The organism is Streptomyces sp. NPDC048392, assembly GCF_043200575.1.
GTDB lineage: Bacteria > Actinomycetota > Actinomycetes > Streptomycetales > Streptomycetaceae > Streptomyces.
Genome location: NZ_JBICYB010000006.1, coordinates 151,391 through 204,812 on the forward strand (window position 1 = coordinate 151,391; position 53,422 = coordinate 204,812).

The window sequence follows — 53,422 nt, forward strand, 5'->3', positions numbered from 1 at the left end:
TGCCGCGCGCGACGTCCCGCTCGGCGGTCCGCGTGCGATGACGGTGCGCCGCACCCTGCCCCAACGGGCCCGGACGCTGATCGGAGCCTGGTGCTTCGCCGACCACTACGGCCCCGACGAGGTCTCGGTGTCGGGCGGCATGGACGTCGCCCCTCACCCGCGCATCGGCCTGCAGACCGTCAGCTGGCTGTTCAGCGGGGTGATCGAGCACCGGGACAGTCTGGGCAGTCACGCCTTCGTCAGGCCCGGCGAAGTGAACCTCATGACGGGCGGCCACGGCATCAGCCACTCGGAGGTGTCGACGCCCGACACGACGATCCTGCACGGCGTCCAGCTGTGGGTGGCGCTGCCCGGAGAGCACCGGGACACCGCCCCGGACTTCCAGCACCACGTACCCGCCCCGGTGCCGCTGGACGGCGGTGAGGCGCGCGTCTTGCTCGGTTCGCTCGCCGGGGACACCTCACCGGTCGGCACCTTCACGCCCCTGCTGGGCGCCGAGGTGACCCTGGTCCCGGGCGCCACCGCCGCCCTCGACGTCGACCCCGGCTTCGAGCACGGCGTGCTCGTCGACAGCGGTGACGTACGCGTCGACGGCACGGTCGTACGTCCCGCCGAACTGGCATACGCCGCGCCGGGACGAAGGACCCTCACGCTGACGAACGAGGCGCCCGGAACCGCCCGGATGCTGCTGGGCGGTCCCCCCCTTCCCGGAGAGATCGTCATGTGGTGGAACTTCGTCGGCCGCACCCACGACGACATCGTGCGGGCCCTCGAGGACTGGGCGGACCGGTCCGAGCGCTTCGGCCTGGTCGAGGGCTACCCCGGTGACCGCCTCCCGGCACCCGTACTTCCCAACGCCACCCTGGCCCCGCGCAAGAACGCCGGAGCCCGGGGAGGGGTCACTCGGGCCAGGCGGAGTTCTCGATGACCTCGACGAAGTCCGTGCGCCGGAAGCCGGGCACGAAGTGTTCCAGAACGTCCGCGTTCACCGTGCCGAAGGTGGTGTCCGGGCGGTGCCTGAACCCGTCGGTGAACGCCTGGAGGATCTGCTTCTTGAAGTCCGGCCGTGGGTGGGCGGCGGTGACCGCGTCGATCTCCGCCCGGGTGAGGGCCGAGAGGTTGACGCCGAGCACGTCCGTCTCGACGCCGGCGGTCGTCGCCGCGATCTCCGGCGCCAGTCGGTACGGCACCTCCGGCGTGGTGTGCAGCGCGACGGCCGTCCACACCGTGCCCGCGTCGGCCTCGGACCCCCCGTGGCCCAGCAGGAACGCCCGCGCCTGATCGGCACCGTCCAGCTCGAAGCGCTGGTCGTCGCCGCGGTAGGGCGGCACCAGGCCGGTGTCGTGGAAGAGCGCGGCGACGTACAGCAGCTCCGGGTCGGGCCGCAGGCCCCGGGCGACGGCCTGGAGGCTGCCGAAGAGGTAGACGCGGCGCGAGTGGTGGAAGATCAGCGGCGGTGTGGTGTCGCGGATGAGGGCGGTCGCTTCCCGCGCGAGCTTGCTGTCGGGGATGCCGATTCCGGCGATGGTCTCTGGCATGGCGCTTCTCCCGGGGACGGTGCCTGTCGTGTCTGTGTCCACCCTGCGGCGGACAGCCGCGCCGCGTCCGCCCCCCGATGGACACGAACCCCTCGGAACCGGTCATGGCCGCCGCGCGGTGGTGGCGAAACGGTGCTGGTACCGGATGGGGGACAGTCCCAGATGGCGGGCGAAGGCCCGCCGCAGGCTCTCGTAGCTCGGGAAACCCGAAAGGGTGGCGGCCTCAGTGGCGTTGTGCCCGGCGTCGAGCAGGGCCTTGGCCAGGTCGAAGCGGATCAGCTCCACGTACTTCATCGGGGTGGTGTCCAGCTCGGCCCGGAACATGCGCGTCAGGTGCCGTGGACTGACCCGCACCCGCGCGGCCAGGGCCTCCAGGCCGTGGTCCGCCGTCGGATCTCCCTGCACCGCCTCCTGGACCAGCCGCAGTGCCGGAGTCCGGGGAACCGGGCCCTGGAGCGAGGCGGAGAACTGCGACTGTCCGCCGGCCCGCTGCATGTACACCACCAGCGAGCGGGCGACCCGACGGGCCAGGGCGGGACCGTGGTCCTCCTCCAGCAGGGCGAGGGCGAGGTCGATGCCCGCGGTCACGCCGGCGGACGTGTACGTGGTGCCGTCCTTCACGAAAAGCGCGTCGGGCTCGACCCGAGTCGACGGGCAGCGGCGGGCCAGGGTGGCGGTGTGCTGCCAGTGCGTCGCCGCCCGCCTGCCCTCCAGCAGACCCGCCGCACCCAGGACGAAGGCACCGGTGCACACCGAGGCGACGCGCCCCGCCCGCTCCGCCAGTGCCTTGGCGGCCGCCCCGAGAGCGGGGTCCACGGGGGCGTCGGGCAGCGCGTCGCCGCCGACGACGACCAGCGTGTCGTAGGCCGCGGCGGCCTGCGCGTCGGCATCCGCCGGCACGCGCATGCCGATGGACGAGCGCACCGATGCCCCCTCCGCCGAGACGATGGTCAGCCGGTAGTCGGCACCGAAGCGGTTGGCCTCGCTGAAGACCTCCGCCGGGCCGGACAGGTCCAGCAACTTCATGCCGTCGAACACGAGGACACCCACAGTGTGCGGTCCCGCTGCCATCGCTGCCTCCGCGATCCGGTTCTGAGGAAATCTGGTGATTATGGGTGGAAATGAGGTATGTCGGTTGTCGGCGTAGGGTGGCCCGAACGGACCCGTCACGGAAGGATCAGTCATGGGCACGGTCACCACCTCCGACGGCACGGACATCTTCTACAAGGACTGGGGCCCGCGCGACGGGCTGCCGATCGTCTTCCATCACGGCTGGCCGCTCAGTTCCGACGACTGGGACAACCAGATGCTGTTCTTCCTGTCCCACGGTTATCGCGTGATCGCGCACGACCGTCGTGGCCACGGGCGTTCGGGCCAGCCCTCGACCGGCCACGACATGGACACCTACGCCGCCGACGTCGCGGCGGTGACCGACGCCCTCGACCTGCGGGACGCCGTGCACATCGGGCATTCGACCGGCGGCGGCGAGGTGGCGCGCTACGTGGCGCGGGCCAAGCCGGGCCGGGTCGCGAAGGCCGTACTCGTCAGCGCCGTCCCACCGGTCATGGTGCAGTCCCAGAACAATCCCGGCGGTCTGCCGATCGAGGTCTTCGACCGGCTCCGCGCGGCCCTCGCCGCCAACCGCGCGCAGTTCTACATCGACGTGGCGTCCGGCCCCTTCTACGGCTTCAACCGGGAGGGCGCGACGGTCTCCCAGGGGCTGATCGACCACTGGTGGCTCCAGGGGATGACCGGCGCGGCCAACGCCCACTACGAGTGCATCGCGGCGTTCTCCGAGACCGACTTCACCGACGACCTCGGGCAGATCGACGTCCCGGTCCTCGTCGCACACGGCACCGACGACCAGGTCGTGCCCTACGCGGACGCGGCGCCGCTGTCCGTGGAACTCCTGCGCAACGGCACCCTGAAGTCGTACGAGGGGCTCCCGCACGGCATGCTCTCCACCCATCCGGAAGTCATCAACCCCGACCTCCTGGCCTTTGTGAAGTCGTAGCCGGCCTGGGAGCGGTGCGCTCAGCGCGCCGATGCCTTCTGCCGGTGACCGGCCGCCTTGGCCTGATTGCCGCAGCGCCGCATGGAGCACCACTTGCGCGGTCGCCCGCCGTCGGAGCCGAGACAGAGCATCCTGCACACCTCAAAGGCGCAGGCGGTCAGGCGGGAGCGGCGCCGGTCGTCGGTCATGAGATCGATCAGGTCCCGTGCGACGAGCGACAGCAGCTCCTCCTTGGTGAGCGCCCGGTTCCCCTTCGGCGCCCACTCGCCGTCGGACGGCAACTCCAGCAGCGGCACCGGCGGTTCGGCCCTGGCCAGGAGATTGACCAGGTCGACCGACTGCTGCCGCGGCCGGTGTGCGTCGACCGCGCTCGAGGCGATGTCGTGGGCGGCCGCGCGCAGTTCGTGCAGGGACCGCAGAACGTCCTGAGGGTCGTATCCCTCCTCAAGCGTCATCCCCACACCACGGCACCAGGCTTCGAGGCGTTCGGCGTCGCCCATCCGCTCGATCGGGACTTCGGGCCTGCGGCCCACGGTGGCCACGAGATTCAAGGACAGGCTTCCGGCGTCGAAACGAAGGGCCCGGAGCTGCGCGGTGACCCTTCTGCGCGGCGCGTCCCGCTTCACGGCGTCCATGGTTTGATAGTAACCGTAGAAACGGTTACTAAGGGAGCGGAGCGGAGCCATGCGTATCGCGGTGATCGGGGCGGGCGGCGTCGGAGGTTACTTCGGGGCCCGGTTGGCCGCCGCGGGGAACGAGGTCACGTTCGTGGCCCGCGGCAGGCACCTCGAGGCCATCCGCACGTCGGGACTGGTCGTCCACAGTCCCCTCGGCGAGCTGCGCACGTCGCCCCGCTCCGTCGTGTCGAGCATCTCCGAACTCGGTCCCACCGATCTGGTGCTCGTAGCCGTCAAACTGTGGGACACCGAGGCCGTCGCCGAGCAGTTGCGGTCCTCGGCGGTGAGCGAGGCGCCCGTGCTGTCACTGCAGAACGGGGTGGACAAGGACGCCGTCCTGCGGGGCCGGCTGACGGACGAGCAGGTCCTGGGCGGTGTCTGCTTCATCTCCGCCTTCATCGAGGAACCCGGAGTGGTCAGGCACAACAGCCCTCTGCAGAGGGTGGTGCTCGGCGCCTACCGACCCGGTTCCACGGCGTTCGGCCGGACCGTGCTCACCACGTTCCGCGACGCCGGGATCGACGCGGAGACGAGTGACGACATCGAGCGGGTGATCTGGGAGAAGTTCGTGTTCCTGGTGGGCCTGTCGGCGACCACGGCAACCGTCCGTCAGCCCATAGGCGTTGTCCGCGCCAACGAACAGAGCCGACGTCTCCTGCACGACGTCATGGCCGAGACGGTGGCCGTGGCGAAGGCGTCCGGAGTGCGGCTGGACAGTGGCTTCGCCGAAGCCCAACTCGACTTCTGCGACACGCTCCCCGCGGCCATGACCTCCTCCCTGCACAACGACCTGGAGAACGGCAACCGCCTGGAACTTCCCTGGCTCAGCGGGGGAGTGGTGGATCTCGCCGGCCGACTGGGCGTCCCCGCGCCGCGCAACCGGACGGTGACCGACATCCTCGCGCCGTACGTCCTGGGCCGGCCGACCGGGACCTGATCCGCGCGGCGCCCTATCCTCCGACCCGGGCGAGGAAGTCACGGATGTGTCCGCTGATCTCCTCCAGGTGGGTCTCCAGGGCGAAGTGCCCGGTGTCGAGCAGGTGGATCTCGGCGTCGGGCAGGTCACGCCGGAAGGCGCGTGCCCCGTCGGGGCCGAAGATCTCGTCGTTGGCCCCCCAGACGGCCAGCAGCGGCACCCGGGTGTCGCGGAAGTACTGGTGGAGCCGGGGGTAGAGGGCGACGTTGGCCGGGTAGTCGCGGAACAGCGTGAGCTGGACGGCGTCGTTGCCGGGCCGGCCGAGCAGGGCCTGGTCGAGCACCCAGGCGTCGGGGCTGACAAGGCTCTGGTCGGCGACCCCGTTCACGTACTGCCAGCGGACCATCTCCGGAGTGAGCGCCGCCCGGACGGCGGTCTCCGTCTTCGGGGTCGGGTTGTCGGTGTAGGCGAACAGTCCGTCCCAGAAGGTCTTGACGAAGCCGTCGGTGTAGCCGTTGCCGTTCTGCGTGACGATCGCGGTGATGCGGTTCGGGGTACGGGTGGCGATCCGCCAGGCGACCGGTGCCCCGTAGTCCTGCACGTACACCGCGAAGCGGTCCACGCCGAGGTGTTCCAGGAGGGCGACGGTCACGTCCGTGAGTGAGTCGAAGCTGTAGTCGAACTCGTCGGCCCCGGGTGCGGCGGAGTGTCCGAAGCCGATCATGTCGGGTGCGATCACGTGGTAGGCGTCCGCGAGCTTCGGGACCAGGTTCCGGAACATGTGGGAACTCGTCGGGAAGCCGTGCAGCAGCACCAGCGTCGGCGCCCGCGGGTCGCCGGCTTCCCGGTAGAAGACGTCCAGGCCGTCGACGGTGACGGTTCGATGGTGCACGGTGACGCTCATGGTAACCCCTCAAGTGTCGGTTAGTGGTTAGGTGCAGTTCAGCATGCTGGGGCTAACCCGTCAAGTGCTATTTAGGGGTTAGGGAGCAGTGGCGGGGAGTAGTGACTGCTGTAACCTGTCAAAAGCAAGGAAGGGGTTAGAGTGGATGTGGTGACCGACAGAGCCGCGGAGGACGTCCTCCTGGAGCTGCTCAACACGACCCCCGTCGTGGACGGCCTCGTGAGCGACGCTCTGGGCACGTCGGCCGAAGGCGTCGCATGGGTACGCCGTCACGGAGGGACCGGGTCACGCGAGGAGGTCGCCTACCTGGTCGCCGCGCGCGGCGCCCTTCAGGACGTCGTCCGGGGACGGTGCGACCCCGCCTGCCTGAACGAGTTCCTCCGGGGTGTCAGCAGCGTGCCCGGCATCAAGGACGGCACGCTGGAATGGCGCCTCCAGGTGCCCGACGCGCACCGCCTGACGGTGGAGCTGGTACTGACCTGGGCGCAGGTCGAGAAAACCAGGCCGGGCCGGCTCAAGCCGTGCGGCAACCCGGAGTGCCGGCGCTTCCTGCTGGACCGGAGCAAGCCCAACAGCGCCCGCTGGTGCTCCATGGCCGAGTGCGGGAACCGGATGAAGGCCCGTCGGCACTACCGGCGCGTCAAGGACTCGCAGCCCTAACAAGACCCGCCGAGGTCAGGCCGCTGCCGCCGCCTCGTGCTTCCGGGATCCCGAGAAGGCGATGTTCTCCTTCGCGCGCCGTGCGGATGGCCATGTGCTCCGGCGGACAGGTGGCCGACACCGTGCGCCCCACCCCTGTCTCGTGCGGTTCGCGCCGCGTCAGCGATGAGCGCACAGGGGGCGGTCTCCGACCAAGCGGTGACGACGGGTCAATCGATGTACCTCGTCAGGCGCGAGGACCTCATGGAGAGAAGGGACCACGGCCGAGTGAGTGGCGCGGGAGATCCCGCACCTCGTCCAGGTGTGCCAAAGCCTCGCAGCGGAGGCGTCGTGGCCCGGTCAGGCCGTCGCCTCGTCGTCGAAGGGGGCGCCCAGACGGCCGGCCACCGTCGTGAGGGCCTCTCCCAACGGGAGCGCGACCCGCGCGGCGGCGAGCCGGTCGCCGCGGGTGGCATCCCGGTTGACGATCAGGACCGGCTTGCCCGCCTCGGCCGCCTGGCGGACGAAGCGGAGCCCGGACATCACCGTCAGCGAGGAGCCGAGGACCAGCAGCGAGGACGCCGCGCGCACCAGTTCGCGGCAGTGCTCGACACGGCGCGGTGGCACCGCTTCGCCGAAGAACACCACGTCCGGTTTGAGGATGCCGCCGCAGACCGCGCAGGGCACCACGCGGAAGTCCCCGACCTGTTCGTCGGTGAGGTCGGCGTCGCCGTCCGGGTTGATACCGGCGGCCACCGGCGCGAAACCCGCGTTGGCCTCCTCCAGCCGCAGGGCGAGCTCGCGGCGCGGGCTGAAGGCGCCGCAGGACAGGCAGACGACCCGGGCCAGGCTGCCGTGCAGTTCCACGACGCCCTCGCTGCCGGCGCGCTGGTGCAGACCGTCGACGTTCTGGGTGATGACTCCGGTGAGCAGCCGGCGCCGCCCGAACGCCGCCACCGACCGGTGCCCCGCGTTGGGACGGGCGCGGCCGAAGGTGCGCCAGCCGAGGTGGCTGCGCGCCCAGTACCGGCGGCGGGCGTCGGAGTGGGCGGTGAAGTCCTGGTAGGTCATCGGTGTGTGCCTGCTCAGGCTCCCGCCCTCGCCCCGGTAGTCGGGGATCCCCGACTCCGTGGAGATGCCCGCTCCGCTGAGCACCAGCACACCGCCGGCGCGCAACGCGTCGGCGACGGGCTCCAGATCCGTGGTGCCCGGCGGCAGGTCCGCTCCCGGGGTCCAGCTCAGAGTGGGGCGCATGCGCATGCGGCAAGGGTACGGAACCCGCCGCGGTCCTCGGCGTGGCCTGGCGCACACCTTTCGCTGGCCCGCTTCAGGCCTGGCCTGGAGCGTTCGCTGTCCCGCTTCCGGCCCGGCGTACGCCGTCCGCTGTCCTGCCGTCGGCCTGGCGCACACCTCTCGCCGTCCCGCTTCCGGCAGGTGGCGCCCGCCGCCCGGTCCACGGAGGGCGCCGGCATGACCTTTCCCGCCCCGGGTGACAGACTTGCACTGTCCAGGGGTGCCGAGAGGTTCCTGCTGCGAGGGGCGGCCTGGCCCGGGAGTGGTCGATGTTCCGCAAGCGTCCCGCACCTGACGGTGAAGAGCTGCTCGCCCGGCTGGCCTCGCTGACCGCCCGGGCGAAGGAGCTCGCCGAGCTGCGGCGCTCACAGGTGGAGCTGGCGATCGCCCTGCAGCGCGACATGCTTCCCGCGGACCTGCCCGCCGTCCCCGGCATCCACCTGGCCGCGTGCTACTCGCCCGCGTACGCCGGGCTCAACGTGGGCGGCGACTGGTACGACGCCTTCACACTCCCCGACGGCCGCATCGGCCTGTCCGTCGGAGACGTCCAGGGCCACGCCATCGACGCGGCCGCCTTCATGGGCCAGGTCCGGGTCGGCCTGCGGGCGCTCGCCTCCGTGACGAGCGAACCCGGCGACCTCCTCGCCTGCACGAACGAACTTCTCCTCTCCCTCAACAAGGACCTGTTCGCCACCTGCACCTTCATGCGCTACGACCCGGCGACCGGCCTCCTGGAGAGCGCCCGGGCCGGTCACGTCCCCTGCGTCCGGGCCACGGCGGACGGCAGGGCGGAGGTCTGTCAGGACGAGGGCGGACCGCCGCTGGGCGTCCTGGAGGGGAGCGACTACCCGGTGACCCGCTACCGGCTCGGCACGGGCGGAGTGTTCGTCCTGGTCACGGACGGTGTGGTGGAGGGGCCGTCCCTGAGCGTCGACGACGGTCTGGAAAGGGTGGTACGGCTGGCGAGCCTCGCCGCCGCCGTCGGCATGGAGGCGCACTCGCTGGCGGCTGCCGTGCTCAAGAACGCGGAGCTGATCGGACACGAGGACGACGCCGCCGTGCTCGTCATCGGCCACGACGGCCGTGCGGTTACGTCGTAGCCACGACGGTCGTGCGGTTACGTCGTAGCCACCACGGCCGTGCGGTTACGCCGTAGGGCGGGACGGGGCCTCTCCCACCTCGCTGAGCCGGCGGCGCCGGTGTCTGATGGCTGCTGTGGTGGGTATCCGTGCATGGCCGCGACCGGTCGTCCTCGTCTGTGCGACGCTGCTGGTCGCCGGCTGCTACTACGCGGCGGGGCGGCTGGGGCTGTCGCAGCAGCTGACCGCCGACGGGTCGACCGTCACGCCCGTCTGGCCGCCCACCGGCCTCGCGGTGGCCTGTCTGCTCCTGTTCGGGCCGTGGTGCGTGCCGGGCATCGCCCTCGGCGCGCTGCTGGTCATCGCCTCCCTGGGAGCGCCGGGTGCCGCGGCCGTCGGGATCGTGGCGGGCAACACCGCCGCCCCCGTCTGTGCCTGGCTGATGCTGCGGGCGGTGGGGTTCCGCGTGAACCTGAGCCGCCTGCGCGACGGACTGGCGCTCGTCTTCCTGGGGGCGCTGACCGCCATGCTGGTCAGTTCGGGAGCGGGCGTCGGCATGCTGCTGCTGTCCGGCAAGCTCCCCACCCACCACCTCTGGCTGGTCTGGCTGGCCTGGTGGGTCGGTGACGCCACGGGTGTCGTCCTGGTCACCCCGTTGCTGCTCCTGCTGTACCGCGCTCGTCTGCCGCCTCCGTCGGTGCGCTGGACCGAGGCCGTCGGGCTCGCCGCCGTCGTGTGCGTGCTGGTGCCGTTGATCATGTACAGCTCGGTCAGCGTGCTGTTCCTGGTGTATCCGCTTCTGATCTGGTCGGCGCTGCGCTTCCAGCTGGCGGGGGGCATACCCTGCGCCCTCTTCGCCTCGGTGATGGCCACCGTCGTGGCCCGGCAGGAGGCCGGTTCCTTCGGGAGACTGACCGATGTCGACACGATGATGAAACTCCTGGCGTTCAACGGGACCCTCGGGCTGACCGCGCTCCTGCTCTCCGCCGTGATCAGTGAACAGCTCAACACCAGACGGTCGGTGGAGCGGGCCTGCCAGGAACTGGTCGAGGCGTTGCAGCACCTGAACGCGGGCGGCTCCGGAAACCCCGGGGCGCCCGGAGGAGACGTCCGGTGAGCACGGTGGCGTGGGTCCCCGCCGCCGGCACGCCCCGGACGTCTCCCGCCGGGGACGTGCGCGCGGCGGTCAGAAGTCGTGGTCGTCGGTGTTCCCGGGGACCAAGACCGTCGGACCGCCGCGCGTGATGACTCCGTCCCCGGTGAGCCGGACCCGGCCCATGTCGCCGGCCAGGAACATCCATCTGCCCCTCCAGGCCGGTGATCCGCCCGGAAGCGTGGGCCACCGCGGCGCGACCGGCCAGCTCGCCGAGCTTGGCCGGATCCCACAGCGGGAACGCCTCGGCGACGACGGAGCGGGCACCCCTCCCCCCGGGTGGGCACGGACGTGAGCACCCGTCGGGGGTCTTCGGGCGACTCCGCACGGGTGGCGAGTCCGGCCGGACCGACGTCCGTCCGCGTGGCCTGCCAGGTCCACGGCGGCCTCGTCGAGTACGACGGCTGAAGCGACGACGCCTGGCCGCACCTGTCCGACCACGGCGGTCACGTCTCCGCCCTCTTCATCGACGTCGACGACGCCCGGCTCCCAGGAGTGCCCACATGCTGACCCCGTCCCTCCGGCGCCGGAGTTCCGCCCCGCGCCGCAGACCCCGGACCACAGGCGCCCTGAGCGGCACGGCGTGCCTGCTCGCCCTCGCCGGAACGGCCCTCGCGGCCATGCGCGCGCCGGCCGCCGACGCCGCCGCCCCGCCCACTCCGGTGTCCTGGCGCGCGGACCTGTCCCGGACCGGCACCGACGACGTCAACGTCCGGTACGGCTCGGGCGCCCTGCGGGTCCGGGACGGCTCCGTCAGCCCTGCCTCCCTCGGCCGGAACCGCGGCTACGCCTCCGCCGTACTGGACACGCACCACGTGGAACGGCCCGTTAACCGGGTCACCGTGGACCTCGACGCGACGGTGCCCGAGGCGGCGAGCGTCGAGGCCGACGTCCGTGGCCGCACGGCCGACGGAACCTGGACCGAGTGGCGGCGGGCGGCGGCCGGCACCCCGGCCCGGCTGCCCCGCGACGTCGTCGACGTCCAGGCCCGGCTGACCCTGTGGAACGTAAAGGGCGAGCCCACGGCCGCCGTGCGGTCGGTGACCCTGACGGCGGACGACACGGGCAGCGCCCCCGCCGACCCCGTGCCTCCGGCGACCGCCGCCTTCTCGGCCCGCGTCTACGCCACCCGCGAGGGCCTGGTCGGGCACACCACCGCCAACGGTCACGTCATCGGGGAGAACGACCACTTCGTGGCCCTTCCCTCCCGGCGGGCCCTGTCGCCCAGCGGCAGCGGCCAGTACTCGGTGCAGGTGTGCGGGCCCGCCCGCTGCGAGACGGCACCGGTGTGGGACGTCGGCCCCTGGAACACGCACGACGACCACTGGAACCCCTCCGCGCGGCGCGAGCAGTGGCAGGACCTGCCGCAGGGCCTGCCCGAGGCGCAGGCCGCCTACGAGGACGGCTACAACGGCGGACGCGACGAGTTCGGCCGGCAGGTCGCCAATCCGGCCGGCATCGACCTCGCCGACGGCACCTTCCACAACGTCGGCCTCGACGACAACGGCTGGGTGACCGTCACCTACCTGTGGACGGGCGGCGGCGAGCCCACGTCGTTCCTGACGCGGGGCACCGGAGTGAGCGTCCGGCAGCGGGCCACCACCTCCGCCCGCGTGGCGAGCCTGCCAGGTCCCACGGCCGTGCCGGTGCGCTGTCACGTCCAAGGTCAGCTCGTGACCTACGACGGCTACGGCAACGACGCCCGGTCCTCTCTGCCCGGCCGCGGCGGCCACGTCTCCGACATCCTCGTCGACATGGCCGATTCCCGGCTCCCGGGCGTCCCCGCCTGCTGACGACGCGGCGCCTCAGCGGGTGACCGCGGCACGGGCGCGCGGCTCCGGCTCCCGCGCCCGCCCCGTCCGGCAGCGCGGAACCCGGCGGGGTACGGCGCTGCGGCACCCGGTCGCCCGCGAGTGGTGTCGGGTCCCGTGTCCCCCGTCCCGTGTCCCGTGTTGCGGGTCGAGGCCGGTCCAGGCGTTGGCCCGGTCGTGGGTGGCGCGGGGCGCCGACGCCCTCGGGAGGACGGGGCCGAGCCCGGACCGGTTCCGCTGTGCGCGGGCGTGCGCGGGACCACGCAGTCGTGCGGTGCCGAGCAGGGTGGTGCACGGGACTTACACGCGTACGCCGGAGGGGATCGGAATCGCCCGCACAATGAACGCATGGTCTCCCCTTCCAGATCCCGCGCCGGTGTGCGGGGCGCTCCGACGCGGACGCGTCTTGCGGCGGCGGTGGCCGCGGCGCTGACCGTCGGCGCCGGACTGACGCTCAGGGCCGTCGCGGCGGGCGACGTGGCCAAGTACGGCGGAGACGCGCTGTACACCCTGCTGCTGTCCGCCCTCGTCCTCGTGGTGGCGCCGCGAACGTCACCGGCGAAGGCCGCCGCGGTGGCCCTGGCGGTCAGCTGGGGCGTGGAGTTCCTGCAGCTCGGTGGCGTACCGGCGCACCTCGCCCGGGAGAGCACGGCGTCCCGCCTGGTCCTGGGTTCCACCTTCAACGCGCCGGACCTGTTCTGGTACGCGGTCGGGGCGGCGACCGGCTGGTTCGCCGCGAGCCGGGTTCGCGCCGGCCGGCGCACACCGGCCGCGGCGGCCCCTTCTCCGTACTGACCCGCTCGCCGGATCAGCCGAATGTAAAGCGCACCGGCGTTCCGACCGCGGCCTGGGCCGCCGCCGCGAGGGCCTGCTCAGGGACGACCGCGACGACCGGGTAGCCCCCCGTCGTCGGATGGTCGTGCAGAAAGATCACCGGGCGTCCGTCGGGCGGGACCTGCACAGCGCCCAGCACCATGCCCTCGCTGGGCAGTTCACCCGTCGACGCGCGTTCCAGCGGCGGCCCCTCGGTGCGCAGGCCGATGCGGTTGCTGTGCGGGGAGACGCGGTAGGTGGCCGAGGCGAGGGTGCGCAGGGCGGCCGGGGCGAACCAGTCGGCGCGGGGGCCCAGGCGTACCGGCAGAACCAGTTCGGCCGGTGGCCCGGGCCAGGGGGCGGTGACGGGCAGCGGTACCGGCCGCGCGGGGGTCCCCACCGCGACGACGTCTCCGTGCCGCAGGGGCTCCGGGCCCAGCCCGGACAGCAGGTCCGTCGAGCGGCTGCCCAGGACGGGCTCGGTGGCGATGCCGCCCGCGACCGCCACGTACGAGCGGACGCCCGCGGTCACCGCCCCGACGTCCAGGACCGAGCCCGTCGGCACCCGCACCGGAGCGCCCCAGGCGACCGGCCTGCCGTCGAGTGTCACCGGGCAGTGCGCACCGCCGACCACGGCGGTGACGTCCCGGTCGGGCCGCAGCGCACAGCCGGTCAGGGTCGTCTCCAGCACGGCGGCGTCCGGGGCGTTGCCGAGGAGGCGGTTGGCGAGTCGCATGGCGGGGGCGTCCAGCGCGCCGGAGCGGGGGACGCCCAGGTGGGCGTGGCCGGGCCGGCCGGAATCCTGCACCGTCGTGAGCGCCCCGGAGCGCACGGTCGTGAGCCTGGCCGTCATGCCCCGGCCTCCGCGCGGGTCCCGTCGGCCGTGGTGCTCTCGGTCCCGTCGTCGTCCGCGGTGACGAACCGCACGCGTGTCCCCGGCATGAGCAGAGCCGGCGGCTTCCGCGCCGGGTCCCACAGCGGACGCGGATCGGACATGGTGCCGATCAGCTGCCACCCGCCCGGCGTGGCGCGTGGGTAGACCGCGCTGTAGGGACCGGCGAGGGCGACCGCGCCGGCCGGGACGCGGGTCCTCGGCGTGGACCGGCGGGGGACGTGCAGGTGGGGCGGGAGGCCGGTGAGGTAGCCGAATCCGGGGGCGAAGCCGCAGAACGCGACCCGGAAGGTGTGGAAGCCGTGGAGGGCGCCGACCTCGTCGGGGCCGACCCCCCACAGGGCCGCCACGTCGGCCAGGTCCGGGCCGTCGTAGCGCACGGGGATCTCCAGCACGTCGCCCGTGTCGTCGGTGACCGGCGGCACCTCCCAGTCGGCGACCCCGCGGGCCAGCGCCTGCGGGTCGGGCACCCCGTCCAGCAGGACGGTCCGCGCCCCCGGCACGACGTCCGTCACCGGCGGCAGGCTCCCGGCGGCACGCCGGCGCAGCACCTCGGCGTGGAAGGCCGCGGTGTGCTCGGCGTCGGGCAACTCGACGAGGAGACCGTGGCGACCGGCGGGGCGCGCCGTGCGGGACCCGGTGCCCGTCGTGGGCCCGCCGCCCGTCATGCGAACGCCCCGATCCCGACCCCGGCCGCCCGAAGCGCCTCGCGCACCCGCGCCGCGATCCGGGCGGCGTTCGGGGTGTCGCCGTGCACGCACAGCGAGCGGGCGGCGACCGCGACGGTCGTACCGTCCACGGCCTCGACGGAGCCCTCCACGGCGAACGCCAGCGCACGGCGTACCACCGCCTCCTCGTCCGTCACCACGGAGTCCGCCTCGTGGCGGGGGACCAGGGTGCCCCGGGCGGTGTAGGCGCGGTCCGCGAAGGCCTCCGGGACGCCGGTGAGCCCCGCGTCCGCGGCGGCCGCGAGCAGCCGTGAGCCGGGAAGGCCGAGTACGGGCAGCGCGCCGCCCGCCAGCCGTACCCCGGCCACGACGGCACGGGCCTGCCCGGCATCGTGAACAGTGCGGTTGTAGAGCGCGCCGTGCGGCTTCACGTAGGCCACCGCGGCCCCGGCGGCCTCGGCGAAGACCCGGAGCGCGCCGATCTGGTACGCCACCTCGGCCGCCAGTTCGCCGGCCGGCACCTCCATGGCGCGCCGCCCGAAGCCGGCCAGGTCGCGGTAGGACACCTGTGCCCCGATCCGCACGCCGCGCTCGGCGGCGAGGTCGCAGACGCGGCGCATCACGGACGGGTCGCCCGCGTGGAAGCCGCAGGCGACGTTGGCGCTGGTGACGACGGTGAGCAGGGCGTCGTCGTCGGTGAGGGTCCAGCGGCCGAAGCCTTCACCGAGATCTGCGTTGAGGTCGATCACTCCTCGAAGGTAGACGATCGTTGAACGATCCGACAAGAGCCCGATGGCTCGGCCGCTCCCCGAGACGCAGAGGATTCACCCCTTGTTAGATCGTTCAACGATCGCTAGTGTCCGTGCATCTGCCACACATCTGGAGCTGTGGTCCCCGAGGCCGATGAGGTCGCGCTCCGACGCTCCGGATCCGTGCCCTGCCCCCTCATGCCTGAAGAAGGCCACCGAATGATCGTTCTCCTCGGTGTGGTCGTGGTGATCCTCGGATTCGTCACGCGCCGCAACCCCGTCCTCGTGGTGGGCGTCGCCGGTATCGTCACGGGACTGCTCGGCGGGATGAACCCGCTGGAGGTCCTCGCGGCCTTCGGCCGGTCCTTCGCCGACAGCCGCTCGGTCACCGTCTACGCCATCGTGCTCCCGGTGATCGGGCTGCTCGAGCGCTACGGCCTGCGCGAACAGGCCCGCAACCTCATCGGCCGCCTGGGCAGCCTCAGCGCCGGCCGCTTCCTCACCGTCTACCTGCTGGTCCGGCAGGTCACCGCGGCCTTCGGCCTGAACAGCATCGGCGGCCCCGCACAGACCGTGCGTCCCCTGGTGGCCCCCATGGCCGAAGCCGCCGCCGAACGCCGCACGGGGGCCAAGCTGCCCGACCGGCTGCGCGAGAAGGTGCGCTCCTACTCGGCGTCCGCCGACACCGTGGGCGTCTTCTTCGGCGAGGACTGCTTCATCGCGATCGGCTCCATCCTGCTGATCACCGGCTTCGTGAACTCCACGTACCACCAGGACATCGAACCGACCCAGCTCGCCCTGTGGGCGATCCCGCTAGCCGTCTGCGCCTTCCTCATCCACGGCGCCCGGCTGCTGCTCATGGACAAGCAGCTCGAGCGCGAGATGGCGCTCGCCGCCGCCGAGCACGACCTGCCGCTTCCCGAGGGGGCCGACAAGTGATCAAGGTCGAATGGCTGTACTGGCTGATAGGCCTCGTCTTCGTCGTCATGGCGGTGCAGATGGCCGCCGACCGCAGCAACTCCAAGCGGTGGACGTCCGCCGCGTTCTGGGGCCTGCTCGGACTCACCTTCCCCTACGGCACCGGCGTCGCCGACGCCACCGCCGGCAACGGCGGCTGGACCCTGCCCGCCGAACCACTCGGCGTCGCCGTCCTCGCCCTGATCGTGCTCGCCGGCTTCAACTTCCTCGGCAAGGGCGTCCCGGTCACCACCACCGGCGAGCAGCGCGAGGCCGCCGCCGCCCGACTCGGCAGCAGGATCTTCATCCCCGCGCTGACCATCCCGCTCGTCGCCATCGTCTGCGCCTCCGTGCTGGACGAGTCCGGGCTCTTCGAGTCGGGCAAGGCCACCCTCCTCGGGCTCGGCCTCGGCTGCGTCGCCGCGCTCGTCGTCGGCATGCTCGTCACCGGTGAGAGGAAGCTCGCCGTCCCGGTCCACTCCGGCCGCTCCATGCTGGAGGCGATGGGCTCCGCCCTGCTGCTGCCCCAGCTCCTGGCCGTGCTCGGCTCGATCTTCGCCGCCGCCGGGGTCGGCGACCAGGTCGGCGACATCATGAACAAGGTCCTGCCGGACGACTCGAAGTACATCGCCGTCCTCGCGTACTGCGTGGGCATGTTCCTGTTCACCGTCATCATGGGCAACGCCTTCGCCGCCTTCCCCGTGATGACGGCGGCCATCGGCTGGCCGGTGCTCATCCAGCAGATGCACGGCAACGAGCCCGCCGTCCTCGCGATCGGCATGCTGGCCGGCTTCGCCGGTACCCTCTGCACGCCGATGGCCGCCAACTTCAACATCGTCCCGGCCACCCTGCTCGAACTGAAGGACCAGTACGGGCCGATCAAGGCGCAGCTGCCGACGGGCGTCGCCCTGCTCGGCTGCTGCACCGTCATCATGGCGTTCTTCGCCTTCTGACCTCGGCCGTCCGCCGGCCCCGGCTCCGGTCCCCCGCCGCTTCGGCACCGCCCGCGCCCGTACGACCCGCAAGGAAACGTCCATGACCCGTGTCCTCATCACCGGCTTCGCCCCCTTCGGCGGCGAGCGCGTGAACCCCTCCTGGCAGGCGGCGTCCCTGGTGGCCGCCGAACCGTCCGCAGGGCTCACGGTAACCGCCGCCGAACTGCCCTGCGCCTTCGGCGCGTCCCTCGACGCCCTGCGTGACGCCGTCCTCGCCGCGGCCCCCGGCCTGGTGCTCTGCCTGGGGCAGGCGGGCGGACGCCCGGGCGTCACCGTCGAGCGCGTCGCCGTCAACATCGACGACGCGCGCATCCCCGACAACGCCGGAGGGCAGCCCATCGACGAGCCGGTGGTCCCGGACGGCCCCGCCGCCTACTTCTCCACCCTCCCCGTCAAGGCCTGCGTCGCCGCGATGCGCGAGGCCGGGGTCCCCGCCGCCGTCTCCAACACGGCCGGCACCTTCGTGTGCAACCACGTGGCGTACGGCCTTGGCCATCTCATCGCCACCGAGTTCCCCCACATACGCGGCGGGTTCGCGCACGTGCCCTGGGCGCCGGAACAGGTGACCGACGGCACCGCGCCCGCCCTCCCGCCCGCCACCGTCGCCCACGGCCTGCGCGCCCTGCTGGCCACCGCCGCCCGCACCCCCGCGGAGCGGGACCTGAAGGTCACCGAGGGAGCCACCCACTGATGCCGCTCAGCGCCCACGCGGCAGCCTTCGCCGACCTCGCCCTGGCGAACATCACCCGCGAGTACCCCAACTTCCCCGCGCACCTGGTCACCTCTCCCGACGAGTGCCTCGAACCCCGCTGCCTGCACCCCGCCTTCTACGGTGCCTACGACTGGCACTCCTCGGTTCACATGCACTGGCTGCTCGTCCGCCTGCTCCACCGGCACGGCGGCACGCCCGCACTCCCGGACACCGGAGCGGCCGTCGCCGTGCTCGACCGGCACCTCACCCCCGGCAACCTCGCCACCGAGGCCGCCTACCTGCGCGACCGCCCGTCCTTCGAGCGTCCCTACGGCTGGGCGTGGCTGCTCGCGCTCGCCGCCGAGTGCCGGGTGCACGGCGGCGCGGAGGGCGACCGCTGGTCGGGGGCTCTGGCACCGGCCGTCGCCGCCGTCGACCGGCTGCTGGCCGACTGGCTGCCCAAGGCCACCTATCCCGTGCGTCACGGCAACCACCCCAACAGCGCCTTCGCGCTGGGCCTCGCACTCGACTCGGGCGAACTGTCGGCCGGGACCGACCAAGCCGTACGGGAACGCCTGCTGAGCTGGTACGCCGACGATCACGACGCGCCCGCGCACTGGGAACCGTCGGGGCAGGACTTCCTGTCCCCGGCGCTCACCGAGGCCGACGCGATGCGCCGGGCCCTCCCCCCGGAGCGCTTCGCCGTATGGCTCGACCGCTTCCTGCCCGGACTCGGAGCCGGTCACCCCTGCGCGCTGCTGGAGGTACCGGTGGTCTCCGACCACGCCGACCCCCAGATCGGCCATCTGCTCGGCCTCACGCTCAGCAGGGCCGCGGCGCTGCGTGCCCTCGCCGACGCCCTGCCCGTCGGTCCGGTCCGCGCCCGCCTGGGCGAGGCGGCCGAGGCGCACCTCGCGGCGGGCATGCCGGCGGTGGAGCGTGGTGACTTCACCACCGACCACTGGCTGGCGACGTTCGCCGCACTGGCGCTGGCCCCGGTGGCTCCCGCGACCCCGGTGACCCCTGCGGCCCCGGTGGCTCCGCGTCGCTGACTGCCCGTCAACCGCTCGTCCGGGGAGGATCCTCAGGCCCCGGCCACGGGGGCGGGCGCACGTCTGATCGGCATCATCGTCTCGACCCCGCCCTGCGCGAGATGGTCGAGGATCAGCCGGTTGACCAGGGCAGACTTCTCCAGCGGCACCAAATGGGAGGCGCCGGGGACGACGGCCAGCTGAGCACCGGGAACGGCGCGGTACAGGGCGCTCGTGTGCTCCAGCGTCACCAGGTCGTCGTCACCGACCATCACCAGGGTGGGCGCCCGGACACGGGCCAGCTCGTCCGTGGTGAGTGCCGGCTGGGTGCGCCACATGTCGAGCACCTTCGCCGCCGCCACCGGCCAGTGTTCCGGACCGTCGGGCGAGACGGCCTCGTACAGCTCGCGGAAGAACGCCAGATCCGGCCCCTCGGGCGACATCGCGTCGAGCATGCCCGGCTCGACGAAACTCTCCGCCGCGGGGCGGAAGTTGGCACCGATCACCACGGACCTGCGCACCAGGTCGGGCCGGGCGGCGGCGACGAGCAGGGCGACGACGCCCCCGTCGCTCCAGCCGACCAGGTGCGCGGGCCCGCCCACGACCGACTCGACGAAGGCCACGGTGTCGTCGGCCATGTCCCGGTAGGTGAGCGGGCCCGCCACGTCCGGGGTGTGTCCGTGCGCGCGCCGCTCGGGCAGGAAGAGGCGGTACGCGGCGGCGAGGTCGGCGCGCTGGGCCCCCCAGGTGCCGTTGGTGCACAGACCGCCGTGCAACAGGACCAGCGGCTCGCCGTCCCCCTCGGTCTCGTACCAGGTCCTGACCCCAGCAAGGTCCGCGTAGTCGCCCATGGCCCAGGCCCTCTCCGGCCACCGTCGCTCACGGCCAGTCTCCGTCCCGTCCCGCACGCCCGCAACGCGGGGAGGCGTCAGTTCTCCGGGCCGAGGAGACCGCGTCGGTACGCGGGAACCAGGTGCCGCGGGACCCGCAGGGTCACCCCGTCCACCGTCACGGGCACCAGCCTCGGCGTACTCGCCTTCCACTGGGCCCTGCGGTGGCGGGTGTTGCCCCGGGACATCTTGCGTTTGGGCAGGGCCACGGGAAGGGTCCTTTCGGCAGACGGCCGGCCGGCCCCGCGCGCGCTCGAAAGGCGGCGGAGCCGGGCGTGGGACCACGACGCTTCTTGAAAACGGTGTTCATTAGCAATTGTGGTGCTCACGGCTGACGCGCGCGGTGGGGTATGCCGCAACGGCGACACCGTGCTGCCGCGACGACGGCCGGCGACCGCAACACGGCTGCACAGTCGCGGGATCGGTGCCAACGACGCGAGGGGCACCGCAGTGCCGCGAGTGGCGTGGGCCCGGGGCCGGGCGGGGAGGATCCCAGCCGGCACCCGTCCCGCACGTCGGAAGGCAGGCACCCATGCACCGTCTCCTTGCCCGAGTACTCGGCCTCGCCCAGGCGCCCCCGGCCAGAGGCGTCGCGGCAGCCCTGGCTCTCACCCTGGCCTCCTCCGTCCTCGCCGCGTCCGCGAGCACCGCCGCCGCTCCCGCGGACACCGGACCGGGGCGCGGCCCGGGAGTCAACGACTGGTTCACGTCCTGGGCCGCCTCGCAGCAGAGCCTCGCGCCCGCCCCCCTGCGTGACCAGTCGATGCGTATGATCACCCACCTGAGTCAGGGGGGTGACGCCGTCCGGATACGCGTCCAGAACACCTTCGGCGAGACACCGCTGACCGTCGATGCGGCGACGGTGGCCCGCAGCGGCGGCAAGGACGCCGCGACGGAAGGCCGCCCGCGTCCCGTCACGTTCGACGGCCGGCGCCAGGTCGTGGTCCCGCCCGGCGGTGAGGTGTGGAGCGACAGGGCCGTGCTCAGGACCGCGGCCCAGGACGACATCGCGGTGTCGCTCTCCGTCTCGGGCACGGTGGCTCCGGGGCGCCACGACAGCGCCTTCCGCACCAACTACCTGACCCCGCCCGGCTCGGGTGACCACACCGCCGACCCGGCCGGTACCGCGTTCACCGAAACGACCGGCTCCACCTATCTGGTCAGCGCCGTCGACGTGCACAACCCCCGGCTGCGGGGGAGTCTCGTCGCCTACGGCAGCTCGGTGGTCGACGGAACCGGGTCGACGAACTGCGGACCGGGCTGTAGCCGCCCGGGCGCCGACCTGCGGTGGACCGACGACCTCGCCCGGCGGATCACGTCGGAACTGCCCGCCGCCCGGCAGCTCGCCGTGGCCAACGCCGGTATCGGCGGCACCACCAGCGCCGCGGCCTGCCCGGGCATCGGCGAGTCCGTCCGCGGCCTGGACGCTTCGGCCCGGCTGGACCGAGACGTCCTCTCCCTGCACGGGGTCACCGGAGTCCTCTACTACTACGGGACCAACGACCTCCCGGCCGGCTGCGACGCCGCACAGATCCAGGCCAGTTACCGCGAGGTGTTCCAGCGACTGCGGGCCGCGGGGATCAAGGTGTACGTCACGCCCATCACCCCGCGCCCGGGCTACACCGACCAGAACAACCGCGACCGGCACGCCGTCGGCACGTTCGTCTCGAAGTGGAACAGCTGTGGCGGCACCTGCGACGGAATCCTCCCCTTCGACCAGGTACTCGAAGACCCCGTGCGGCCCAACAGCATCCACCCGCCGTACGACACCGGTGACGGCGTCCACGCGAACATCGCCGGCCAGCAGGCCCTCGCCGACATCATCTCGCTCCCGATGCTGGCGGCGTCGGCCCGGCGGTGAGCCTTCCGTCAGGCTCGTGAATTCCTTGCGGGCGCAGGGCGTCGACGGCGAGGTCGGGCAGTGAGGTCCGGCTCGGCTGACGCCCGACGCGCCGCCGGGGCTCGGCGGCTCGGTGCCGAGGCCGGGGGAGCGGTGGGCCCGTCGCGCAGGCCCCGGCCCCGGGGAAAGCCGCGCAGGCGCTCCGCCGCGAGGTCCAGGCCGGGCAGGAGGCGGCGGGCCGGGACGCCGCGGGCGGTGAGGATCTCCGCCGTCCACGTGAGAGTGCCGGTGAAACGGCTCGGGACCGTTCACGTAAAGGGTGGTGGCCAGGGACTCCACGGTGTGGCGACGTCCTCGGCGGTGCGTTCGCGCTGCGCGTCGTCGGCGCCCATGGGAGGGAAGTCGCGACCGGCAGGGTGCCGTCACAGGGTGCGCAGGCCCCGGTCGGCGAAGGCGATGAGCCACTCGAAGCTCTCGTCGACGTCGGTGCTCCACTGGAAGCCGTCCGCCGCCTGCAGCGTGGCGAAGCCGTGGAAGAGGCTGCGGAGCAGCCGCAGGGCGTGGTTCACGTCGCGGTCCTCGATGTCGTAGCCGCGCAGGACCGCGGTGAACGCGCCGAGCAGCCGCTGTCCGGCGGTGGCCAGCGGGTCGTCCGGCCCCGACGGTTCCTCACCGATCGTCGCGGCGTACCGGCCGGGGTGCTCCAGGACGAAGGCGCGGAAGGTGCGTGCCGCGGCCGACAGGGCGTCACGGCCCGCGTAGCCCTGGACCGCGCCACCGACGGCGTCGGCGGCCTCGTGCAGGGCCAGGGCGGCGATCCGCCGGTTGAGGTCGTCCTGGCCGCCCACGTGCTTGTACAGAGAGGGGGCGCGTACGCCGACCCGCTCGGCCAGCAGGCCCATCGTCAGGTTGGCGAAGCCCACTTCGTCGGCCAGGGCGGCCCCGGCCGCGACCACGGCCGCCGGATCCAGGCCCGCCCTAGGCACGGGCGGCGTCCGAGCGGAGGAAGGCCAGCACGAGCGAGACCACCTGGTCCGGGAACTGGTCGTGCGGGTAGTGACCGGCGCCATCGAGCATCTCCAGGCGGCCGAGCCCGGGCGGCAGGGCCTCGACGACCGCCGAGCCCTCCGCGTGCGGGTCGGCCCAGTCGGGATCGAGTGTGCCCATGACGACCAGGACCGGGCAGCGCACGTTGCCGAGCTGGGCGCCGGCGTCGGTCGGCGCGCTGCGGCCCATGGCCTGCATGGCCTTCATCCGGCCCGGTTCGCGCAGCAGGGCTTCGATGCGGCCGAGCCGCTCGGTCCAGCCGACCGGTTTCGCACCCGGGTATGCCACATCGAGGTACGAGCGCCAGATCGGCACGCTGCCGAGCACACCGGCGCCGAGCAGTCGCAGCATGCCCCGCCGGAACCGCCTCACCCGCAGGTCGCCGAGCCGGACCGACTGCTTGCGGGTGAACGGCGCCAGCTCGACGACCGAGGTGATCAGCGAGGGCTCCCGCGCCGCGGCGATGGTGGCGGCGCCGCCCGAGACCGAGTGGCCGACCAGTACGGCCGGGCCGCCGAGGTGGCGGATCAGGGCGAGCAGGTCACCGGCGATGGCGGTGCGGCTCCAGGCGGGCCAGTCGACGCTCGACTCGCCGCAGCCGCGCAGATCGACCGCCGCGACCCGGTAGCCGGCCGCCGCCAGCCGCGGGATCACGGCGCGGTACGCGGCGCGGCTGTCGCCCATGCCGTGTGCGAGGACGAGCAGCGGGCCCGCCCCCGTCACCTCGTACGCGAGGGTGCCACCGTCGACAGCGAGGTACTCAGTCATGTCACTCCCCAGTAGGGCTAACGGCATTAACTAAAAGCTATTGCCGTTAGTCGCGACTGTCAACGATATGACTGAAGCGCGGAGCCGGGCCCGTGTGAACCGTGGAGCGGCGGCGGTGCCGGTTCAGTCCACCGGAGCGCGTAGCCGCGCCGCGCGCTCCACGGCCGACTGCACCTCCCGGTACGAGACGCCGGTCTCGTCGGCGTGGGCGGCGATGCCGTGGGCGAGCGCGGCGGTGGCGTCGGACCAGACCGCCAGGGCGACCGTGGCGTTCTCCCCGGAGTTGCTGCGGTAACGGTTGTCCGCGGCCTCGACGGCACGCCTGAGGTCGATGAGGCGTCTCGGGATTTCCATGGTCGAAAAGCCTAGGGCGGCACGCTGCGCGCCTCAGTGTCTCGCCGAGCGAGAGTGCCCTCGGTGAGGGCACTCGTCCTTGCTCTCACCGGTGCCCATGCGGTCCGGAGACGCGGCAGGGCGAGGCGCTGGCAGTGCCTCCTCCCGGCCGCCGACGACGGTGACGGCGGCTTCCCCCCGGTGCCCGGTCCCGCCTCGTGCGGGGCGCGCCGCGTGCTGATCGCCGGCAGGCCGCCGAACCCCTTCATGGCTCGTCTCACCCGCGGCCGCGGGGCGTCGAGCATCCGCGGGGTGCCGTATGCGGCATTGGGCACGTCTCGATCGACACCCCTGCGCGCTCCCCACGTCTTCCAGTGCCACCGCGGCCGCGGCCCGCCCCTTGCCGGAGTCTCCGCAGATCGTGGCGGCCCTGTGCGCCGCGCCTGTCGGTACGTGCCGGACCGCCGACTTGACAGCAGGGGGTTGACCTTGTGGACGCGTGACGGTTACAACGTTGGAACACATGATAGAAAGCGGTTGCTGTCAGCCTGCGGTCCCGCCGACGAGTCCGGGATCCCCGTTTCCGTGCACGGGTCTCGACGCGATGCTCATTTCAGTGCGCGCGGCCGCGTCCTGGTCGACCGCATCAGGAACGGCGGAGGCCACCCGACCGGCGGCGCGCGCGGCCGCCGGGCCATCTTCCACGGAGTTCCTCACCGTCCTGCACAAGTCCGCGCCCACCGGCACGAGCGTGCGGCGCGGGCGGCGGCATCGGCCCCGGCGACCCGTACTGCACCGAACCGCACGGCGGAGCCCCGGGCCGGGCACCGGCCGTCACGCCCGAGGAAGAGGACCACGCATGACGCTCTCACTGACCCACGTCCACGGGGACCGCATCACCGTGGCCCACGAGGCCGCCGGAACCGAGCTGTTCTCCTACGTGTACCGACCCGAAGCCGACTGGGAGGCGCCCAAGCCGTATCTGCACCCGGTCCGGACCCTGTCCGGAGGACTTGTCACGGACTACCGGCCCAACGACCACCGCTGGCACAAGGGGCTCCAGCTGACCGCCTCCCACCTGTCCGGACAGAACCTGTGGGGCGGCAACACCTATGTGCACGGCGAGGGCTACCTCGCACTGCCGAAGAAGGTCGGCTCGATGGCCCACGTGGCCTTCGAGGAGGTCGGCGCCGCGGCGGACCGCGCCGTCATCGCCGAGAGACTGACCTGGCACCCGCGCGACGGCGAACTGTGGGCCGAGGAGGAGCGCCGCATCGAGGCGCGCGACGTCGACCCGGAGACGGGCAGCTGGACGCTCGTCTGGACGTCGGCGGTGACCAACCGGCGTGCCGAACCCCTGCGGTTCGGCAGCCCCACCACCCATGGGCGCCCCGCCGCCGGATACACCGGACTGTTCTGGCGCGGCCCCCGCGCCTTCCGTGGCGGCCGGGTCTTCACCGCGGAATCCGCCGATTCCGCGGCGACCGCCGAGTCCGCCGAGTCCGCGGGGAGCGACCCCATGGGCTGCCAGGCCCCCTGGCTGGCGTACGTCGGCGAGCACGACGGACGGGACGGCCACGCCACGGTCGTCTTCGAACACGCGCCCTCCAACGACCACTCGGGCGAGAAGGGGACCCACCCGGCGCACTGGTTCGTGCGCAGCGACCCCTTCGCGGCGGTCGCACCGTCCTGGGCCTTCCACGAGGAACTGGTCCTGCCGCCCGGCGAGACCCTCGCCCGCGCCTACCGCGTGGTCGTCGCCGACGGCGCCTGGGACCGGGCACGGGTCGCCGCGCACCTGGCGGGACTCACCTGGTGAGCGCGAGCACGACGGCTTCCCGGCAGGGCGGGCGGGTCGCGTCTGACCGCGTACGACTGGCCGACCGTCGAGGGGCTGCCCGCGGCGGCACCCCGCACCTGCCCCCCAAGGTGCCCCGAGGGCTACGTCGTCACGGCGGGCCCGGGTGCCGTGCAGACCCTCACCACCTCGGGCTTCGAGCAGACGCCTCCGCAGCCGGGCACGGTCGCCCGGTTCACGCCCGGCACCGTCCACCGCCCGATCGACGCCGGGTGCCTGGGCCTCCCGCTCCGGTCTGGTGACACCTCACCGCTGACCGGCCGCGTCACGCTCGGGCGGTGTGGAAGGATCCCGGGTCCATGGAAGAAACGACTCGCACCGATGTGGTCCTCTCCGGGTACGGCCCGGTGGGGCAGGCTTTCGTCGACGGGCTGGCCCGGCAAGGGGACGCGCTCGAACGCCGCTACGGCGTACGTCCGCGGGTGGGTGCCGTGCGCGTGGGCTCGGCCCAGTGCCGGCCGGGTGACGACGGGTCGGTGCCGCCGCGCTCCCAGTGGGGTCCGCCGCGGCCGCTGGGCGAGACGTTCGACCGGACCGGCGCGCGTGTGTTCGTCCAGGCAGTCCCGTCCTCGCCCGAACTGAGGCAGCACGCGGCGGAGGAGGCCGTGGCCGCACTGCGCCGGGGGATCCACGTGGTGACGGCGACCAAGAGCCACCTGCTCACCCACTGGCGGGAACTCGACGCGGCCGCCCGGACAGGCGGCAGCATGATCAGGATCTCCGGCGCGACCGGCGCGGCCCTGCCCGCGGGTGACCTGGCGCGAACGTCCCTGCGCGGCCTGGACTGCCGGACGATCCGGGCCTGCCCCAACGGCACCGTCACCTTCGTACTCGACCGCCTCGCCGAAGGCCACACACTGAGCGACGCCCTCCGCGCCGCGAAGCTGCGGGGCATCGCCGAGGCGGATCCCTCGGCCGACCTGTCCGGCGAGGACGCCGCCACCAAGGTGCGGCTGCTGGCCGCGCTGGCCTGGGGATGGGACCCGGCGGAGGTGCGCGTGCGGGCGCAGCCGGTGGACGAGGGCACCGCGGGCCGAGCCCTCGACGCGCTCTCCCGGTCCCGTCGCCTGCGCGCGGTCGCCGGCGCGTCGGCGGACGAGCCCCTCGTCGTGCACGTACGCCTGGAGGACACCGAGCCGGGCGACCCGCTGCACGCACTGACCGGACCCGAGAAGGCCGTGGTCTTCGGCTGCCCGGACGCGGGCGACGTGACCGTGAGCGGCGGGCGGTCGAGCCCCGAGGGGGCGGCACTGGCCCTGGTGAAGGACACCGTCGAGGTCGCGGCTCCCCGCACGGGGTTCTGCTGAGGCACGGTACGGCGACTCCGCTTCCTTCCCACGGCACGGTGAGCACGGTTCCGCCGCAGGCGTGGTGCCCCCGACGCGCCGTACCGCCTGCGCGGCGCCGGCCGGCGAGCAGGTCCGGCCGGTCACGGGCGTGACCTGTCCGACGCTCGACGAGCCCGGTCGGCCACGCCGTGGAACGAGGACGACGTTAGGCGGCGCGGCGGCCTGGGCACTGGGAACGGGCCTGCCGGACCTCCGGCGGTCCCGTTCCGACCGGCGAGAGGGAAGCACCCCATGAGGGCTCTTCGTGACTGAGACCGGGGGCGAAACCCCTGGGGAGCGGCCGGGGCGCGGTCCCGGCGCTGCCACCGTGGTGGTCAGGCCCTACGCCCATCCGCTGCCGCTCGGCTTCTTCTCGTTCGGTATCGGCATGGCCGTACTGGCGGGCATCGGGCTGGGGCTGATCACCGGCGAGGAGATCCGGGCGACGGGCATTCTGCTGGCCGTGTTCGTGTTCCCGCTGGAGTTCCTCGCCGCGGTCATGGCCTTCCTGGCCCGCGACACCGGCGCGGCCCGGACCGCCGTACACGGCGGCGTCCGCCGGGTCAGCCCGGGCGGCGGCGGTTCGGTCGGGAAGGTGTTCCGTCCCAGGGCGTGGACCTCTCCGGCAGAAGACGACGTGGTCAACGACGTCGTCCTCGAACGGCCCGAAGGACGCGTGTCCATGGCGTGGTGCCTACAAGCGCCGACCGGAGTGGCCGAAGCCGTAGCCGGTGAAGTCGGCGAGCGGGACGTATCCGATGCGCCGGTAGAGGGCGTTGCTGGTGAGGTTGGCAGGGTCGGTGAACAGCACGACCTCCGTCGCACCGGCCGCCAGCGCGGCACGGCTGACCTCGGCCGTCACGGCACCCGCGTAGCCGCGGCCGCGGAACCGCGCCGGGGTGTAGACGGGATCGATCCGGACCTGCCCGCCGACCAGCGGATTCGCGCCCGCCATGGAGACGGGTGTGCCGTTCGGCGTCTCCCAGAAGGTGTAGCGCTTCTCGGCGAAGCGCGTGTCGCCCCAGGACGCGGCGTCGATGGTCACGGCCTCACCGACATCCGCGGCGAAATCGCGGCACCAGCGCATGAGGTGCTCGTGCTCCCGCTCGCCCACGAGCCGGCCACACCCCGCCGGGACGGGCTCCGGCGGGGTGAGCGTGCCGAGACGGTGGAGACGGGCACCCCAAGTGCGTACCGGTACGGCGCCGGTGTGCCGTCGCCAGGCCTCGGCGAACACGGTGGCGGTGTCGTGGTCCGACAGGACGCCGGAGGGGGAGTGGCCGAGGCGGGCCAGGTGGACGGCGAGGGAGTCGGCCTGCCCGGGGGAGAGGGCGGTGAGGGTCAGCCGGTTGGTCGGCGGGCGGAGGAAGACGGCGTGAACCTCGCCGCCGGCCTCCAGCCGGCCGAAGACGGTGGTTCCCGGTCCGAACGCGTCCGTGCCACGCGTCCGGAGTTTCTCGATCGTCGTCAGTGGCGTGGTGTGCAGGGCGGGGCGCGAGCGCAGGAAGTCTCCGGCCCGGGAAAGAAAGTCGTCGAGCTCTTCGGTGAGGTACCAGCCGTCCGGTCGCATGCCTCATGATCCCTGAACGGCGCGCCTCGGGGGAACGGTTGCCCGGGAGCCGGGAGCCGGGAGCCGGGAGCGGGGCTGGGGAGCCGGGACCGGGACTCGTCGACGCCTTCGGGGAGCGGCCGTTGGCCTGGTCCCGAGGCCGCCGCGCTGCGTGCCGCCCTCCACGAGCGCCGCTGCCGGTACGACGACGGAAACGCCGCCGAGCGTGCGGTGCGCCGCTGCTTCTCCGGCCGGGACGACCGGCGGCGACCGTCCGCTCGCGCACCGCGCGCCGGGCACCGCGCACCGGGCACCGGGCACCGCGCTCCCGCCGGCCCTCGGCCGACCGAGGGGCGTCGCCCCGGCACAGACGCTTCCGGCCGTTTTCGGGGCACGACGCGGCGTTCTCCGTCCGGCGGGGGCGGCGGTCGCGCAGAGTGGTTCCCATGACGTCACCCGCAGAGCTGCTGCGCTCTCTCGCCCGCACCCGTGCCTCCCTCGACGGCGCGGAGGTCACGTACTGGTGGTCGGGAAACGTGTACAGCTGGAGCCCCGACGAGCCCTACGCGTGCCTCTTCGGCTTCGAAGGCGTCAACGTCGCCCGCCTCGTGCACGACCCCGAGGACGGCCCGGACGCCTACCGGCTGCTCACCCGCGAGGCCGCCTTCTACCTGGACCCCGTCACCCGCGACATCCTGGACACCTGGCGGGACCTGCCGGTGGTGCACATCTGGAACGACCCGGCCAACCAGAGGTGGCGCCCCTTCCCGGTCCCGACGACCGACCTCGGCGGACAGGTCTGCTTCAGCCTGGAGATCCCGCTCGCCTACCCCTCGCCGCTGCCCGTGGCCCAGTACCCGCTCCACTCGGCCGGCGACACGTACAAGGCCCTGGAACTCTTCCAGTTCTTCGCCCACCGCGCGGACCTGGACGGCCCGGCGCCCAGTGTCCCGGCCACCATGTCGTGGACCCGGATGTCCCCGTGGGTGCCGTGGATGGCCCGCGGCCAACGGCCCGGCGGCCTCGCCTATCACTGCCGGGGGCGCAAGCTCGGGTCGTACGCCGAGGTCCCAGAGCGCACCCGCGCCCACATCGCCGGCCACCACCCGGAGTTCGCCAGGGCCCCGGAGAAGTGGAGCGAGCCGAACGAGACCAGCTGGACGTACTTCCGCGAACTCAACCCGCCCCGGTGAGCACGGCTGCTCCTGACGAGACGTCCGGTCCGCGCCCCGCACCGGGGCCGGAGCACCGGCCTCCTCCCTGCGGCACATGATCGAGCGTTTTATGGTTGTCCGATGCGATTTGTTCCCGGATGGGTTCTGCTCTCGTCAGGGTGTGCGCCCGTTCTGCTGATCGCAGGCTGGACCGGTGCGGCGCTGTTCGAAGGGTCCGCCTACGACCCCGTCACTCAGACGATCAGCGTCCTGGGAGCCTACGGAGCCGCCGGGTTCTGGGCGATGACGGCGGCGTTTCTCGGTCTGGGCGTCTGCCACCTGGTGACCGCCTGGGGGCTGCGGGCGGCCGCCACCGCCGGACGCGTGGCGCTGGGCGGCGGCGGACTCGCCGCGCTGGTCGTGGTGGCGCTGCCCGCGCCGAGCAGCGGCGGTTCCCTGCGGCACGGCGCGGTGGTGGTGGCCGGGTTCACACTCCTGGCGGTGTGGCCGGTGCTGGCGGTCAACGGTGGCCCAGCAGCCCCCTGGGCTCTGCGCCCGGCGCCCTCGATCGCGGTGACGGCCCTGATGGCCGCCGGTGGCGTGTGGTTCCTGATCGAGTTGCGACGACACGGTGACGCCGGCGTCGCGGAGCGCGTCGTCACGTCTGTCCAGTCGCTGTGGCCGTTCGTGGTGGCCGCCTCCTGCCTCCGCCACTCCCGGGATCGGGACGACGAGCAGGCGCTCCACGCCCGGTAGACACGTCCCGCGGCTCGGCTGCCGAAGCCTGACACCTGATCACGACCGTCGGCACCGGTGCCGTGGCGCTCAGCGACGCCGCACCAGCGCCGGCGGACTCAGTCCTCACCTCAGCACACTCAGTGGAAGATGCACCGACGGAACGTGCGCGATGCCGTGCACGACCTGGACCGAGGCGAGGGCGAGGAAGCCGGAGGCGCGCCGGGCGGGCTGGACGGGACCCCGCCGGGGGGCTGGTGGCCCGGCGCGCCGGCGCCGTCATGGCCGTAGCCGCGTTCGACGTCACCGGGGGCCGCGTCGTCCGCACCCGGGCGGCCCGCAATCCCGACAGGCTCCCGCCGTGGGTAGGCTGACTCGGATCACGGCCACCGGGTCGCAGCAGATGTGACAGATGGGGAGCTTTCGCCATGACCACAGCGCACGACCTGACAGTCGTCTCTCTCGAGGCCCCCTCCGAGTACCCCGTCGAGCGGGGCGACCTGTCGCTGGCCCTGGCCGGAGCCGAACTGGTCGACCTGCTGGAAGCGGAGACCGTGTCGCTGGACGGTCTCCTCCTGAGGCCGGTGTCGCCGTCCCCGTCCGGCGACCGGCTCCTGGACGCCGCGGCGTCCTCGGTCACCGGGGAGCCTGCCGAGTCCGTGGAGGACTGGCTGTGGCGCAGGGGACGCGGTCTGGCGGCGGAGTACCTCGCCGCCGCGGGCGCGCAGGACGCCGGTCGCAGGCGCCCGCGATGGACCGTACGGCGTACTGCCGACCGGCCGGCCCCCGCCGATCCGGCCGCCCGTCGGCAGGCCACCGAGCGATGGTCGTCCGGCGATCCGGTGCTGGTGGGACTCGCTGCCGCGGTGGGCATCCGGCACGAGTCGGCCGATCAGGTGGGAGATCCCGAGGACGACGGGATCGCGGCCGTCCTCGCCACCGTGAACGACGCCGTGGTGGAGCTGGCCGCCATCAGGCAGCGCCGCAGCATCGAGGAAGCGGCGTTCGACAACATCTGGCGTGGCATGTGACGGCCCCGTCGTGTCAGATGCGCCAGGAACGCAGCGCGTCGGCCACGTCGTAGATGCCCAGCCGGGTCTCACGGACCTTCCTGATCAGGTCGGACAGGGCCCCGTAGGGCGGGTCGATTCCCTCCCCGGACTGGTCCATGTACTGACCGGTGACGAACGCCGCGAAGAGGCTGTTGCGGTGGGGGAGCGGTTCGAGACGCACGATGGTGTGCAGGAGGGCGGCCGCGCGCCACGCACCGTCGGGGTTGGAGGCGGCCAGGGTCGGCATGCGGGTCTTGTGCCGTGCCACGGCCGCGACCAGCGCCGAGTAGTCCGTGACCGACACGTCCTCGTCGTCGAGAGCGGCGTCCTGCACGTCCAGGAGCCAGGGGACATCGATGTACAGAGGCTCGCTCATCAGGCGGCGGTGACTCCCTCGCCGCGCTGGGACGGGGGGATCTCGTCCGGGAACGCCTCGTCGAACTCGGCGCGCAGCCTGTCCGCCCAGGAGGCGGCGCCGGCGACGAACCGTTTGCGCTGCATCTCGCGGACACCCAGGTCGTGCATGTACTGCTTGAGGCTCTTGCCCTCGGCTGCGGCAGCAGCGCGCACGCCTTCCAATTCGTCCTCGGTGAAGGTCACGTTGAGTGATGGCATACCGGCATGGTACCTACTCGGTACCTGACGCGCGACTCGCCGGACGACCCACCGGACGGGAGAGGACACCCTCGGCATGTCGCCGCCGTCCCGCCGTGACGGTCGGCGAGGATTCCGTCGTTCGCGGGCCGAGCACACCCGGGCGATCCGTACGGACTCGCAGGCTCGCAGGGAGGCAGTGGTGACGATCGAGCGGGTCGGACTCGTGGTCCACGGTGGTCGGGAAGGTGCCGGGGAAGCGGCACGGGAAGTCCGGGAGTGGTGCGACGAGAACGCCATTGTGTGTACGGACATCGACGTGTGGAGGGACGAAGGCCGCCACAGCGCCCGGGAGGAGATGGACGCGGCGGGCGACCCGGACCTCATCGTCACCCTGGGCGGTGACGGCACCTTCCTGCGCGGCGCCCGGCTGGCGGCGGAGAACGACGCCCTGATCCTGGGCGTGGACCTGGGGCGGGTCGGGTTCCTGACCGAGGTGCCCGCGCCGGAGGTGCGCTCCGCCCTCGACGCGGTCCAGGGTGATCGTCTGGAGCCGGAGAGCCGCATGCTGCTCACGCTGCGGGCCTCCCGCCCGCTGGAGATCCCGTCGGAGATGGAAGCCCTGCTGCGTTACGGGCGGGGCCCGTTGCTGCCGCCGCCCCGGGTGCGCACCGACTGCGAAAGCGGAAACGAGTGGGGCATCGCTTTGAACGTCACCGCTCTCAACGACGTGGTCGTCGAGAAACTGTCGAGGGACCGGCAGATCTCCGTCGGCGTGTACGTATCCGGCCGGCTGCTCGCCTCGTACTCCGCGGACGCACTCCTCGTGGCCACCCCCACCGGCTCCACCGCCTACAGTTTCGCCGCTGGCGGCCCGGTCGTCTCTCCCCGGGCGGAAGCACTCGTCTTCACCGCGGTGGCCCCGCACATGGCGTTCGACCGCTCGGTGGTCACCGCGCCGGACGAGCCCGTCGGACTGCGCATCCTCGAACGGTCGGGCGGGGCCGCCGTGAGCATCGACGGACAGCTGCGGGGTGTACTCGGCCCGGGCGACTGGATCGGTGTCTACGCCGCTCCCCGCCGACTGCGGGCGGTGCGGCTGGGGCCCACGGACTTCTACGGCCGACTGCGGGAACGCATGCGGCTGACCGACGCCCCGGCCGCGGTCGCCGACGGCACGCCCGCCCCCCTGTGGCCGGTCAGCACGCCCCCACCAGTCGATCTCGCCCACCTGGCGATGCCCGTACCGGCCGGCAAGGCTGCGGAGCACTGAAGTGCTGCGCGAATGGCCGTAAACAGCCGTCAACGGAGTACAACCCCCGAAGGGGCGCAAAGGTCTCCATGGGTGGCCTCGGCAACACCATGGGGAGGCCAGTCCATTCACGGATCGAGGTGCCATGAAGCGTTCCATGCAAGCCGTGGGGGCGTCGTTGATCGCGGTTGGGGCCGTCGGGGCGGGGCTGCTGGCGACGGCTCCCGCCGCCGGCGCGGCGACCACCGGTGCCACCGCGTCGTACAACGGTGTCTGCGGCTCGGGCTACAAGGTGGTGAACTCCATGCCGATCGGCACAACCGGCACGGTGTACCTCACCTACAACTCGTCAACGGGCAGGAACTGCACCGTGACCATCCGCAACAGCACGGGCTCACCCAAGTACATGGTGGCCTACGTGCGCAACATCGACAGCGGCGAGGACCAGTACGACGCGGGCGACTACCGGTCGTACGCCGGGCCGGTGTACGCGTTCGCGCGCGGCGCCTGCGTGGAGTGGGGCGGCGTCATCGACAGTCTCCAGGCCTGGAACTACGGCTCCAACTGCGGCGCACTCGCGGCCAAGGTCCCGCAGCGGGACTGGTTCGCCGGCGACCGCTGAGGCAGCACCGGGGCTCCGCCGACTGCGGGGCCCCTCTCCCGGGCCGGGAGCACCCGGTCTCAGGCGGGCTTGCGCCACACCGAGATGTGCTTCGCGGAGTCCTCGGTGAACGAAGTCCCGTCCCAGTCACCGACGCGGCGCTCCAGCTCGAGCCCGGCGATCCGTGCCATCAGGTCGAGCTCCGCCGGCCAGGCGTACCGGTGCCGGGAGTGGTCGCGTCGGTAGCCGCCGGTTTCCCCGTCGCGGGTGAAGTGGTGCGAGACGAGGATCTGTTCGACCAGGTCGAAGGTGTCCAGGCCGAGATGCTCTTCGGAGACGTCGAACGGGACCGCGATCTGTCCGGGCGGCAGGAACCGCAGCGGCGGCACGCCCAGCTCGATGACGAACCGGCCGCCGGGGCTCAGATGGCGTGCCGCGTTGCGGAAGCACTCGACCTGCTCGTCCTGCGTGAGCAGGTTCGTGATCGTGTTGTAGACGAGGTAGACCAGAGCGAACTCGCCGGGGACGACGGTCGTCGCCATGTCCCCGATGGACACCGGCAGCGTCTGCTCGTCGGCCTTGCGCCGCAGGACCGCCGCCATGTGCTCGGACAGCTCGACACCCACCACCGGCACACCGCGTTCCCGCAGCGGGACGCCCACGCGTCCGGTGCCGATGGCGAACTCCAGCGCCCGGCCGTCTCCGGCGAGCTCGGTGAGGAAGGCGAGTGTCGGTCCGAGAACGGCGGCCGAGGTCATCTCGGTCTCCTCGGCGTCGTAGCGGTCGGCGGTCTCGCGGGTCCACAGCTCACTGCTCGTCACGGACAGCCACTCTGCCGGGTACGGAAGGAAGTTGTCGACGCATTTACGGCCGGGTCGCACCGCGGTCGGCTGCGCGACGAGAGCGTCACCGTTCGTCGCGCAGCCGAAGAAGGTATGCCGCGGTCAGCGCGACGGCACGGTCCTCGTCCTGCGCCAGCTCCACCAGGGCGCTGGACGCTCGCGTCCCCGGAATGCCCGCCAGGGCCTGGGTCAGCCGTCCGCGAGCGGGCGCTCCGGTGGTGTCGTGGGAGAGGCGGTCGACGAGTCCGGTCGCGATCCGGTCGGCCACCGTGGGATCGGCCGCCAGCACGCTCAGCGCGTCGGCCGCGTCGGTGTCGTTCCTGCCCGCCACGATCATGTCGACGAGTGTCGGGAGCGCGTCGGCCACCCCCAGGCCCCCGAGCGCCAGCGCCGCGTGGCCGCGGACCACGGCGTCGGGATGCCCGAGGGCGTGCCGCAGATGTGCGGTGGCCTCGCCGCCCGGCAGCTCCGCGAGGGCTTGGACGGCACGTTCCCGCACCGCGGCCACAGGTGAGCCGAGGCCCTCCGCCAGCAGTGCCGTGCCGTCGTCGCCCGACCGCGCCAGGGCCCACCGGATGGCTCCCGCGACGTTCGGATCCGTCTCGCCCAGTGCCGCCTCGACCAGGGCCTCCACCGGCACCGCGACCTCGTGGACGCAGGAGAGGGCCGCGCGCTGGCGTGCGTCCGCGCTCTTCGAGCCCAGCGCCTGGAGGAGTGCGACGACCTGAAGGACGTCCTCCCAGCCGGCGGGGCCCGCGGCCTCGATCCGGCGCAGCCTGGTGAGCAGCTCGGTCTCGGCCGCGATACGTTCGCGAGTCTGACGGACGAGGCCGTCGACGAGGGCCGAGGGCGTGAAGCCGGGCTCGTCGAGCGCGCGTCCGATCTCGCGCAGCGACAGCCCCAGCGACCGCAGGCTCTCGATGTGGAAGATCCGCCGGATGTCCTCCCGGGAGTACTCCCGATAACCGGAGCCCGTACGAGCGGAAGGCCGTACCAGACCGAGCGACTCGTAGTGCCTGAGCATGCGGGCACTGACCCCGGACCGTCGCGCCACCTCACCGATCAACACACTCCATCATCCCTCCCGCCCGGACCCGCCGAGGGCCACGACGCGTTTCGCCTCCTCGACCGCCGAGGCGAATCCGGCGTCGGGATCGCGCAGCAGCGACTGTGTCGCGAGCGCGTGTGCGCGCACCAGCGGGGCGGGGGAGGCCGTCGCGGCGTCCAGTGCCGTCGCGCTCGCCTCGCCCAGCTCGGCCAGCGCCCGGCTGAGGCTCAGCTGCGTCTCCCGGTCACCGCGCCCGAGCTGCGTCGTCAGCGCCGCGGCCAGGGCGGGCTCCCCGCCCGCGGGCACGAGCACGACCGCGGCCCGCCAGGCGCTGCGCGCCACTTCGTCGTCGGCGTCGGACAGGACCTTCGGGGTGATCACCGGCCACGCCCGCCGGTCCCCGATCTTGGACAGCGTGTGCAGCGCCTGGCTCCGTGCCCGCGGACGCTCGGAGCGGACCTCACGGACCAGCAGGGGGAGCGTCACGGACACCGGATGGCGGGTGAGCGCCCAGGTCAGCATGTCGCGGACGAAGAACTCCGGCTCGGTCGCGCACCGCTCGACGAGTTTGCCGACGAAACGGGGGTCGGGCGCCGTGCCCACCGCCAGCGCCGCCCGCAGCCGCACCGACGAACGGCCGTCCTCCAGACCCCGCATCGCTCGTACCGCATCCGTGTCCTGCCCCGTCATGGCCATCGGGACCACCTCCTTGGCGAGGATTGAAGGCCCTGTCACCGTGTCAAGGTCAAGCGACGTCGCGGCGCGCGTACGGCGCCGTGCGCGGTCCCGCACCCATCACCGGGAAGAACCGCCTCGGCACGCCTCGGCGTCAGTTCGCCGCCGCTTTGACCAGCAGGCCGTACAGCGTGGTCAGTTCATCCCGGGACAGCCGGCCGAGGGATGTCTTCAGCACGCCTTCCACGATGTCCGCGCCTGTGCCGTACGCCGCTTCGCCCTCCCCGGTGAGGTGGTGACGCACGGCACGTCCGGGTCCCTCCTGGCGGGCGATCAGGCCCCGGTCGGTCATCCGGCGGGCCAACTCGCCCATGGACTGGTCCGTCTGGAAGGTGAGCAGCGCCAACTCGTGGAGGGAGGCGTCCGGCTGCTGGTGGAGGTGGCGCAACACGTCCCACTGGACGAGTGAGAGTCCGGTGGCCGCGCCCAGGGCCTTGTTGCTCTCGCGGTGGTGGCGCCACTGGAGCCGTTTGACGGCCAGACCCACATCCCGCAACGACGGTGTCATACGTCCATTCTAGCAAGGCTCCTTATATAAGGAGCCTTGCTCAGGGGTGCCCCTCCGTCTAAGGTTCCTTAGGAAGGGAGCCGGGCCGGCTTCCCAGTACCTCGGCACGCGTCCGGGGAAACGGCGAAACGGAGCCGCCCGTGACCACCACCCTCACCCTCCACGACATCCCCGTCGCCTTCACCGACCGGGGAACGGGCCACGCCGTGCTCCTGCTGCACGGCGGCGGGGGGCCGGGCACCGTCGAGCCGTGGGCGGACCGCCTCGCCGCCTCCCGGGAGGCCCGGGTCATCACGCCCACGCACCCCGGTTTCAACGGCACTGTGCGACCCGCGCCCCTGACGACGGTCGCAGGGCTCGCGGCCCTCTACACGGACCTCCTGGAGCGACTCGAGCTGCGTGACGTGACCGTCGTCGGCAACTCCGTCGGGGGGTGGATCGCGGCCGAGATGGCGGTACGGGCCCCCGAGCGGGCCGGTCGCTACGTCGTCGTCGACGGGGTCGGCGTACGAGTGCCCGGCCACCCCGTGGCCGACTTCTCCTCCCTCACCCTCAACGAGGTGGCCGCACTCTCCTACGCCGACCCGGCAGCCCACTTCACCCGTCCCGACGATCTGCCGCCCGCCGCACGGCGGGCCATGCCGGGAAACCGGGGTGCGCTGGAGCTGTACGCCGGCCGTGCCATGAGCGACGCCACACTGCTGGACAGGCTCAGGAAGATCACCGACCCGGCCCTGGTCGTATGGGGTGAAGCCGACCGCATCTGCACTCCCGGCTACGGACACGCGTTCGCCGCCGCCATACCCGGTGCCACGTACACCGTCGTCAAGGGCGCAGGCCACCTTCCCCAGATCGAACAGCCCGGTCGACTCGCCGACCTCGTATGGAACTTCATCACCTCCCGCGCACATGCGTGATGCGGTGGTCGCGACACCTCACCGCGGGAGAGGATGAGTGTCATGACGGGAGACAGTTCCTCCATCGACAGCACCAGGCCCAGCATCGCCCGCGTCTACGACTACCTGCTCGGCGGCAAGGACAACTACGCGGTGGACCGGGAGATCGGCGACGTGTTCAGACGTGACCTTCCCGGTTCGGTGGCGATCGCCTTCGCCAACCGCGCGGCGCTGACCCGGGCGGTGGGGGAGATCGTGACGACGACCGGGGTGCGGCAGTTCATCGACCTGGGCAGCGGTCTTCCCACCGCCGACAACGTGCATCAGGTCGCGCAACGCCGGGCGCCGGACGCCCGGGTGGTGTACGTCGACACCGACCCCCAGGTGCTGGTGCACGGCCGGGCGCTGCTGGAGGAGAACGACCGGACGCGGGTCGTGCCGGTCGACGTGCGCGACCCCGAGAGGGTGCGCAGCCATCCGGACACCTTGGAGCTGATCGACTTCGGCCGCCCCGTCGCCGTCATGTTCAGCGCCATCCTGCACCACGTCAACGACGAGGAGGACCCCGCCGGGATCGTCCGCTTCTGGCGTGACCAGGTGCCGCCCGGGAGCCACTTCTTCGTCAGCCACTTCCGCTGCGGGAACAATCCGGAGACGGCGGAGGCCGAGAAGGTCCTGCAGGGGACGTTCGGCCGCGGCCGCTGGCGGACCGACGAGGAGATCGAGGCCCTGCTGGACGGCCTGGAGATCCTCGACCCGGGGATCGTGCCGGCTTCCCTGTGGCGTTCCGCACCGGGCGGCGGCCCGCACAACGGCGACGAGGGGCGGGAGCTGACCGTTTGGGAGCGTCTCATCGCCGCGGGGATGGCCCGCAAGCCGTGAAGCCGCCTCGCCTGCGGCGGCGCCGGGGGCGTCGAGAGCACGAGGCCGGGCGAAAGGAGGAAGATGGTCCAGGTCGGAACGACGGCCGTGCTGGCGGTGCTGCCGGACGCCGAACCGCTGCTGGAACTGGCTGCCGGGGTGGACGGTCGGGCGGTGCGACCGGGGGTGCCCGCGCACGCCGCACTGCTGTATCCATGGTTGCCCGCCGACGAGATCGGTGAGGAGGAGCTGCGCCGGCTGAGGGACGCGCTACCGGCCGGCCGGGTCCCGGTACGGCTGGCCACGGTCGAACGAGCCGGTGGATTCGTCGGAGTCCCGGTGCCCGGACTCGACCGGCTGGCCGAGGCTGTTCGCAGCGCCTTCCCGGCACATGTCCCCTACGGCGGGCGGTTCGGCCCCCGCCCCCCGGTGCACCTCACCGTGGCCCTGGACGTAGCCCCGGAGGCAGCAGCCGAAATCGCCTGCCGGACCGGCGCGGCACTCCCGATCACCACTGAGGTCGGCATGTTGCACGCCGTCGCCCTCACTCCCACAGGCTGGCGGGGCCTCGCCGAACTGCCGCTCACTCGCCGGCGCGGCGGTGCCACGACGGCAGACGCCGGCCCGCCCGCGACACTCAGTCGAGACAGAACTCGTTGCCCTCGACGTCCAGCATCGTGATGCACGACTCGTTCTCCTCGTCGGCGGGCATGACTCGCTCGCACACCGCGCCGAGCGCGACCAGCCGCGTGCATTCCGCCTGGAGGGCGGCGAGGCGCTCCTCCCCGGCGAGTCCGGCGCCGACCCGTACGTCGAGATGCACCCGGTTCTTGCCGGCCTTCCCCTCGGGAACGCGCTGGAAGTAGAGGCGCGGGCCCACACCCGAGGGATCACTGCAGGCGAACCACGCGTCCCGGTCCTCGGGAGGCAGGGAGCGGTTGACGTCGTCCCAGGTGGCGAACCCCTCGGGCGGCGACGGTACGACGTACCCCAACACCTCGCACCAGAAGCGGGCGACGCGCTCGGGTTCCGCGCAGCCGAAGGTGACCTGTACCTGCTTGACCGGTGACATCCGCGCACCCTAGCGGGGGGCCCGTCACTCGCTTCCGGTGCGGAACCGCGGCGCAGACGGCGCGTTGCGCGGGGCGTGGGCACGCCTTGGCAGTGACCCATTCGTCACTCCGCGCGCCCTGCCGAGCCCCGACGGCCAGCGGAAATGATGTGCGGACCGCACGGGACCGGGCGGATCCGCACACCTGCCCCGGGGCAGGTGGACAGGCAGGGGAAAGGTTCCACCTTGTTGCTTCTCATCTCTCCGGACAGTGTCGAGGAAGCCCTCGAATGCGCGAAGGCGGCCCAGCACCTCGACATCGTCGACGTCAAGAAGCCCGACGAGGGCTCGCTCGGCGCCAACTACCCGTGGGTCATCCGCGAGATCCGCGCGGCGGTGCCGGCCGGCACGCCCGTGTCCGCCACCGTGGGCGACGTTCCGTACAAGCCCGGCACGGTCGCCCAGGCGGCGCTCGGTGCGGCCGTCTCCGGCGCCACCTACATCAAAGTCGGCCTCTACGGATGCACGACGCCCGAGCAGGCCGTCGAAGTCATGCGCGGGGTCGTCCGGGCCGTGAAGGACTACCGGCCGGACGCGTTCGTCGTAGCCTCGGGCTACGCCGACGCCCACCGGGTCGGCTGCGTCAACCCGCTCGCGCTGCCCGACATCGCCCGCCGCTCCGGGTCCGACGCCGCCATGCTCGACACCGCCGTCAAGGACGGGACACGGCTGTTCGACCACGTTCCGTCCCACCTCTGCGCGGAGTTCGTGCGACTCGCCCACGAAGCCGGCCTCCTCGCCGCACTGGCGGGCAGTGTCAAGACCGGCGACCTGCGGGACCTGGCGCGCATCGGGACCGACATCGTCGGGGTGCGCGGTGCGGTCTGCGAGGGCGGCGACCGCACCGTGGGGCGGATCCGGCCGCACTTGGTGGCCGCCTTCCGGGCGGAGCTGGACCGGCACGTCCAGGAGCACGCGGCCACCGTCGCCGCGAGCTGAGCGGCCGGCATGCCGACCAGACGCTCCCGGGGCGCGCTCCCAGGCCACGACGGGCGCTTCGCCGTCGTGGATCCCGCGACGGGCGAGGCCTTCGACGAAGCCCCCGACCAACAGCCGGCCGAGCTGGACACCGTTGTCGAACGGGCACACGCCGCGTGGCGCGGCTGGCGGGCCGATCCCGCCGCCCGCTCGGCCGCGTTGCTCGCGGCGGCCGATGCCGTGGAGGCCGCCGAAGCCGGTCTCGCCCCGCTGCTCACCCGCGAACAGGGCAAGCCGCTGGCCGAGTCGTCCTCGGAGGTCGCCCGGACGGTCGCACGGCTGCGCTACTTCGCCGAGCTGGACCAGGGGCCGCAGCCGATCAGGGACGGCCGACCGGTACGCAGCGAGATCCGCTGGCGATCGCTCGGACCCGTCGCCGCGATCGTCCCGTGGAACTTCCCCCTCCAGCTCGCGTCGGCGAAGATCGCGCCGGCGCTCGCCGCAGGCAACACCGTGGTCCTCAAGCCCTCCCCGTACACGCCCCTCGCCACGCGGCTGCTGGGGGCCGTGATCGCCGACGTCCTGCCCGACGACGTGCTGACGGTCGTCACCGGTCACGAGCCGCTCGGCGCCCGCCTCGCGGCACATCCGGGGATCCGCCACGTGACCTTCACCGGCTCGATACCCACCGGACGCGCCGTCGCCCGGAGCGCGGCGGCCTCACTCGCCCGGGTCACCCTGGAACTGGGCGGCAACGACGCGGCCATCCTGCTGGAGGACGTCGATGTGGAGCGGATCGCCGACCGGCTGTTCTGGGCCGCGTTCCGCAACTGCGGGCAGGTCTGCATGGCGGTCAAGCGCGTCTACGCCCCGGCCCGGCTCTGCTCCCGGGTGGTCGAGGCCCTCGCGCACCGGGCGAAGACAGCCGTGGTCGGAGCCGGGCTCGATCCGGGCACGCAACTGGGACCCCTCAACAACGCCGCCCAACTGGCCCGGATCGAGCGCTGCACGGCCCGGGCCCTTGCGGACGGCGCCCGAGCCGCGGCCGGCGGACACCGCCCGGACTCGCCCGGCTACTTCTTTTCCCCGACCATCCTGGCCGACGTGCCGCCCGTCAGCCCCGTGGTGACGGAGGAACAGTTCGGCCCGGTCCTGCCCGTCCTGCCGTACGACAGCGTCGACGAAGCCGTCGACGCGGCCAACGGCACCGGGTTCGGACTGGGTGGTTCGGTGTGGGCCGCCGACCTCGAGCGGGCCGAGGCCGTGGCGGACCGCTTGGAGTGCGGGACGGTGTGGATCAACCACCACGCCGAACTGTCCCTCGCACAGCCCTTCGCGGGCATCAAGGAAAGCGGTGTGGGGGTGGCAGGCGGGCCGTGGGGGCTGAGCGGGAACCTCCGACCGTTCGTCGTGCACCGGAGGGAGGAGACCTGAAGTGAAGTTCCGCGCGGCGGTGCTGCGTTCGTACGAGGGCCGCTTCGCCGTCGAGGAGGTGAGGTTGCACGAGGGCCCCGTCGAGGGGGAGGTCCTGGTCCGGATCGCGGGCTGCGGGATGTGCCGGACCGATCTCGCGGTCCGGCGTTCGGCGGGCCGCTCCCCGCTGCCGGCCGTGCTCGGGCACGAGGGGGCGGGAGTCGTCGTGGAGACGGGTGGCCCGGGCACCGGCCTGAACGTCGGCGACCACGTCGTGCTGAGCTTCGACTCCTGTGGGCACTGCCACGCCTGCCTGGGCGCGGCACCCGCCTACTGCGACTCCTTCGCCTCGCTCAACCTCTTCGGAGGGCACCAGGAGAACGCCGTGCGGTTCACCGACGCGCGCGGGGGCGGACTGGCTCCTCGCTGGTTCGGCCAGTCCTCGTTCGCCGAGTACGCGACGGTGGCGGCCCGCAACGCCGTGCGGGTCGATCCCTCGCTCCCCGTCGAACTGCTCGGACCGCTCGGCTGCGGCTTCCTCACCGGGGCGGGAACGGTCTTGAACTCCTTCCGCGCCGGCCCCGGCGACACCCTCGCGGTGTTCGGTGCCGGAGCCGTGGGACTGGCCGCGGTGATGGCGGCCGCGGCGGCCGGGGCACTGACCGTGGCCGTCGACCGGCACCCCGAACGGCTGGCCCTCGCCGAGCGGTTCCACGCCATCCCGCTGGATACCTCGGCGACCGACCTGCCCGCCCGCATCCGGCGACTGACCGACGGCGGCGCGCACTACGCACTGGACACCACCGGCTCCACCGAGCTGATCAACGACGCGCTCCGGTCCCTGCGCCCGACCGGCCACCTCGGCCTGGTGGCCCGGCTCCACACCGCCCTGCCGCTCGAACCCGGAACACTGGACCGGGGCCGCGGGATCTCGCACATCTGCGAGGGCGACGCGGTCCCCGGGCTCCTGATCCCGCGGCTGACCGCACTGTGGCAGGTCGGCCTGTTTCCCTTCGACGAGCTGATCCGCACGTATCCGCTCGCGGACATCAACCAGGCCGAACAGGACTGCGACGCGGGTCGCGTCGTCAAACCCGTCCTGATTCCGGAGGAGCGGCGCGACTGAGGGGCCGGCCGCACGAGGCCGCGGTCCGCCCCGGTCGCCGTCCACCACCCCACCCACACCGAGGGAGCACACATGGCCGACACCGCACACCGCGACACCGGGGCGGAAGGCGTGGCGGGAGGCGTCGGTCTGACCGCGCTCCTGGTCGCGGCAGCACGGGCGATCGAGACCCACCGCCCCGACAGCCTGGCCCAGGACACCTACGCGGAGCACTTCGTCCGCGCCGCACCGGCGTCCGCGGACTGGCCGGTCCGCCCGTGTCAGGTCCCGGACGGGGACTCGGACCCCCTGTGGGGGCGGTTCGCGCGGTACTTCGGTCTGCGGACCCGGGTCCTCGACGACTTCCTCGTCCAGTCGGTGCGCGCGGGCGGCGCCCGCCAAGTGGTGCTGCTCGGTGCGGGGCTGGACACGCGGGCCCACCGGCTTGAGTGGCCTCCCGGGTGCGTGCTCTTCGAGATCGACACGGAAGGCGTGCTGGCGTTCAAGCACGAGGTGCTCGACGCACTGTCGGCCACGCCCAGGACGACCCGCGTACCCGTCCCGACCGATCTGCGTACCGACTGGGTCAGTGCCCTGACAGGCGCCGGATTCGACGCGGCGGTGCCCACTGCCTGGCTGGCCGAAGGGCTGCTGTTCTACCTGCCCGGCGCCGCCGAGACCTGTCTGATCGACACGGTGGACCGGCTGAGTACCCAGGGCAGCGCCCTGGCCTTCGAGGTCAAGCTCGACGAGGACCTGCTGGCCCACCGCGACAGTCCGCTCTACACCTCGACGCACCACCGGCTCGGCATCGACCTGCTCGGCCTGTTCAGTCTCGGACCACGGCCCGACTCCGCGGCCGGTCTGACGGACAAGGGCTGGACCACGTCCGTCCACACACCTTTCGAGTTCACCCGCCGACACGGACGCGGCCCGCTGCCCGAGCGGAACGACGCGCTGGCGGGCAACAGGTGGGTGTTCGCGACCAGGCCGCGCCGGTAACGCTCCTGCGGGCGGCCGACGCGGCCACGTACCCGCCTCGTGCCGACCGCGCCCCTTACCAGGCGGCTCGTCATCAGGCGGCCCTTATTCATGACTTCAGCCTGATTTCATCCGCAACAGAGCGATCCGGCCAACTTCCCCCGGTTCTCCCCCCTCTCGACAACCGGACATCCGGTCCCTCCCTCTCACAGCGCGGGCACAGCAAGTGCCCGCCACCCCGCCGGCTCCGCCGGCCGCCTGCTTCCTTCCCACCGCACCCCCCCCAGCACCTGAAGGACGAGGGATCGATGACCAGAACGCGTACCACCCGACTGCGTCGTCCGCTGGTCGCGGGCACGACGGCCGTCGCCGCCATGGCCGTGACGGCCGGCCTCGTGGCCGCCACCGCCGAACCGGCGAAAGCGGCGACAGGGCCCAGGCTGAGCCTCATCGCCGCGACCAACTCGCTCACGCTGACCTCCTGGAAGGAGGACCCGGGCGTCTACCTCGACCTCGGCACCTACCTCACCGCCGAGGGGAGGCCGCTGGAGCTGAAGGTGACCCGGAAGTCCTACAAGGACCCGGTGACCCTCACCCAGACCGTGTACGAGGGCGGCAAGGCCAAAGCCAGGGCGCTGCCCAGAGGCACGGTGAAGGACTTCTCCGGACTGCCCGGCTTCGCGGAGATCACGGTCACCGACAAGGCGGGCAAGAAGGTCCTCAGCCGGACCGAGGACTTCTGCCCGAACAACGCCAGCGGCCGGGTACGGCCCGACGCCCCCGCCACCTCAAGGTATCCGGAGAGCTGCCCCACCAACCCGTTCACCCTCGGCTCGGTGTGGGGCGTCGAGAAGGGCTGGGCGGCCAATACCTACGCGGGTTCGTACACCGAGCCGGTCAGGCTGGCGGCCGGCACCTACACCGCCAGGGTGGGAGTCGCCAAGAAGTACCGCGACCTGTTCGGCATCGCCGACAAGCCGGCCACGGTCAAGGTCACCGTGGAGGAACGCAGCTACGACGACGAGCAGACCGCCACCGAACCGGCGTCCCGGTCGGCGGCCGGGGAGCACGCCGCTCACGGAGCCACCCACCAGGGCCCGGCCGCGCACGCGGGCCACGGGCCGGGACACGCCCCGACGCCCGCCCAGGCCGCAGCGCCGGTCACGAGCGGCGCGGGCCCCTCGTACAACGTGGGCCACGGGCCGCTGCGGGCGGCGCCGCCCGCACTGCCGTGGGCGCTGAAGAAGGAGCAGGCCGCGCGCTCGACGCGAGTCGGTGACACGGGCGGTCAGACCGACGGCTCGCGCAGGGCCCCGGCGCTCCAGCCGCTGGCCAAGCGGCCCGCGGGCAAGTCCTCGGTCCCGGCCGTGCCCAAGCCCGACCTGCGGTCGCTGCCGGCCTACGGCATCGTCGTCAGCGACGGCGAGCAGGACATCCCCGGCAAGGACTACCTGGCCTTCAGCGCCAACGTGTGGAACGCGGGTCCCGCACAACTCGTGGTGGACGGTTTCCGGTCGCCCGGCAAGGCCAGGATGGACGCCTACCAGTACTTCTACGACGCCAAGGGCAAGCAGGTCGGCTACACCCCGACCGGCACCATGGAGTGGGATCCGCGGTCGGGCCACGTGCACTGGCACTTCACCGACTTCGCCAGCTACCGGCTGCTGAAGGCGGACAAGAAGGAGGCCGTACGCAGCGGCAAGGAGGCCTTCTGCCTGGCCAACACCGACGCGATCGACTACACGGTGAAGAACGCCAACTGGCATCCGTTCAACACCGACCTGTCCACCGCCTGCGGCCAGGAGAACTCCGTCTCCGTCCGGGAGGTGCTGGACGTCGGCTCCGGTGACACGTACTCCCAGGACCTGCCGGGCCAGTCCTTCGACATCACGGATGTACCGAACGGCACGTACTACATCCAGGTACTGGCCAACCCGGAGAAGCGGCTGAAGGAGACCAGCGTCGACAACAACAGCGCGCTGCGGAAGATCGTGCTGGGCGGCAAGCCGGACAAGCGGACGGTGACCGTGCCGCCGCACGACCTGGTGAACGAGAACTGACAACCCGTCAGGAGCATCACCGCCCCGGTCCAGAGGCCGACGGCCACCGCGGTGGCCGTCGGCCGGACACCTTGTCGTGCGGCTGCGTCATGACCGTCCGACGCGGCTGCCCGGCCGAAGGGGCACGACGCGGTCCACGACCCTCTCGACGTCGGGCGTGTCGTGCCCGCGCCCTTCCGCGCGGGGGCGAGGACGATGCCGGGCTGTTCGGCGGCGCCGGCGGAGCACTGGCCGGCGTCGCCGCCGTCCGGATCGCCGAGCAGGGCGTCGCGGCCGCCTCGTCACCCACGAGGGCGCCCACCGGCTCGCCCGTCCCGGCCGGCTGGCTCCCCGGCGCCGCTGAGGGGCAGCACCCCCGGCCCGCGGCCCCTGCGGCGGTGGGGCGCCCGACCCGGGTATCCTGCTGCGAACGTTGCGGGTGACGGTGTCGAAGTGGTCCAGGTTCCAGCCGGGGAGCGAAGCGGTGCGCGCGCTGAAGGCAGTACTCCCAGTCCTTGCCCTGGTGGCGGTGACGGCGGCGTGCTCGTCGTCCGACGACGCGGACGAGCAGCGGCTGGCCGAGCGGCGGGAGAACTACTGCGCGCAGCTCGGGGCGTGGCAGAAGGCGCGCAACACGGCGGCCACGAACACGCCGGAACCCTCCGGGTCCGGGTACGACGAGGTCGGGGGCGCCGCGCAGAACGCCTTCCGCGCGTTGCGACACCTCCGGGACGAGTCCGTCGGCGGAGGCCGCACCTTGGGGGAGGCGACGGCCGCGGCGATGAACAACGCCGACTCCGGGGCGGAGGCGCTTGTCGTGGAGTACTGCGGAGACGTCGGCTTCGAGACACTGACCCGCTGAGCCTGTCGAACGATCCCTCCAGCCCGAAACCGGGCCGGCTCGGTCCGCAGGGCACGCCTGTGCGTCGGCCGCCCGCGGGTCCGGCGGTCAGGTAGTCGTCCAGAAGCTCGACCTGCCGCTGCGGCGGAAACGTCGCCGGGTGAGGCGTGGCACGCCGACGCGTTCGCCGGGCCGCTTCCGATTCCCGCGGAATGGGGCGCCGGCCGGAGCCGTCCGCCGAGGGACGCGGTCCGGACACTCACGCTTGCCGGGTGTTGCTCGACGGCGCTTTCACGTCCCGGGGACCGCACCGGGCCGAGCGGCACCCGCCGGGCCGACGGTGACCGCAGCCCAGGGGTATGGGCCGGGCGTGACACCGGCCCCGGGCCCGGTCCGAGGTCCCCGTCGGCCCTTTCCCCGGACAGGACCTAGCGGTGAGCGATCGCCTCCACGGCGGTCAGCTCCTCTCCGGTCAGCTCCGCGACGCGGTGCGCCGGCACACCGGCGGCCAGCGCACGGACGAGCAGCGCCGCACGCCCGTCCACACGCGAACGGTAGGCCTGCAGCTCCTCCTCCAGCCGTGCGACATCCTCCGGCGCGGCATGGTGGCGAACGCGGCTCAGCTCCGTGTGACTCAGGGGGACCGGGAGCCGTTCGGCCTCCTCGGGGACGGCCGAGGTGTCCTCGGGAGGCAGCAGACGAAGCCCCGGAGACGATGCCGTGACCCCCTGTGCGTCGAGCCACGCGCGTACCGCGGGGGTCTCCATGCACGCGAGATCCGCCACGGCCGCCGGTGGCACACCGAGCGTCGAGTCCGTGCCGTCCAGCAGGACGAGGTAGGCGTCGTCGGTCATCCTCGGGTTCCTCAGGGGAGAAGGCGGTTGGTGTTCTGACGGCCGCACCTGTACCCGCCCTGGGCCGTCTCACCGGTTCGGGCGCGCACTCGAGCGGTACCCGGCCACTTCAACGGCTCGCGCATCGACTGGCACGCACGCGGAAGAAGGGGCCCATGAGTTCACTCACGGTTCAGCGGAACACCGACGACTTCCACGACTTCGAGGCCGCCGTGCCAAAGGAGGAGCGCAAGGTCCTGGCGAGGACGCGGGCGTTCATGCGAGACGAGGTCGAGCCCCTGGTGGCCGAGCACTGGGGCGACGACACCTTGGCATCGTCCTGTACTACGACGTCGCGCGCTTCTTCGCCGACGCGGAGGCCATCTACTCCTTCGAGGTCACGAGGGAGATGAACACCCTGATCGTGGGCAAGGCGATCACCGGGGAGAGCTCCCTCGTCTGACCCCGGGAGGGGCCCGGCACGCTGTCTGCCGGGACTGGCGGTTTCCGGGAGAGCGGAACTTCATGCGCGAGCGGGTGCTTTCCGCCCGTTCGTGTGTCACCGGCCGCCTTCGCCGACGCCGACGTGGAAGCGGACCGATAGTGGACGAGCCGCCGGTCGGGGAATCGGCGGGCTCCGACGGCAGCATTCCACTGTGAAAGTCCGAGGTGCATCATGACGCCCACCAACGAGGCGACGGATCGCGTCCAGTTGGTCTTCTCCCTCTTCGACGCCGACGGGAACGGATACCTGGAGCTCGCCGACTTCGACCTGATGAGCGACCGCGTTGTGGCGGCCGTACCGGCGGCCGGCGACGCCGTGAAGGAAAGGCTTGCCGGATCCTTCCGCCGCTACTGGGACACCCTGCTGACCGAGCTGGACGCCAACGGCGACGGACGGATCAGCCCCGAGGAGTTCACCGCCGTCGTCCTCAACCCGCAGCGCTTCGACGCCGCCGTGGACGAGTTCGCCGAAGCACTCGCCGCGATGGGGGATCCGGAAGGAGACGGCCTCGTCGCCCGTCCCGACTTCGTCGCGCTGATGACCGCCATCGGCTTCGAACGGCGCAACATCGAGGTGCTGTTCGACGCCTTCGGGCCGGACGAGGGCGACCGTATCCGGGTGACCACCTGGGCGGACGGCATCCGGGACTACTACCGGCCCGAGAAGTCCGGCATCCCGGGCGATCACCTGACAGCGGGCATGTCCGGGTGACCGGAACCAGCGAGCACTCCGGCAGCCGGCGGCAGCGGCTCAGGAGGAGAAGCGCTCAGGAGCCAGAGTAGTCAGCAGTGACCGGATCACCAGGTCCGTGGACGCGGCCAGCCCGACGGAGTCGGGGTCCAGCAGCCACTGGACCTGGAGACCGTCCATGACGGCGATGATCGCGTTGGCCGCGTCGCGCGCGCGTGCGGCGTCGGCCTCGGTCAGACCGCAGGCCTCGCTCAGGGCGTCGGTGACGAAAGCGCGCAGTCCGGTATAGCGGTCGCGGAAGTACGCCTGCGCGGGGTGGTCGTCGGTGACGGACTCGGCGGACAGGACGGCGTACAGCCGCACGATGCCTTCCCGCTCGGCGTTGCGCCGGGCGGTGTCGACGAGGTGGCGCAGAAACGCCACCCCGTGCGGGCGCTCGGTGCCCAGCTGCTCGATGTCCTTGTGGTCACGCAGTTCGAGGACGCTGGTGAGCAGCAGTGCCTTGGACCGGAAGTAGTGCAGGACGCCGGCCTGGGTCAGCCCGGCCCGGTCGGCGATCTCCGCCAGAGAGGCGTTGTTGTATCCGCGGGCGGCGAAGGTGTCCGTGGCGATGCTCAGGATGTCCTGCTGGCGCCGCAGGGCTTCGGGGCTGCGTGGGGTACGGGGCCCGGCTGTCGGTCTGCGCGTGGGCCTGCCCACTGATCGGTCGCTCACGTGCGACAGCCTACGTTCTGCCCCGCCACCCGATCAGCGACCTCCCGCCCGGTCCGGCAGTAGGGACGCAAGCCACTTACTAAGTACTCAGTAAGTGTGCTTTCATGACGCCGTCATTCCGCGCTCCACGGTCTGTGTACCGGCCGGCTCGGGGGCTCCTCCGGACGCCGTCACGCGCCGCCGGCAACCCCGCCCCGCACCGAAGCGAAGGAGTTCCCCACCGTGTCGACCAGTACGAGATCGCGCCCCCCGGCCGTCCGGTCCGCGACCGCCACCGCAGTCGCCCTGGCCCTCACCGGCCTCGCCCTCGCGGGGACCGGGAACGCACAGGCCGCCGACCCGGTCGCCCAGGTCTGGGTCACCACACCGGACGGCGCCAAGAGACTCACGTACGGGGGCGACGTCCCCTTCACCGGCGGTCCGCAGCCCATCGACATCCGGATCGACGGCGCCGGCAGGGGCCAGCGGTTCACCGGCGCGGGCGCCTCCGTGACGGGCGCGTCGGCCCACCTCGTCCAGAGCCTGCCTCAGGACGAACGCGGCGAGCTGATGCGCTCGTTGTTCTCCACCGCCGGAGACGGCATCGGGCTGAACTACCTGCGCCAGCCACTGGCCAGTACCGACTTCGACGCGAGCGACGCTCCCCACTCCTACGAGGACACTCCCGGCCGGTTCTCGATCGACCGGGACAAGGCCGAGATCATCCCCGTCCTCAGGCAGGCCACCGCGGTGAACCCGCAGATCCGGTTCATGGGATCGCCCTGGTCCGCGCCCGCGTGGATGAAGACCGGCAACTCGCTCGACGGTGGCAGCCTCAAGCCGGAGAGCCACGCGGCCTACGCAGACTACCTGGTCAAGGCGATCAAGGCCTACCAGCGGGAAGGCATCGTGCTCACCGATCTCACGGTGCAGAACGAGCCGGAGTTCGCGACCAGTTACCCGTCGATGTCGATGACCTCGGCGCAGCAGGCCGATTTCCTCAAGGTGCTCGACCCGAAACTGACGGCGGCCGGACTGCCGACGAACATTCTCGCCTACGACCACAACTGGGACCACCCGAACTACCCCCTCGACGTCTTCTCCCGTACGTCGGGCATCGACCGCGTCATCGGAGCCGCGTTCCACTGCTATGGCGGCCAGGTCTCCGCGCAGCAGCAGGTCGTCGACGCGGGCAAGCGCGTCTTCTTCACCGAGTGCTCCGGCACCGACAGCTCCGACACGTCCCGGACCTTCGGCGACACCCTGCGCTGGCACGCCGAGAACCTCGTCGTACAGAACTTCCGCCACGGTGGCGAGACCGTCCTGACCTGGAATCTCGCCCTGGACCAGAACGGCGGCCCCCACCAGGGCCACTGCACCGACCGGTGCAACGGCGTGGTAGAGATCGCCGGTGACCGGGTGACCCGCAACGCCGAGTACTACGTGCTCGGCCACCTCAGCAAGTTCGTCAGGCCCGGCGCCACCCGCATCGGCTCCAGCAGCCAGGGCGCCGGGGGAGTGCAGAACGTCGCCTTCCAGAACCCCGACGGCTCCCGCGTCGCCTACGTGGTCAACACCGCGGCCGGCGCACAGCGCTTCTCCGTCACCGACGGCGGCAGGTCGCTCGCCTACACCCTGCCCGCCGGGTCCGTCGCCACCTTCGTGTGGAGCGGCACCGGCGGCGGGCCGACCGGGCCGATCGACCCCGGCACCTGGTACCACGTCGTGAACGCCGGCAGCGGCGCCTGCCTGGACGCTGCCGACTGGGGCACCGGCAACGGCACCGCCCTGCAACAGTGGACCTGCGGCAGCGGTGCCAACCAGTCCTGGCAGTTCCGCCCCGCCGGCGACGGCTACTACCAGGTCGTCAACCGGCACAACGGCAAGGTCTGGGACGTCGACGGCGGACCCGGCGCGACCGCCGACGGCACTCGCGTCCATCTGTGGGACTACGTGGGCGGCACCAACCAGCAATGGCGCCCCGAGCCCTCCGGCACCACGGGCCACTACCGCTTCGTCGCCCGCCACAGCGCCAAGTGCCTGAGCGTCGACAGCGCCTCCACCGCCAACGGGGCCCGGCTCGCCCAGCAGCCCTGCTCACAGGCCTCCGCGCAGACGTTCACCCTGGCGGCCGGCTGACCCCTTCCGCCGCCCGACCCGATGACTTCCGGGTCAGGCGACGGTCGCAGCCGGTAGGGACGTCTGCCCCAGGAGGGACAGACCGATGCCGAGCCTCATGGGCGCCTGCTTCAGTCGCGACGCCCGCGTGAGCCGAGCCGGGACGGGCCCCGCCTCCGGGAAGCGAGGCCGGGCCTGGTCCGCCGCCGACGCTTTGCCCGGTCCGGCCCGGCCCGGAGCGCGTGGCTCACCTGGCGTGCCGGGGGGCCGTCCCGGGGCTGACGGGTCGAGAGGGGAAGATGGGAACATGACCGAGATCCGCACTCCCCGTCTTGTCCTGCGCCGCTGGCTGGACGACGACCTGGCCCCCCTGTCCGAGATCCAAGCCGATCCGGCGGTGACGGAGAACATCGACGACGGCCGGCCGTACTCCCTGGAGCGAACCGCCGAGCAGATCGAGGTGTGGGAGGAGGAGTGGGACGAGGAAGGGTTCGGGATGTTCGCGGTCGAGCTTCTGGGCTCCGGTGAGCTGGCGGGCGCCGTAGGTCTGTCCGTCGCCCACGCTCCGGGCGAGGTCGCGGGCCAGGTGGCGATCGGCTGGCGGCTCGGGCGGGCGTTCTGGGGGCAGGGATACGCCTCCGAAGCGGCCCACGCCACCCTGGAGTTCGCCCTGCAGGACCGCGGCCTCGACCGCGTGGTCGCCGTGTGCCGGACGGGTGACCGCGCTTCCGTGAACGTACTCGGCAAACTCGGCATGCGGGCCGAATCCACCGCCCGGCATCCGGTCCACGGTCACGAAGTGACTGTTTTCGGCATCGACTTGACGCAGTACGAGGCATAGCCCCGTGCGGTCGCCCGCGCGGGAACACGCGTGGTGTCGTACGCGGGAACGCGCGTGCCGCTCCGACGGGATCTCCGCAGCCGGAGACCGTCCCGGTGCCGTGGCCGCCGGGGCCGTTTCGGGGGCGGCCGCGCGCCCGACCGGGTGACGGCCTTCGGATGCCCGGGGCCGGTGGTACTGCCGGCCGTCTACTCCGCGGGAGGCTCATGCCCGCTCCCTCCCATGCCACGGAGCCGGTCCGCATGGCGGGTGACGGTGTCGATGCGGTCGGCCAGCTCCGAGTGACCGGTGGCGAGGTGGTCGCGCGCGCCGGCCAGCGGGCGGATGAGCCCGGCGGCGTCGTCGTCGCCCAGCGCCTGCAGGAGGGGGGCGCGCGCCTCGGCCGGGAGACCGGTGAGGGCGGTGACCTGGCCGGCGAGCTGGCGCAGGTCGCCGGCTCTGCCGCGCGCCCAGGCGTCGACGGCGCGGTCGGCGGCACGGCGGTCCCGGGGATCGAGGGCAACGGCGGCGGCGCCGTGCTCAACGTCCTGTCCGTGCTGTCCTGGCTGCACCCCGCCGGTCTCGGGGCCTACGCGGCAGCCAAGGCCGCGGCGTGGGCGCTGACGGACGCCGCCCGCGAGGAG

Annotated in this window: 57 protein-coding genes and 3 pseudogenes (2 of these 60 cut by a window edge); 34 read left to right on the forward strand and 26 right to left on the reverse strand. The window is 72.5% G+C overall.

The window, feature by feature from the left end; translation table 11 throughout:
* Positions 1-928, forward strand: partial view of a pirin family protein gene (locus ACGFYH_RS11905; RefSeq protein WP_393803106.1) — the 3' portion only. Its footprint begins 68 nt before the window's first position; only the last 928 of its 996 coding nucleotides appear in the window; its start codon lies off the left edge, out of view; it ends in the stop codon at positions 926-928.
* Here ACGFYH_RS11905 and ACGFYH_RS11910 read toward each other — a convergent pair.
* A complete protein-coding gene (locus ACGFYH_RS11910; protein WP_393802986.1) occupies positions 900-1,538 on the reverse strand; it encodes an HD domain-containing protein in 639 nt (212 codons plus the stop codon). The two genes, ACGFYH_RS11905 and ACGFYH_RS11910, sit on opposite strands and share 29 nt — an antisense overlap.
* Positions 1,539-1,640: 102 nt before the next feature.
* A complete protein-coding gene (locus ACGFYH_RS11915; RefSeq protein WP_393802987.1) occupies positions 1,641-2,609 on the reverse strand; it encodes a GlxA family transcriptional regulator in 969 nt (322 codons plus the stop codon).
* Positions 2,610-2,721: 112 nt separating this feature from the next.
* On the opposite strand from ACGFYH_RS11915, the gene ACGFYH_RS11920 reads away from it, so the two are divergent.
* Positions 2,722-3,552, forward strand: a complete 831-nt coding sequence (locus ACGFYH_RS11920) for an alpha/beta fold hydrolase (RefSeq protein WP_393802988.1) — start codon at positions 2,722-2,724, stop codon at positions 3,550-3,552.
* Between the two features lie 20 nt (positions 3,553-3,572).
* On the opposite strand, the gene ACGFYH_RS11925 is transcribed toward ACGFYH_RS11920, so the two are convergent.
* The gene (locus ACGFYH_RS11925) at positions 3,573-4,187 is read right to left on the reverse strand and encodes a CGNR zinc finger domain-containing protein (RefSeq protein WP_393802989.1); all 615 of its coding nucleotides are present in this window, start codon (positions 4,185-4,187) and stop codon (positions 3,573-3,575) included.
* 49 nt (positions 4,188-4,236) lie between these two features.
* On the opposite strand from ACGFYH_RS11925, the gene ACGFYH_RS11930 reads away from it, so the two are divergent.
* Complete coding sequence (locus ACGFYH_RS11930; RefSeq protein ID WP_393802990.1) at positions 4,237-5,166, forward strand: ketopantoate reductase family protein; 930 nt, start codon at positions 4,237-4,239, stop codon at positions 5,164-5,166.
* 13 nt (positions 5,167-5,179) lie between these two features.
* Here the strand turns inward: ACGFYH_RS11930 and ACGFYH_RS11935 are convergent, their stop codons facing one another.
* Positions 5,180-6,049 carry an alpha/beta fold hydrolase gene (locus ACGFYH_RS11935; RefSeq protein ID WP_393802991.1) on the reverse strand — a complete coding sequence of 290 codons (870 nt, stop codon included), beginning with the start codon at positions 6,047-6,049 and terminating at the stop codon, positions 5,180-5,182.
* 150 nt (positions 6,050-6,199) lie between these two features.
* Here ACGFYH_RS11935 and ACGFYH_RS11940 point away from each other — a divergent pair, with 150 nt between their 5' ends.
* Positions 6,200-6,709: a CGNR zinc finger domain-containing protein gene (locus ACGFYH_RS11940; RefSeq protein WP_393802992.1), complete on the forward strand. Its 510-nt coding sequence runs from the start codon at positions 6,200-6,202 to the stop codon at positions 6,707-6,709.
* Between the two features lie 339 nt (positions 6,710-7,048).
* Here ACGFYH_RS11940 and ACGFYH_RS11945 read toward each other — a convergent pair whose 3' ends face one another.
* Positions 7,049-7,948, reverse strand: coding sequence for an NAD-dependent protein deacetylase (locus tag ACGFYH_RS11945; protein ID WP_393802993.1), 900 nt, complete (start codon positions 7,946-7,948; stop codon positions 7,049-7,051).
* Positions 7,949-8,250: 302 nt separating this feature from the next.
* Between ACGFYH_RS11945 and ACGFYH_RS11950 the strand changes: the two genes are divergently transcribed.
* Both ACGFYH_RS11950 and ACGFYH_RS11955 read left to right on the forward strand, forming a co-directional pair.
* The gene (locus ACGFYH_RS11950) at positions 8,251-9,081 is read left to right on the forward strand and encodes a PP2C family protein-serine/threonine phosphatase (protein WP_393802994.1); all 831 of its coding nucleotides are present in this window, start codon (positions 8,251-8,253) and stop codon (positions 9,079-9,081) included.
* A gap of 106 nt (positions 9,082-9,187) precedes the next feature.
* On the forward strand, positions 9,188-10,177 hold the full coding sequence (locus tag ACGFYH_RS11955) for an MASE1 domain-containing protein (RefSeq protein ID WP_393802995.1): 990 nt from the start codon (positions 9,188-9,190) through the stop codon (positions 10,175-10,177).
* Between the two features lie 69 nt (positions 10,178-10,246).
* Here ACGFYH_RS11955 and ACGFYH_RS11960 read toward each other — a convergent pair.
* Positions 10,247-10,460: pseudogene (locus ACGFYH_RS11960) on the reverse strand (rhamnose ABC transporter substrate-binding protein); the annotation flags it as partial.
* 256 nt (positions 10,461-10,716) lie between these two features.
* Between ACGFYH_RS11960 and ACGFYH_RS11965 the strand changes: the two are divergent.
* Positions 10,717-12,006 carry a hypothetical protein gene (locus ACGFYH_RS11965; protein WP_393802996.1) on the forward strand — a complete coding sequence of 430 codons (1,290 nt, stop codon included), beginning with the start codon at positions 10,717-10,719 and terminating at the stop codon, positions 12,004-12,006.
* Positions 12,007-12,372: 366 nt separating this feature from the next.
* Positions 12,373-12,819, forward strand: a complete 447-nt coding sequence (locus tag ACGFYH_RS11970) for a DUF2809 domain-containing protein (protein WP_393802997.1) — start codon at positions 12,373-12,375, stop codon at positions 12,817-12,819.
* A gap of 13 nt (positions 12,820-12,832) precedes the next feature.
* On the opposite strand, the gene ACGFYH_RS11975 is transcribed toward ACGFYH_RS11970, so the two are convergent.
* The 3 genes from ACGFYH_RS11975 to ACGFYH_RS11985 are packed head-to-tail and all read right to left on the reverse strand — an operon-like array spanning position 12,833 to position 15,146.
* The gene (locus ACGFYH_RS11975; protein ID WP_393802998.1) at positions 12,833-13,690 is read right to left on the reverse strand and encodes a biotin-dependent carboxyltransferase family protein; all 858 of its coding nucleotides are present in this window, start codon (positions 13,688-13,690) and stop codon (positions 12,833-12,835) included.
* Complete coding sequence (locus tag ACGFYH_RS11980; RefSeq protein ID WP_393802999.1) at positions 13,687-14,397, reverse strand: allophanate hydrolase subunit 1; 711 nt, start codon at positions 14,395-14,397, stop codon at positions 13,687-13,689. The genes ACGFYH_RS11975 and ACGFYH_RS11980 overlap by 4 nt, the downstream gene beginning before the upstream one ends.
* Complete coding sequence (locus ACGFYH_RS11985) at positions 14,394-15,146, reverse strand: LamB/YcsF family protein (protein ID WP_393803000.1); 753 nt, start codon at positions 15,144-15,146, stop codon at positions 14,394-14,396. The genes ACGFYH_RS11980 and ACGFYH_RS11985 overlap by 4 nt, the downstream gene beginning before the upstream one ends.
* Positions 15,147-15,365: 219 nt before the next feature.
* Here ACGFYH_RS11985 and ACGFYH_RS11990 point away from each other — a divergent pair, with 219 nt between their 5' ends.
* The 4 genes from ACGFYH_RS11990 (at position 15,366) to ACGFYH_RS12005 (ending at position 18,841) form a co-directional block, all read left to right on the forward strand.
* A complete protein-coding gene (locus tag ACGFYH_RS11990; protein ID WP_393803001.1) occupies positions 15,366-16,085 on the forward strand; it encodes a DUF969 domain-containing protein in 720 nt (239 codons plus the stop codon).
* Positions 16,082-17,056 (forward strand): DUF979 domain-containing protein, encoded by a 975-nt coding sequence (locus ACGFYH_RS11995; RefSeq protein WP_393803002.1) that lies wholly within the window; start codon positions 16,082-16,084, stop codon positions 17,054-17,056. Before ACGFYH_RS11990 ends, ACGFYH_RS11995 begins: the two co-directional genes overlap by 4 nt.
* An 82-nt stretch (positions 17,057-17,138) precedes the next feature.
* Positions 17,139-17,789 carry a pyroglutamyl-peptidase I gene (gene pcp / locus ACGFYH_RS12000; RefSeq protein ID WP_393803003.1) on the forward strand — a complete coding sequence of 217 codons (651 nt, stop codon included), beginning with the start codon at positions 17,139-17,141 and terminating at the stop codon, positions 17,787-17,789.
* On the forward strand, positions 17,789-18,841 hold the full coding sequence (locus ACGFYH_RS12005; protein WP_393803004.1) for a DUF2891 domain-containing protein: 1,053 nt from the start codon (positions 17,789-17,791) through the stop codon (positions 18,839-18,841). Before pcp ends, ACGFYH_RS12005 begins: the two co-directional genes overlap by 1 nt.
* A gap of 32 nt (positions 18,842-18,873) precedes the next feature.
* Here the strand turns inward: ACGFYH_RS12005 and ACGFYH_RS12010 are convergent, their stop codons facing one another.
* The gene (locus ACGFYH_RS12010) at positions 18,874-19,671 is read right to left on the reverse strand and encodes an alpha/beta fold hydrolase (protein WP_393803005.1); all 798 of its coding nucleotides are present in this window, start codon (positions 19,669-19,671) and stop codon (positions 18,874-18,876) included.
* Positions 19,672-19,748: 77 nt separating this feature from the next.
* Positions 19,749-19,919, reverse strand: a complete 171-nt coding sequence (rpmF, locus tag ACGFYH_RS12015; protein WP_393803006.1) for a 50S ribosomal protein L32 — start codon at positions 19,917-19,919, stop codon at positions 19,749-19,751.
* 323 nt (positions 19,920-20,242) lie between these two features.
* On the opposite strand from rpmF, the gene ACGFYH_RS12020 reads away from it, so the two are divergent.
* On the forward strand, positions 20,243-21,571 hold the full coding sequence (locus ACGFYH_RS12020; RefSeq protein WP_393803007.1) for an SGNH/GDSL hydrolase family protein: 1,329 nt from the start codon (positions 20,243-20,245) through the stop codon (positions 21,569-21,571).
* 401 nt (positions 21,572-21,972) lie between these two features.
* Here the strand turns inward: ACGFYH_RS12020 and ACGFYH_RS12025 are convergent, their stop codons facing one another.
* From ACGFYH_RS12025 to ACGFYH_RS12035, 3 genes are all read right to left on the reverse strand, one after another.
* Complete coding sequence (locus ACGFYH_RS12025; RefSeq protein WP_393803107.1) at positions 21,973-22,506, reverse strand: WHG domain-containing protein; 534 nt, start codon at positions 22,504-22,506, stop codon at positions 21,973-21,975.
* 22 nt (positions 22,507-22,528) lie between these two features.
* The gene (locus ACGFYH_RS12030) at positions 22,529-23,365 is read right to left on the reverse strand and encodes an alpha/beta fold hydrolase (RefSeq protein ID WP_393803008.1); all 837 of its coding nucleotides are present in this window, start codon (positions 23,363-23,365) and stop codon (positions 22,529-22,531) included.
* 123 nt (positions 23,366-23,488) lie between these two features.
* The gene (locus tag ACGFYH_RS12035; protein ID WP_393803009.1) at positions 23,489-23,719 is read right to left on the reverse strand and encodes a hypothetical protein; all 231 of its coding nucleotides are present in this window, start codon (positions 23,717-23,719) and stop codon (positions 23,489-23,491) included.
* 838 nt (positions 23,720-24,557) lie between these two features.
* Between ACGFYH_RS12035 and ACGFYH_RS12040 the strand changes: the two genes are divergently transcribed.
* Positions 24,558-25,517, forward strand: a complete 960-nt coding sequence (locus tag ACGFYH_RS12040) for a PmoA family protein (protein ID WP_393803010.1) — start codon at positions 24,558-24,560, stop codon at positions 25,515-25,517.
* Between the two features lie 338 nt (positions 25,518-25,855).
* A complete protein-coding gene (locus ACGFYH_RS12045; protein WP_393803011.1) occupies positions 25,856-26,863 on the forward strand; it encodes a homoserine dehydrogenase in 1,008 nt (335 codons plus the stop codon).
* A 363-nt stretch (positions 26,864-27,226) separates the two neighbouring features.
* On the opposite strand, the gene ACGFYH_RS12050 is transcribed toward ACGFYH_RS12045, so the two are convergent.
* Entirely contained in the window at positions 27,227-27,385 is a 159-nt protein-coding gene (locus tag ACGFYH_RS12050) for a hypothetical protein (protein WP_393803012.1), read from the reverse strand.
* 193 nt (positions 27,386-27,578) lie between these two features.
* Positions 27,579-28,454: a GNAT family N-acetyltransferase gene (locus ACGFYH_RS12055; RefSeq protein WP_393803013.1), complete on the reverse strand. Its 876-nt coding sequence runs from the start codon at positions 28,452-28,454 to the stop codon at positions 27,579-27,581.
* Positions 28,455-28,879: 425 nt separating this feature from the next.
* Here ACGFYH_RS12055 and ACGFYH_RS12060 point away from each other — a divergent pair, with 425 nt between their 5' ends.
* The 3 genes from ACGFYH_RS12060 to ACGFYH_RS12070 all read left to right on the forward strand — a co-directional run bounded on the left by ACGFYH_RS12060 (position 28,880) and on the right by ACGFYH_RS12070 (position 31,353).
* Positions 28,880-29,626 carry a DUF1838 family protein gene (locus ACGFYH_RS12060; protein ID WP_393803014.1) on the forward strand — a complete coding sequence of 249 codons (747 nt, stop codon included), beginning with the start codon at positions 28,880-28,882 and terminating at the stop codon, positions 29,624-29,626.
* A 102-nt stretch (positions 29,627-29,728) separates the two neighbouring features.
* Complete coding sequence (locus tag ACGFYH_RS12065; RefSeq protein WP_393803015.1) at positions 29,729-30,343, forward strand: DUF998 domain-containing protein; 615 nt, start codon at positions 29,729-29,731, stop codon at positions 30,341-30,343.
* Between the two features lie 407 nt (positions 30,344-30,750).
* A complete protein-coding gene (locus tag ACGFYH_RS12070) occupies positions 30,751-31,353 on the forward strand; it encodes a GPP34 family phosphoprotein (RefSeq protein ID WP_393803016.1) in 603 nt (200 codons plus the stop codon).
* A 13-nt stretch (positions 31,354-31,366) separates the two neighbouring features.
* On the opposite strand, the gene ACGFYH_RS12075 is transcribed toward ACGFYH_RS12070, so the two are convergent.
* Together ACGFYH_RS12075 and ACGFYH_RS12080 are read right to left on the reverse strand one after the other, a co-directional pair.
* Positions 31,367-31,750: a toxin Doc gene (locus ACGFYH_RS12075; protein ID WP_393803017.1), complete on the reverse strand. Its 384-nt coding sequence runs from the start codon at positions 31,748-31,750 to the stop codon at positions 31,367-31,369.
* A complete protein-coding gene (locus ACGFYH_RS12080) occupies positions 31,750-31,989 on the reverse strand; it encodes a hypothetical protein (protein ID WP_393803018.1) in 240 nt (79 codons plus the stop codon). The genes ACGFYH_RS12075 and ACGFYH_RS12080 overlap by 1 nt, the downstream gene beginning before the upstream one ends.
* A 181-nt stretch (positions 31,990-32,170) precedes the next feature.
* Between ACGFYH_RS12080 and ACGFYH_RS12085 the strand changes: the two genes are divergently transcribed.
* Together ACGFYH_RS12085 and ACGFYH_RS12090 are read left to right on the forward strand one after the other, a co-directional pair.
* Complete coding sequence (locus tag ACGFYH_RS12085; protein WP_393803019.1) at positions 32,171-33,241, forward strand: NAD(+)/NADH kinase; 1,071 nt, start codon at positions 32,171-32,173, stop codon at positions 33,239-33,241.
* Positions 33,242-33,377: 136 nt separating this feature from the next.
* On the forward strand, positions 33,378-33,842 hold the full coding sequence (locus tag ACGFYH_RS12090; RefSeq protein WP_393803108.1) for a spore-associated protein A: 465 nt from the start codon (positions 33,378-33,380) through the stop codon (positions 33,840-33,842).
* A 59-nt stretch (positions 33,843-33,901) separates the two neighbouring features.
* On the opposite strand, the gene ACGFYH_RS12095 is transcribed toward ACGFYH_RS12090, so the two are convergent.
* The 4 genes from ACGFYH_RS12095 to ACGFYH_RS12110 form a co-directional block, all read right to left on the reverse strand.
* Positions 33,902-34,642 (reverse strand): class I SAM-dependent DNA methyltransferase, encoded by a 741-nt coding sequence (locus ACGFYH_RS12095; protein ID WP_393803020.1) that lies wholly within the window; start codon positions 34,640-34,642, stop codon positions 33,902-33,904.
* An 85-nt stretch (positions 34,643-34,727) separates the two neighbouring features.
* On the reverse strand, positions 34,728-35,732 hold the full coding sequence (locus tag ACGFYH_RS12100) for a HEAT repeat domain-containing protein (protein ID WP_393803021.1): 1,005 nt from the start codon (positions 35,730-35,732) through the stop codon (positions 34,728-34,730).
* Positions 35,733-35,738: 6 nt separating this feature from the next.
* Positions 35,739-36,407: a HEAT repeat domain-containing protein gene (locus ACGFYH_RS12105; protein WP_393803109.1), complete on the reverse strand. Its 669-nt coding sequence runs from the start codon at positions 36,405-36,407 to the stop codon at positions 35,739-35,741.
* Between the two features lie 133 nt (positions 36,408-36,540).
* Positions 36,541-36,954: a MarR family winged helix-turn-helix transcriptional regulator gene (locus ACGFYH_RS12110; RefSeq protein ID WP_393803022.1), complete on the reverse strand. Its 414-nt coding sequence runs from the start codon at positions 36,952-36,954 to the stop codon at positions 36,541-36,543.
* Between the two features lie 140 nt (positions 36,955-37,094).
* Between ACGFYH_RS12110 and ACGFYH_RS12115 the strand changes: the two genes are divergently transcribed.
* The 3 genes from ACGFYH_RS12115 (at position 37,095) to ACGFYH_RS12125 (ending at position 39,392) form a co-directional block, all read left to right on the forward strand.
* Positions 37,095-37,871, forward strand: coding sequence for an alpha/beta fold hydrolase (locus tag ACGFYH_RS12115; protein ID WP_393803023.1), 777 nt, complete (start codon positions 37,095-37,097; stop codon positions 37,869-37,871).
* Positions 37,872-37,913: 42 nt separating this feature from the next.
* Positions 37,914-38,732: an SAM-dependent methyltransferase gene (locus ACGFYH_RS12120; RefSeq protein ID WP_393803024.1), complete on the forward strand. Its 819-nt coding sequence runs from the start codon at positions 37,914-37,916 to the stop codon at positions 38,730-38,732.
* A gap of 63 nt (positions 38,733-38,795) precedes the next feature.
* A complete protein-coding gene (locus tag ACGFYH_RS12125; protein WP_393803025.1) occupies positions 38,796-39,392 on the forward strand; it encodes a 2'-5' RNA ligase family protein in 597 nt (198 codons plus the stop codon).
* On the opposite strand, the gene ACGFYH_RS12130 is transcribed toward ACGFYH_RS12125, so the two are convergent.
* On the reverse strand, positions 39,349-39,783 hold the full coding sequence (locus tag ACGFYH_RS12130) for a VOC family protein (RefSeq protein WP_393803026.1): 435 nt from the start codon (positions 39,781-39,783) through the stop codon (positions 39,349-39,351). The two genes, ACGFYH_RS12125 and ACGFYH_RS12130, sit on opposite strands and share 44 nt — an antisense overlap.
* Before the next feature lie 225 nt (positions 39,784-40,008).
* Between ACGFYH_RS12130 and ACGFYH_RS12135 the strand changes: the two genes are divergently transcribed.
* The 5 genes from ACGFYH_RS12135 (at position 40,009) to ACGFYH_RS12155 (ending at position 46,299) form a co-directional block, all read left to right on the forward strand.
* Complete coding sequence (locus tag ACGFYH_RS12135; RefSeq protein WP_393803027.1) at positions 40,009-40,761, forward strand: (5-formylfuran-3-yl)methyl phosphate synthase; 753 nt, start codon at positions 40,009-40,011, stop codon at positions 40,759-40,761.
* A gap of 9 nt (positions 40,762-40,770) precedes the next feature.
* Positions 40,771-42,174, forward strand: coding sequence for an aldehyde dehydrogenase family protein (locus ACGFYH_RS12140; RefSeq protein ID WP_393803028.1), 1,404 nt, complete (start codon positions 40,771-40,773; stop codon positions 42,172-42,174).
* Position 42,175: 1 nt separating this feature from the next.
* Positions 42,176-43,279, forward strand: coding sequence for an NAD(P)-dependent alcohol dehydrogenase (locus ACGFYH_RS12145; RefSeq protein ID WP_393803029.1), 1,104 nt, complete (start codon positions 42,176-42,178; stop codon positions 43,277-43,279).
* Positions 43,280-43,351: 72 nt separating this feature from the next.
* Positions 43,352-44,260, forward strand: a complete 909-nt coding sequence (locus ACGFYH_RS12150; RefSeq protein ID WP_393803030.1) for a class I SAM-dependent methyltransferase — start codon at positions 43,352-43,354, stop codon at positions 44,258-44,260.
* Between the two features lie 287 nt (positions 44,261-44,547).
* The gene (locus ACGFYH_RS12155; protein ID WP_393803031.1) at positions 44,548-46,299 is read left to right on the forward strand and encodes a lysyl oxidase family protein; all 1,752 of its coding nucleotides are present in this window, start codon (positions 44,548-44,550) and stop codon (positions 46,297-46,299) included.
* A 123-nt stretch (positions 46,300-46,422) separates the two neighbouring features.
* Here ACGFYH_RS12155 and ACGFYH_RS12160 read toward each other — a convergent pair.
* Positions 46,423-46,571, reverse strand: a pseudogene (locus ACGFYH_RS12160) (TetR family transcriptional regulator); the annotation flags it as partial.
* A gap of 191 nt (positions 46,572-46,762) precedes the next feature.
* Between ACGFYH_RS12160 and ACGFYH_RS12165 the strand changes: the two are divergent.
* Entirely contained in the window at positions 46,763-47,140 is a 378-nt protein-coding gene (locus ACGFYH_RS12165; protein WP_393803032.1) for a hypothetical protein, read from the forward strand.
* A gap of 407 nt (positions 47,141-47,547) precedes the next feature.
* Here ACGFYH_RS12165 and ACGFYH_RS12170 read toward each other — a convergent pair whose 3' ends face one another.
* Complete coding sequence (locus tag ACGFYH_RS12170) at positions 47,548-47,973, reverse strand: DUF6003 family protein (protein WP_393803033.1); 426 nt, start codon at positions 47,971-47,973, stop codon at positions 47,548-47,550.
* Positions 47,974-48,283: 310 nt separating this feature from the next.
* Here ACGFYH_RS12170 and ACGFYH_RS12175 point away from each other — a divergent pair.
* Together ACGFYH_RS12175 and ACGFYH_RS12180 are read left to right on the forward strand one after the other, a co-directional pair.
* A pseudogene (locus tag ACGFYH_RS12175) lies at positions 48,284-48,415 on the forward strand (acyl-CoA dehydrogenase); the annotation flags it as partial.
* 213 nt (positions 48,416-48,628) lie between these two features.
* Positions 48,629-49,168 carry an EF-hand domain-containing protein gene (locus ACGFYH_RS12180; protein WP_393803034.1) on the forward strand — a complete coding sequence of 180 codons (540 nt, stop codon included), beginning with the start codon at positions 48,629-48,631 and terminating at the stop codon, positions 49,166-49,168.
* A 39-nt stretch (positions 49,169-49,207) separates the two neighbouring features.
* On the opposite strand, the gene ACGFYH_RS12185 is transcribed toward ACGFYH_RS12180, so the two are convergent.
* Positions 49,208-49,861, reverse strand: a complete 654-nt coding sequence (locus tag ACGFYH_RS12185) for a TetR/AcrR family transcriptional regulator (protein WP_393803035.1) — start codon at positions 49,859-49,861, stop codon at positions 49,208-49,210.
* Positions 49,862-50,083: 222 nt separating this feature from the next.
* Here ACGFYH_RS12185 and ACGFYH_RS12190 point away from each other — a divergent pair, with 222 nt between their 5' ends.
* The 3 genes from ACGFYH_RS12190 to ACGFYH_RS12200 form a co-directional block, all read left to right on the forward strand.
* Entirely contained in the window at positions 50,084-51,979 is a 1,896-nt protein-coding gene (locus tag ACGFYH_RS12190) for an RICIN domain-containing protein (RefSeq protein WP_393803036.1), read from the forward strand.
* A 286-nt stretch (positions 51,980-52,265) separates the two neighbouring features.
* A complete protein-coding gene (locus ACGFYH_RS12195; protein WP_393803037.1) occupies positions 52,266-52,799 on the forward strand; it encodes a GNAT family N-acetyltransferase in 534 nt (177 codons plus the stop codon).
* 242 nt (positions 52,800-53,041) lie between these two features.
* Positions 53,042-53,422, forward strand: the 5' portion of a protein-coding gene (locus ACGFYH_RS12200; RefSeq protein WP_393803038.1) for an SDR family NAD(P)-dependent oxidoreductase. The gene runs 213 nt beyond the window's last position; the window shows 381 of its 594 coding nt (coding positions 1-381); its start codon is at positions 53,042-53,044; the stop codon falls past the right edge of the window.

What these genes read in the sequence shown, in the direction of transcription:
- ACGFYH_RS11910 (WP_393802986.1), bottom strand. Translation starts at nt 1,538, where the DNA reads ATGCCAGAGACCATCGCCGGAATCGGCATCCCCGACAGCAAGCTCGCG.
- ACGFYH_RS11915 (WP_393802987.1), bottom strand. Translation starts at nt 2,609, where the DNA reads ATGGCAGCGGGACCGCACACTGTGGGTGTCCTCGTGTTCGACGGCATG.
- ACGFYH_RS11920 (WP_393802988.1), top strand. Translation starts at nt 2,722, where the DNA reads ATGGGCACGGTCACCACCTCCGACGGCACGGACATCTTCTACAAGGAC.
- ACGFYH_RS11925 (WP_393802989.1), bottom strand. Translation starts at nt 4,187, where the DNA reads ATGGACGCCGTGAAGCGGGACGCGCCGCGCAGAAGGGTCACCGCGCAG.
- ACGFYH_RS11930 (WP_393802990.1), top strand. Translation starts at nt 4,237, where the DNA reads ATGCGTATCGCGGTGATCGGGGCGGGCGGCGTCGGAGGTTACTTCGGG.
- ACGFYH_RS11935 (WP_393802991.1), bottom strand. Translation starts at nt 6,049, where the DNA reads ATGAGCGTCACCGTGCACCATCGAACCGTCACCGTCGACGGCCTGGAC.
- ACGFYH_RS11945 (WP_393802993.1), bottom strand. Translation starts at nt 7,948, where the DNA reads ATGCGCATGCGCCCCACTCTGAGCTGGACCCCGGGAGCGGACCTGCCG.
- ACGFYH_RS11950 (WP_393802994.1), top strand. Translation starts at nt 8,251, where the DNA reads ATGTTCCGCAAGCGTCCCGCACCTGACGGTGAAGAGCTGCTCGCCCGG.
- ACGFYH_RS11955 (WP_393802995.1), top strand. Translation starts at nt 9,188, where the DNA reads ATGGCTGCTGTGGTGGGTATCCGTGCATGGCCGCGACCGGTCGTCCTC.
- ACGFYH_RS11965 (WP_393802996.1), top strand. Translation starts at nt 10,717, where the DNA reads ATGCTGACCCCGTCCCTCCGGCGCCGGAGTTCCGCCCCGCGCCGCAGA.
- ACGFYH_RS11970 (WP_393802997.1), top strand. Translation starts at nt 12,373, where the DNA reads ATGGTCTCCCCTTCCAGATCCCGCGCCGGTGTGCGGGGCGCTCCGACG.
- ACGFYH_RS11975 (WP_393802998.1), bottom strand. Translation starts at nt 13,690, where the DNA reads ATGACGGCCAGGCTCACGACCGTGCGCTCCGGGGCGCTCACGACGGTG.
- ACGFYH_RS11980 (WP_393802999.1), bottom strand. Translation starts at nt 14,397, where the DNA reads ATGACGGGCGGCGGGCCCACGACGGGCACCGGGTCCCGCACGGCGCGC.
- ACGFYH_RS11990 (WP_393803001.1), top strand. Translation starts at nt 15,366, where the DNA reads ATGATCGTTCTCCTCGGTGTGGTCGTGGTGATCCTCGGATTCGTCACG.
- pcp (WP_393803003.1), top strand. Translation starts at nt 17,139, where the DNA reads ATGACCCGTGTCCTCATCACCGGCTTCGCCCCCTTCGGCGGCGAGCGC.
- ACGFYH_RS12005 (WP_393803004.1), top strand. Translation starts at nt 17,789, where the DNA reads ATGCCGCTCAGCGCCCACGCGGCAGCCTTCGCCGACCTCGCCCTGGCG.
- ACGFYH_RS12010 (WP_393803005.1), bottom strand. Translation starts at nt 19,671, where the DNA reads ATGGGCGACTACGCGGACCTTGCTGGGGTCAGGACCTGGTACGAGACC.
- ACGFYH_RS12020 (WP_393803007.1), top strand. Translation starts at nt 20,243, where the DNA reads ATGCACCGTCTCCTTGCCCGAGTACTCGGCCTCGCCCAGGCGCCCCCG.
- ACGFYH_RS12030 (WP_393803008.1), bottom strand. Translation starts at nt 23,365, where the DNA reads ATGACTGAGTACCTCGCTGTCGACGGTGGCACCCTCGCGTACGAGGTG.
- ACGFYH_RS12035 (WP_393803009.1), bottom strand. Translation starts at nt 23,719, where the DNA reads ATGGAAATCCCGAGACGCCTCATCGACCTCAGGCGTGCCGTCGAGGCC.
- ACGFYH_RS12040 (WP_393803010.1), top strand. Translation starts at nt 24,558, where the DNA reads ATGACGCTCTCACTGACCCACGTCCACGGGGACCGCATCACCGTGGCC.
- ACGFYH_RS12045 (WP_393803011.1), top strand. Translation starts at nt 25,856, where the DNA reads ATGGAAGAAACGACTCGCACCGATGTGGTCCTCTCCGGGTACGGCCCG.
- ACGFYH_RS12050 (WP_393803012.1), bottom strand. Translation starts at nt 27,385, where the DNA reads ATGACCGCGGCGAGGAACTCCAGCGGGAACACGAACACGGCCAGCAGA.
- ACGFYH_RS12055 (WP_393803013.1), bottom strand. Translation starts at nt 28,454, where the DNA reads ATGCGACCGGACGGCTGGTACCTCACCGAAGAGCTCGACGACTTTCTT.
- ACGFYH_RS12060 (WP_393803014.1), top strand. Translation starts at nt 28,880, where the DNA reads ATGACGTCACCCGCAGAGCTGCTGCGCTCTCTCGCCCGCACCCGTGCC.
- ACGFYH_RS12065 (WP_393803015.1), top strand. Translation starts at nt 29,729, where the DNA reads ATGCGATTTGTTCCCGGATGGGTTCTGCTCTCGTCAGGGTGTGCGCCC.
- ACGFYH_RS12070 (WP_393803016.1), top strand. Translation starts at nt 30,751, where the DNA reads ATGACCACAGCGCACGACCTGACAGTCGTCTCTCTCGAGGCCCCCTCC.
- ACGFYH_RS12075 (WP_393803017.1), bottom strand. Translation starts at nt 31,750, where the DNA reads ATGAGCGAGCCTCTGTACATCGATGTCCCCTGGCTCCTGGACGTGCAG.
- ACGFYH_RS12080 (WP_393803018.1), bottom strand. Translation starts at nt 31,989, where the DNA reads ATGCCATCACTCAACGTGACCTTCACCGAGGACGAATTGGAAGGCGTG.
- ACGFYH_RS12090 (WP_393803108.1), top strand. Translation starts at nt 33,378, where the DNA reads ATGCAAGCCGTGGGGGCGTCGTTGATCGCGGTTGGGGCCGTCGGGGCG.
- ACGFYH_RS12105 (WP_393803109.1), bottom strand. Translation starts at nt 36,407, where the DNA reads ATGGCCATGACGGGGCAGGACACGGATGCGGTACGAGCGATGCGGGGT.
- ACGFYH_RS12110 (WP_393803022.1), bottom strand. Translation starts at nt 36,954, where the DNA reads ATGACACCGTCGTTGCGGGATGTGGGTCTGGCCGTCAAACGGCTCCAG.
- ACGFYH_RS12120 (WP_393803024.1), top strand. Translation starts at nt 37,914, where the DNA reads ATGACGGGAGACAGTTCCTCCATCGACAGCACCAGGCCCAGCATCGCC.
- ACGFYH_RS12125 (WP_393803025.1), top strand. Translation starts at nt 38,796, where the DNA reads ATGGTCCAGGTCGGAACGACGGCCGTGCTGGCGGTGCTGCCGGACGCC.
- ACGFYH_RS12130 (WP_393803026.1), bottom strand. Translation starts at nt 39,783, where the DNA reads ATGTCACCGGTCAAGCAGGTACAGGTCACCTTCGGCTGCGCGGAACCC.
- ACGFYH_RS12140 (WP_393803028.1), top strand. Translation starts at nt 40,771, where the DNA reads ATGCCGACCAGACGCTCCCGGGGCGCGCTCCCAGGCCACGACGGGCGC.
- ACGFYH_RS12150 (WP_393803030.1), top strand. Translation starts at nt 43,352, where the DNA reads ATGGCCGACACCGCACACCGCGACACCGGGGCGGAAGGCGTGGCGGGA.
- ACGFYH_RS12155 (WP_393803031.1), top strand. Translation starts at nt 44,548, where the DNA reads ATGACCAGAACGCGTACCACCCGACTGCGTCGTCCGCTGGTCGCGGGC.
- ACGFYH_RS12170 (WP_393803033.1), bottom strand. Translation starts at nt 47,973, where the DNA reads ATGACCGACGACGCCTACCTCGTCCTGCTGGACGGCACGGACTCGACG.
- ACGFYH_RS12180 (WP_393803034.1), top strand. Translation starts at nt 48,629, where the DNA reads ATGACGCCCACCAACGAGGCGACGGATCGCGTCCAGTTGGTCTTCTCC.
- ACGFYH_RS12195 (WP_393803037.1), top strand. Translation starts at nt 52,266, where the DNA reads ATGACCGAGATCCGCACTCCCCGTCTTGTCCTGCGCCGCTGGCTGGAC.